60 protein-coding genes (2 of these 60 running past the window's edge) are annotated in these 54,252 nt (G+C 66.8%); 24 read left to right on the forward strand and 36 right to left on the reverse strand.

Annotated features, from left to right (window positions below; translation table 11 throughout):
- A protein-coding gene (locus N5C88_RS02455) for an IclR family transcriptional regulator C-terminal domain-containing protein (RefSeq protein ID WP_059378680.1) crosses the window boundary here: on the forward strand, positions 1–74 show its 3' portion. 784 nt of this gene lie to the left of the window's left edge; 74 of the gene's 858 nt are visible here — the last part of the coding sequence; its start codon lies off the left edge, out of view; the stop codon is at positions 72–74.
- A 25-nt stretch (positions 75–99) separates the two neighbouring features.
- Here the strand turns inward: N5C88_RS02455 and N5C88_RS02460 are convergent, their stop codons facing one another.
- The 4 genes from N5C88_RS02460 to N5C88_RS02475 form a co-directional block, all read right to left on the reverse strand.
- Positions 100–639 carry a hypothetical protein gene (locus N5C88_RS02460; protein WP_118931280.1) on the reverse strand — a complete coding sequence of 180 codons (540 nt, stop codon included), beginning with the start codon at positions 637–639 and terminating at the stop codon, positions 100–102.
- A 160-nt stretch (positions 640–799) separates the two neighbouring features.
- Positions 800–1,006: a hypothetical protein gene (locus N5C88_RS02465; protein ID WP_251879378.1), complete on the reverse strand. Its 207-nt coding sequence runs from the start codon at positions 1,004–1,006 to the stop codon at positions 800–802.
- On the reverse strand, positions 1,003–1,584 hold the full coding sequence (locus N5C88_RS02470; RefSeq protein ID WP_280014615.1) for an ATP-binding protein: 582 nt from the start codon (positions 1,582–1,584) through the stop codon (positions 1,003–1,005). Before N5C88_RS02470 ends, N5C88_RS02465 begins: the two co-directional genes overlap by 4 nt.
- Entirely contained in the window at positions 1,581–2,759 is a 1,179-nt protein-coding gene (locus N5C88_RS02475) for a phage tail sheath subtilisin-like domain-containing protein (RefSeq protein ID WP_280014616.1), read from the reverse strand. Before N5C88_RS02475 ends, N5C88_RS02470 begins: the two co-directional genes overlap by 4 nt.
- Positions 2,760–3,272: 513 nt before the next feature.
- On the opposite strand from N5C88_RS02475, the gene N5C88_RS02480 reads away from it, so the two are divergent.
- Together N5C88_RS02480 and N5C88_RS02485 are read left to right on the forward strand one after the other, a co-directional pair.
- Positions 3,273–5,738 carry a carbohydrate-binding family V/XII gene (locus N5C88_RS02480; RefSeq protein ID WP_251879384.1) on the forward strand — a complete coding sequence of 822 codons (2,466 nt, stop codon included), beginning with the start codon at positions 3,273–3,275 and terminating at the stop codon, positions 5,736–5,738.
- Positions 5,739–5,875: 137 nt separating this feature from the next.
- Positions 5,876–6,484: a LysE family transporter gene (locus N5C88_RS02485; RefSeq protein ID WP_054451758.1), complete on the forward strand. Its 609-nt coding sequence runs from the start codon at positions 5,876–5,878 to the stop codon at positions 6,482–6,484.
- 24 nt (positions 6,485–6,508) lie between these two features.
- On the opposite strand, the gene N5C88_RS02490 is transcribed toward N5C88_RS02485, so the two are convergent.
- From N5C88_RS02490 to N5C88_RS02540, 11 genes are all read right to left on the reverse strand, one after another.
- The gene (locus tag N5C88_RS02490) at positions 6,509–7,249 is read right to left on the reverse strand and encodes a hypothetical protein (RefSeq protein ID WP_280014617.1); all 741 of its coding nucleotides are present in this window, start codon (positions 7,247–7,249) and stop codon (positions 6,509–6,511) included.
- Positions 7,250–7,398: 149 nt separating this feature from the next.
- Positions 7,399–8,355 (reverse strand): acyl-CoA dehydrogenase family protein, encoded by a 957-nt coding sequence (locus N5C88_RS02495; RefSeq protein WP_059378694.1) that lies wholly within the window; start codon positions 8,353–8,355, stop codon positions 7,399–7,401.
- Entirely contained in the window at positions 8,348–9,523 is a 1,176-nt protein-coding gene (locus N5C88_RS02500) for an acyl-CoA dehydrogenase family protein (protein ID WP_059378696.1), read from the reverse strand. The genes N5C88_RS02495 and N5C88_RS02500 overlap by 8 nt, the downstream gene beginning before the upstream one ends.
- Before the next feature lie 12 nt (positions 9,524–9,535).
- Complete coding sequence (locus N5C88_RS02505; protein WP_280014618.1) at positions 9,536–10,204, reverse strand: CoA-transferase; 669 nt, start codon at positions 10,202–10,204, stop codon at positions 9,536–9,538.
- Positions 10,201–10,869, reverse strand: coding sequence for a 3-oxoacid CoA-transferase subunit A (locus tag N5C88_RS02510; protein ID WP_280014677.1), 669 nt, complete (start codon positions 10,867–10,869; stop codon positions 10,201–10,203). The genes N5C88_RS02505 and N5C88_RS02510 overlap by 4 nt, the downstream gene beginning before the upstream one ends.
- Positions 10,869–11,744: a MaoC/PaaZ C-terminal domain-containing protein gene (locus N5C88_RS02515; RefSeq protein ID WP_118932927.1), complete on the reverse strand. Its 876-nt coding sequence runs from the start codon at positions 11,742–11,744 to the stop codon at positions 10,869–10,871. Before N5C88_RS02515 ends, N5C88_RS02510 begins: the two co-directional genes overlap by 1 nt.
- A gap of 7 nt (positions 11,745–11,751) precedes the next feature.
- On the reverse strand, positions 11,752–12,657 hold the full coding sequence (locus tag N5C88_RS02520) for an SDR family NAD(P)-dependent oxidoreductase (RefSeq protein ID WP_280014619.1): 906 nt from the start codon (positions 12,655–12,657) through the stop codon (positions 11,752–11,754).
- Positions 12,658–12,669: 12 nt separating this feature from the next.
- Positions 12,670–13,836: an acetyl-CoA acetyltransferase gene (locus tag N5C88_RS02525; protein WP_251879393.1), complete on the reverse strand. Its 1,167-nt coding sequence runs from the start codon at positions 13,834–13,836 to the stop codon at positions 12,670–12,672.
- A complete protein-coding gene (locus tag N5C88_RS02530; RefSeq protein WP_280014620.1) occupies positions 13,833–14,207 on the reverse strand; it encodes a zinc ribbon domain-containing protein in 375 nt (124 codons plus the stop codon). The genes N5C88_RS02525 and N5C88_RS02530 overlap by 4 nt, the downstream gene beginning before the upstream one ends.
- Complete coding sequence (locus N5C88_RS02535; protein WP_118932931.1) at positions 14,200–15,162, reverse strand: tripartite tricarboxylate transporter substrate binding protein; 963 nt, start codon at positions 15,160–15,162, stop codon at positions 14,200–14,202. The genes N5C88_RS02530 and N5C88_RS02535 overlap by 8 nt, the downstream gene beginning before the upstream one ends.
- Before the next feature lie 153 nt (positions 15,163–15,315).
- Positions 15,316–16,248, reverse strand: coding sequence for a LysR family transcriptional regulator (locus N5C88_RS02540; protein ID WP_251879397.1), 933 nt, complete (start codon positions 16,246–16,248; stop codon positions 15,316–15,318).
- 150 nt (positions 16,249–16,398) lie between these two features.
- Here N5C88_RS02540 and N5C88_RS02545 point away from each other — a divergent pair, with 150 nt between their 5' ends.
- From N5C88_RS02545 to N5C88_RS02565, 5 genes are all read left to right on the forward strand, one after another.
- Positions 16,399–17,193 carry an enoyl-CoA hydratase gene (locus N5C88_RS02545; RefSeq protein ID WP_118932933.1) on the forward strand — a complete coding sequence of 265 codons (795 nt, stop codon included), beginning with the start codon at positions 16,399–16,401 and terminating at the stop codon, positions 17,191–17,193.
- Positions 17,193–18,329, forward strand: a complete 1,137-nt coding sequence (locus tag N5C88_RS02550) for a CoA transferase (protein ID WP_059378713.1) — start codon at positions 17,193–17,195, stop codon at positions 18,327–18,329. Before N5C88_RS02545 ends, N5C88_RS02550 begins: the two co-directional genes overlap by 1 nt.
- A gap of 39 nt (positions 18,330–18,368) precedes the next feature.
- Positions 18,369–19,280 carry a LysR family transcriptional regulator gene (locus N5C88_RS02555; RefSeq protein WP_059378714.1) on the forward strand — a complete coding sequence of 304 codons (912 nt, stop codon included), beginning with the start codon at positions 18,369–18,371 and terminating at the stop codon, positions 19,278–19,280.
- A gap of 114 nt (positions 19,281–19,394) precedes the next feature.
- The gene (locus N5C88_RS02560) at positions 19,395–20,387 is read left to right on the forward strand and encodes a tripartite tricarboxylate transporter substrate binding protein (RefSeq protein ID WP_118932934.1); all 993 of its coding nucleotides are present in this window, start codon (positions 19,395–19,397) and stop codon (positions 20,385–20,387) included.
- A 159-nt stretch (positions 20,388–20,546) separates the two neighbouring features.
- On the forward strand, positions 20,547–21,308 hold the full coding sequence (locus tag N5C88_RS02565; protein ID WP_059378717.1) for a class II aldolase/adducin family protein: 762 nt from the start codon (positions 20,547–20,549) through the stop codon (positions 21,306–21,308).
- Between the two features lie 43 nt (positions 21,309–21,351).
- Here N5C88_RS02565 and N5C88_RS02570 read toward each other — a convergent pair whose 3' ends face one another.
- On the reverse strand, positions 21,352–21,861 hold the full coding sequence (locus N5C88_RS02570; RefSeq protein WP_059378719.1) for a DUF1993 domain-containing protein: 510 nt from the start codon (positions 21,859–21,861) through the stop codon (positions 21,352–21,354).
- Between the two features lie 138 nt (positions 21,862–21,999).
- Here N5C88_RS02570 and N5C88_RS02575 point away from each other — a divergent pair, with 138 nt between their 5' ends.
- The 5 genes from N5C88_RS02575 (at position 22,000) to N5C88_RS02595 (ending at position 25,871) form a co-directional block, all read left to right on the forward strand.
- Positions 22,000–22,743 (forward strand): GntR family transcriptional regulator, encoded by a 744-nt coding sequence (locus N5C88_RS02575; protein ID WP_059378721.1) that lies wholly within the window; start codon positions 22,000–22,002, stop codon positions 22,741–22,743.
- Positions 22,744–22,753: 10 nt separating this feature from the next.
- The gene (locus N5C88_RS02580; RefSeq protein WP_280014621.1) at positions 22,754–23,611 is read left to right on the forward strand and encodes a sulfite exporter TauE/SafE family protein; all 858 of its coding nucleotides are present in this window, start codon (positions 22,754–22,756) and stop codon (positions 23,609–23,611) included.
- Positions 23,608–23,916, forward strand: coding sequence for a DUF1634 domain-containing protein (locus N5C88_RS02585; RefSeq protein ID WP_280014622.1), 309 nt, complete (start codon positions 23,608–23,610; stop codon positions 23,914–23,916). Before N5C88_RS02580 ends, N5C88_RS02585 begins: the two co-directional genes overlap by 4 nt.
- 71 nt (positions 23,917–23,987) lie before the next feature.
- The gene (locus tag N5C88_RS02590) at positions 23,988–24,776 is read left to right on the forward strand and encodes an alpha/beta hydrolase (protein WP_059378728.1); all 789 of its coding nucleotides are present in this window, start codon (positions 23,988–23,990) and stop codon (positions 24,774–24,776) included.
- Between the two features lie 90 nt (positions 24,777–24,866).
- A complete protein-coding gene (locus tag N5C88_RS02595) occupies positions 24,867–25,871 on the forward strand; it encodes a Dyp-type peroxidase (protein WP_280014623.1) in 1,005 nt (334 codons plus the stop codon).
- 29 nt (positions 25,872–25,900) lie between these two features.
- Here N5C88_RS02595 and N5C88_RS02600 read toward each other — a convergent pair whose 3' ends face one another.
- The gene (locus N5C88_RS02600; RefSeq protein ID WP_118932937.1) at positions 25,901–26,677 is read right to left on the reverse strand and encodes a hypothetical protein; all 777 of its coding nucleotides are present in this window, start codon (positions 26,675–26,677) and stop codon (positions 25,901–25,903) included.
- A 160-nt stretch (positions 26,678–26,837) separates the two neighbouring features.
- Here N5C88_RS02600 and N5C88_RS02605 point away from each other — a divergent pair, with 160 nt between their 5' ends.
- From N5C88_RS02605 to N5C88_RS02615, 3 genes are all read left to right on the forward strand, one after another.
- Positions 26,838–27,887: an NADP(H)-dependent aldo-keto reductase gene (locus N5C88_RS02605; RefSeq protein WP_280014625.1), complete on the forward strand. Its 1,050-nt coding sequence runs from the start codon at positions 26,838–26,840 to the stop codon at positions 27,885–27,887.
- 191 nt (positions 27,888–28,078) lie between these two features.
- Positions 28,079–28,510, forward strand: a complete 432-nt coding sequence (locus tag N5C88_RS02610) for a YciI family protein (RefSeq protein WP_059378736.1) — start codon at positions 28,079–28,081, stop codon at positions 28,508–28,510.
- A gap of 190 nt (positions 28,511–28,700) precedes the next feature.
- The gene (locus N5C88_RS02615) at positions 28,701–30,812 is read left to right on the forward strand and encodes a TonB-dependent receptor (protein ID WP_280014678.1); all 2,112 of its coding nucleotides are present in this window, start codon (positions 28,701–28,703) and stop codon (positions 30,810–30,812) included.
- Here N5C88_RS02615 and N5C88_RS02620 read toward each other — a convergent pair.
- A complete protein-coding gene (locus N5C88_RS02620) occupies positions 30,802–31,620 on the reverse strand; it encodes a metallophosphoesterase (RefSeq protein ID WP_251879408.1) in 819 nt (272 codons plus the stop codon). The genes N5C88_RS02615 and N5C88_RS02620 overlap by 11 nt on opposite strands.
- 99 nt (positions 31,621–31,719) lie before the next feature.
- Here N5C88_RS02620 and N5C88_RS02625 point away from each other — a divergent pair, with 99 nt between their 5' ends.
- The 3 genes from N5C88_RS02625 to N5C88_RS02635 all read left to right on the forward strand — a co-directional run bounded on the left by N5C88_RS02625 (position 31,720) and on the right by N5C88_RS02635 (position 33,877).
- On the forward strand, positions 31,720–32,130 hold the full coding sequence (locus N5C88_RS02625; protein WP_280014626.1) for a lysozyme inhibitor LprI family protein: 411 nt from the start codon (positions 31,720–31,722) through the stop codon (positions 32,128–32,130).
- Positions 32,131–32,138: 8 nt separating this feature from the next.
- Positions 32,139–32,783: a DNA-3-methyladenine glycosylase I gene (locus N5C88_RS02630; protein ID WP_059378744.1), complete on the forward strand. Its 645-nt coding sequence runs from the start codon at positions 32,139–32,141 to the stop codon at positions 32,781–32,783.
- Between the two features lie 86 nt (positions 32,784–32,869).
- On the forward strand, positions 32,870–33,877 hold the full coding sequence (locus tag N5C88_RS02635) for a bifunctional helix-turn-helix transcriptional regulator/GNAT family N-acetyltransferase (RefSeq protein WP_280014627.1): 1,008 nt from the start codon (positions 32,870–32,872) through the stop codon (positions 33,875–33,877).
- Here the strand turns inward: N5C88_RS02635 and N5C88_RS02640 are convergent.
- The 4 genes from N5C88_RS02640 to N5C88_RS02655 form a co-directional block, all read right to left on the reverse strand.
- The gene (locus N5C88_RS02640) at positions 33,845–34,540 is read right to left on the reverse strand and encodes a pentapeptide repeat-containing protein (protein WP_280014628.1); all 696 of its coding nucleotides are present in this window, start codon (positions 34,538–34,540) and stop codon (positions 33,845–33,847) included. The genes N5C88_RS02635 and N5C88_RS02640 overlap by 33 nt on opposite strands.
- A gap of 39 nt (positions 34,541–34,579) precedes the next feature.
- Complete coding sequence (locus N5C88_RS02645) at positions 34,580–35,230, reverse strand: response regulator (RefSeq protein WP_059378753.1); 651 nt, start codon at positions 35,228–35,230, stop codon at positions 34,580–34,582.
- A 165-nt stretch (positions 35,231–35,395) separates the two neighbouring features.
- Positions 35,396–35,812 (reverse strand): gas vesicle accessory protein GvpU, encoded by a 417-nt coding sequence (gene gvpU / locus N5C88_RS02650; protein WP_280014629.1) that lies wholly within the window; start codon positions 35,810–35,812, stop codon positions 35,396–35,398.
- A gap of 99 nt (positions 35,813–35,911) precedes the next feature.
- On the reverse strand, positions 35,912–36,895 hold the full coding sequence (locus N5C88_RS02655; RefSeq protein ID WP_059378755.1) for a YafY family protein: 984 nt from the start codon (positions 36,893–36,895) through the stop codon (positions 35,912–35,914).
- A gap of 118 nt (positions 36,896–37,013) precedes the next feature.
- Here N5C88_RS02655 and N5C88_RS02660 point away from each other — a divergent pair, with 118 nt between their 5' ends.
- Positions 37,014–37,619 (forward strand): glutathione S-transferase family protein, encoded by a 606-nt coding sequence (locus N5C88_RS02660; protein WP_059378756.1) that lies wholly within the window; start codon positions 37,014–37,016, stop codon positions 37,617–37,619.
- Positions 37,620–37,642: 23 nt separating this feature from the next.
- Here the strand turns inward: N5C88_RS02660 and N5C88_RS02665 are convergent, their stop codons facing one another.
- The 8 genes from N5C88_RS02665 to cyoA all read right to left on the reverse strand — a co-directional run bounded on the left by N5C88_RS02665 (position 37,643) and on the right by cyoA (position 45,655).
- On the reverse strand, positions 37,643–38,950 hold the full coding sequence (locus N5C88_RS02665) for a ParB/Srx family N-terminal domain-containing protein (RefSeq protein ID WP_280014630.1): 1,308 nt from the start codon (positions 38,948–38,950) through the stop codon (positions 37,643–37,645).
- 35 nt (positions 38,951–38,985) lie between these two features.
- Positions 38,986–39,369 (reverse strand): hypothetical protein, encoded by a 384-nt coding sequence (locus N5C88_RS02670; RefSeq protein WP_059378760.1) that lies wholly within the window; start codon positions 39,367–39,369, stop codon positions 38,986–38,988.
- Positions 39,370–39,503: 134 nt separating this feature from the next.
- Positions 39,504–40,610, reverse strand: a complete 1,107-nt coding sequence (locus N5C88_RS02675) for a porin (protein WP_059378761.1) — start codon at positions 40,608–40,610, stop codon at positions 39,504–39,506.
- Between the two features lie 113 nt (positions 40,611–40,723).
- On the reverse strand, positions 40,724–41,503 hold the full coding sequence (locus N5C88_RS02680; protein ID WP_280014631.1) for an SURF1 family protein: 780 nt from the start codon (positions 41,501–41,503) through the stop codon (positions 40,724–40,726).
- Positions 41,503–41,907: a cytochrome o ubiquinol oxidase subunit IV gene (cyoD, locus tag N5C88_RS02685; protein ID WP_059378763.1), complete on the reverse strand. Its 405-nt coding sequence runs from the start codon at positions 41,905–41,907 to the stop codon at positions 41,503–41,505. Before cyoD ends, N5C88_RS02680 begins: the two co-directional genes overlap by 1 nt.
- Positions 41,904–42,545, reverse strand: a complete 642-nt coding sequence (cyoC, locus tag N5C88_RS02690) for a cytochrome o ubiquinol oxidase subunit III (RefSeq protein ID WP_280014632.1) — start codon at positions 42,543–42,545, stop codon at positions 41,904–41,906. The genes cyoD and cyoC overlap by 4 nt, the downstream gene beginning before the upstream one ends.
- A complete protein-coding gene (gene cyoB / locus N5C88_RS02695; protein ID WP_059378766.1) occupies positions 42,538–44,541 on the reverse strand; it encodes a cytochrome o ubiquinol oxidase subunit I in 2,004 nt (667 codons plus the stop codon). Before cyoB ends, cyoC begins: the two co-directional genes overlap by 8 nt.
- 73 nt (positions 44,542–44,614) lie before the next feature.
- A complete protein-coding gene (gene cyoA / locus N5C88_RS02700; RefSeq protein ID WP_059378858.1) occupies positions 44,615–45,655 on the reverse strand; it encodes a ubiquinol oxidase subunit II in 1,041 nt (346 codons plus the stop codon).
- Positions 45,656–45,877: 222 nt separating this feature from the next.
- On the opposite strand from cyoA, the gene N5C88_RS02705 reads away from it, so the two are divergent.
- A complete protein-coding gene (locus N5C88_RS02705; protein ID WP_280014633.1) occupies positions 45,878–47,200 on the forward strand; it encodes an MFS transporter in 1,323 nt (440 codons plus the stop codon).
- A gap of 12 nt (positions 47,201–47,212) precedes the next feature.
- On the opposite strand, the gene N5C88_RS02710 is transcribed toward N5C88_RS02705, so the two are convergent.
- Positions 47,213–48,256: a histone deacetylase family protein gene (locus tag N5C88_RS02710; RefSeq protein WP_059378768.1), complete on the reverse strand. Its 1,044-nt coding sequence runs from the start codon at positions 48,254–48,256 to the stop codon at positions 47,213–47,215.
- A 109-nt stretch (positions 48,257–48,365) separates the two neighbouring features.
- The gene (locus N5C88_RS02715; RefSeq protein ID WP_059378769.1) at positions 48,366–48,947 is read right to left on the reverse strand and encodes a hypothetical protein; all 582 of its coding nucleotides are present in this window, start codon (positions 48,945–48,947) and stop codon (positions 48,366–48,368) included.
- 146 nt (positions 48,948–49,093) lie between these two features.
- On the opposite strand from N5C88_RS02715, the gene N5C88_RS02720 reads away from it, so the two are divergent.
- Positions 49,094–49,495 (forward strand): hypothetical protein, encoded by a 402-nt coding sequence (locus N5C88_RS02720; RefSeq protein ID WP_059378772.1) that lies wholly within the window; start codon positions 49,094–49,096, stop codon positions 49,493–49,495.
- A gap of 6 nt (positions 49,496–49,501) precedes the next feature.
- Here the strand turns inward: N5C88_RS02720 and N5C88_RS02725 are convergent, their stop codons facing one another.
- The 3 genes from N5C88_RS02725 to N5C88_RS02735 form a co-directional block, all read right to left on the reverse strand.
- The gene (locus N5C88_RS02725) at positions 49,502–50,131 is read right to left on the reverse strand and encodes a hypothetical protein (RefSeq protein WP_118932947.1); all 630 of its coding nucleotides are present in this window, start codon (positions 50,129–50,131) and stop codon (positions 49,502–49,504) included.
- A 53-nt stretch (positions 50,132–50,184) separates the two neighbouring features.
- Entirely contained in the window at positions 50,185–50,583 is a 399-nt protein-coding gene (locus N5C88_RS02730; protein WP_088142529.1) for a hypothetical protein, read from the reverse strand.
- Between the two features lie 84 nt (positions 50,584–50,667).
- On the reverse strand, positions 50,668–51,561 hold the full coding sequence (locus N5C88_RS02735) for a LysR family transcriptional regulator (RefSeq protein ID WP_059378774.1): 894 nt from the start codon (positions 51,559–51,561) through the stop codon (positions 50,668–50,670).
- Positions 51,562–51,668: 107 nt separating this feature from the next.
- Here N5C88_RS02735 and N5C88_RS02740 point away from each other — a divergent pair, with 107 nt between their 5' ends.
- Positions 51,669–52,667 carry a TerC family protein gene (locus N5C88_RS02740; protein ID WP_059378776.1) on the forward strand — a complete coding sequence of 333 codons (999 nt, stop codon included), beginning with the start codon at positions 51,669–51,671 and terminating at the stop codon, positions 52,665–52,667.
- A gap of 126 nt (positions 52,668–52,793) precedes the next feature.
- Positions 52,794–53,567 (forward strand): trans-aconitate 2-methyltransferase, encoded by a 774-nt coding sequence (gene tam, locus N5C88_RS02745; protein ID WP_059378777.1) that lies wholly within the window; start codon positions 52,794–52,796, stop codon positions 53,565–53,567.
- On the opposite strand, the gene N5C88_RS02750 is transcribed toward tam, so the two are convergent.
- A protein-coding gene (locus tag N5C88_RS02750; protein ID WP_118932949.1) for an efflux transporter outer membrane subunit crosses the window boundary here: on the reverse strand, positions 53,542–54,252 show its final stretch. It continues 756 nt past the right edge of the window; the window shows 711 of its 1,467 coding nt (coding positions 757–1,467); the start codon falls outside the window, past its right edge; its stop codon occupies positions 53,542–53,544. The genes tam and N5C88_RS02750 overlap by 26 nt on opposite strands.

Consider the following 54,252-nt stretch of genomic DNA (forward strand, 5'->3'; position numbering starts at 1 on the left):
CGGCGTTTGGCGGCGGCGCCGCGCGCGATCTGCACGCCGAGCCGCCAGGGCGCGCCAGCGGGCGCAAGGCTTAGGGCTGGCGGCCAGGCAGCGGCGGCTTCAGGCCGCCTGCGGCGCTTTTTCGCCCGGCTCGCCGCGGCGGCCGGGCTTGCCGTACAGCAGGCGCGCGCACAGGAATGCGCTGAGCGCGCCGGGCGCCGCGCCGATGGTCAAGGGGAAGCCGAGTTCTTCCTGCCATGGCCTGCCCTGGGAGATAAAGCCCACCAGGAAAACGAAGCCGTAGACGGCGCCGACCAGCCCCATTGCGGCATAGGCGCGCCAGGACGGATGCGCCGGCCGCAACGCGCCGGCCACGATGCCGCACAGCAGGGCGGGCACGAAGCCAAAGATGTAGAACCAGGGCAGGGCATAGACCAGCATGAGCAGGTTCTCGGGATCCCGGGTCGCGGCCGTCAGCGCGATGATGACGGCTGCGCCGCCAATGGGCGGCGCGGCCACGCCGTAGAGCGCGCCGCCCGCGACCAGGTCGCTGCCCAGGCGCCGGCCGGCGGTGTCCATCGCGCGTTGCCGCTTGCGGCGGTAAGCGATGGCGGCGAGAGCGCCTAGAAGCAGAATGCCGGCCGAGATATATGGGGTCATCGCGTCATGCAGAATGTGGGCGGGAGTGGGATGGCCGGCTTGCCGCTGGGACGCGGCAAGCCGGCGCAACAGGCCTGATGATACCGTGGCGGCCGGCCCGGTTTTCCTGCATGCGCCGCGCCCGCACCGGACGCAGCGCCATCCTGCAGCGGCGCGGCGCTCAAGTCTGGTCGTTGTCGGCGCGCGCGTCGGCGCTGCCGTTCAGCGAGCTGGCCAGCGCGGGGGCTGTTTCGTCCGCCTTGCGCTGTTGCTCCGTGCGCCGCATCAGCCGCTTGCTCACCATGGCGGCGACGAAGGCATTGCGTTGGGCCGCGTCGTAACCAGGGTGGCTGAGTTCGCGTACGTATTCGTTGATCACGGGTTTCATGGATGTTCTCTCGTCTTGAGGCCAGGCAGGGGCCGGGCGTGTGGGCTTGGGTCGGCGCGGAAGGCTTGCAGCAGGCGCGCCATGGTGACTTCGGCGCCGGTGTCGGCGGTAGGGAACGCGCGGCTCCAGCGGCGCGCGCGCTGATCCGGCGCGGCGGCCGGAAACTGGACCACAAGGCGCAGCCGCCTCAGGAATGCGCTGTCCAGGTTGGACTTCATGCTGGCGGCCCGCGACGCCAGGCCGCGGTACGACTGCATGGGTTGCAGCAGGTAGCTGACCTCGATATTGGCGTAGCGGTCATGGCTGTCCTTGACGTTCGTGCGCTTGCCGAAGAGGGCGTCGGCTTCGTCGAAGAACAGGACCGCGCCGCGCTGCTCGACCGACTCGAACAGGCGGTTCAGGTTTTCCTCGGTTTCGGCGATGTATTTGCTGACGATCCTGGACAGGTCGATGCGATGCAGAGCCAGTCCCGTCTCGCGCGCCAGTTCCCCGGCAGCCTCGAGCGCCTGCGCCCGCGGGCTGTGCTGGGCGCCGGTGTCCCAAAACGCGAGGATGCGCGGTTCCGCGAGCGGGTTCATGGCGGATTTCCTTCCATTTGTCCGGCTCGTTGCTGGACCCGGATGACCACGAATTCGGCCGGCTTGAGCGGAGCGAATCCCACCAGGATGTTGACCACGCCGCGATCCCTGTCCTGTTGCGTGGTGGTTTCGCCATCGCACTTGACCAGATAGGCATCGCGCGGCGTGCCGCCCTGGAAGGCGCCCTGGCGGAACAGCGCATTCATGAAGGCGCTGACGTTCATCCTGATCTGCGCCCAGAGAGGCTCGTCGTTGGACTCGAACGCGGCCCACTGCGTGCCGCGCAAGAGCGATTGTTCCAGGTGGAGCGCCAGGCGGCGCACCGGCACGTACTTGTATTCCGAGGCGAAATGGTCCGTGCCTTGAAGGGTCCGCGCGCCCCAGCAGACCGCGCCGCGTCCGGCAAAGGTGCGCAGGCAATTGACGCCCAGGGTATTCAGGTTGCGGCTCTCGTCGTCGCTCACTGCGGCGGCCAGCGACAGGACGCCAGCGAGGCCCGCGTCGATGCCGGCTGGCGCTTTCCAGACGCCGCGGTCGCCGTCGGTGCGCGCATACAGGCCCGCGATCGTGCCGCAAGGCGCGGTCAGGCGCGGCAGGCCGTTCTTCAGCGGGTCGGCCGCCCGGGTCCAGGGGAAATACAGCGCGGCATGATCGGATCTGGGCAGCGCCGCACCCATGACCGCGGCCGCCATGGAAGCCGCGTCGGCCGCCGCGGGCGGCGCATCGATGATCATGAAGGCGTGCCGCTCTTTGCAGTAGGACACGGCATCGGCCAGCACGATGCTGTGCGTGATGCCGGGCAGGCATAGCAGGTTGAAGGAATCGACATCGTCCAGCGCGTACAGGCCCCGGCGCTGCGCGCGCTGGCTGATGAAAGCGGCATGCGCGTCCAGCGGATCGTTCCGCGCGGGTTGCGCCACGCGCACGATCCAGGCTCTGGCCCCGCCGTTCAGGAAGAACTGAAGCACCGCGTAGCCGAGTTCGCAGCCTTCGGCCAGCCCACCGAACTCGCGTTCGTAGTCGGCGAAGTCCTGGATATGGACCGGCTGGTTGAGCGGTCCGCGCATGGCCGTCCCCAGGAAAGCGGCAACCGAGGTCGGCGCGCCGGCAATGGTGCGCACGCCTGCGGGAATTTCCTGGACATACACCCCGGGATGCGTCAGGGCAGGGACCATGAACTGCTCCTTTCCACGGCGACTTGATGGCGTGAACTTGCAGCAGGAGAGTCTTCGCGGGACGGCCGAAGCGCCGCGGACGGAGAGCCGGGCGGGGGCGCGACACGCCGTAGCGCGCGGGCGTTTGGCGGGCGTTGCGCCGCGCTTCTAGTTGGATTGCAGCGGAAAGGCTATCGGGCAAAAGTAGCAGCCCTGGTGAGATGTTTTATAGAAGGTCTGATAAAAGCGGGCAATAGCTTTTCAGCGGTGTTAACGTTCTGTTGCTTATTCAGAAGCCGGCCCTTGCAGGACGCCTTGCAGAGAGGCCGGCCGAGGCTTGGCCCGTAGCGGCGGCGCTGCGGGAAATCAGAGTGGCCGAAGGCCGGAATGGCGGTCGCGGCCCTCAACGAGGAGCGCGAGATGTGTAGCCTGACCCGACTGTGGCGCATGCATGTTTTCCCGGCAACGTCGTCAGCGCCCGCGAGCCCGCCCGGGCGCCTGTCTCGCCTCGCTCTCGCTCTAGCCGTGGCCGGCATGGCTGCCGGCGCGGGCCTGACGCCGACCGGCGCGGCGCAAGCCCAGGGACAGACCCCGGCGCAAACCGCGCCCGCCCAATCCGATGCCCAGGAAGAGGCCGCGCGTTCGCTGCAATGGCCGCGCAGTTTCGAGGCCGCCGACGGCACGCGGGTGGAGCTCTATCAGCCGCAGATCGACACCTGGACTGCCGACCGTATTACGGGCCGCATGGCGGTGGCGGTCGGCGCCGCCAAGGGCAATCCCACCTACGGCGTGGCAGACTTTTCCGCCCGTGCCGAGGTCAACAAGCCGGCGGGCCTGGTGCATCTGTCGGACATCCGGATCGAACGCGTGCAGGTGCCCACCTCGCCGGAAGCCGCCGCCAAGCTGCGCAGCCAGCTTGAAGCGCGCCTGCCCGCCAAGGGCGTGGTCACGCGGCTTGATGCACTGCAACTGAGCTATACGCTGTCCCAGAACAACCCGGCCACGAAAACCGTCCCGGTGGACAACGCGCCGCCGCGCATCATCTACCGCACGGTGCCGACCGTGCTGGTGCTGATCGACGGCGAACCCGTTTTGGCGGAAGTGCCCGACGCGGCAGGCTGGCGCCGGGTGGTCAACACGCGCGCGCTCATGCTGGCGAACAACGCGGGCCGTTATTTCCTGCAGGCCGCCGGCCATTGGTACGAAGCGGGCAACGCCACCGGGCCGTGGACGGATCTGCCGCAGCCGCCCGCCGCCCTGCTCGCCGCCGCCGACGCGGCGCGCCGCAAGACCGAACCGGACCCGATGCTGCCGCATGGCGGCAAGGCCCCGCATCGGGCGCCCGCCATCGCGGTGTCCACCGCGCCGGCCGAGTTGCTGGTGACCGTCGGCCAGCCTGAAATGCGGCCGGTGCCAGGGACTTCGCTGCTGTCGGTGGCCAATGCCGATCACGCCCTGTTCATGAATCCGGGCGACAACCGCTACTACGTGCTGGTGTCCGGCCGCTGGTTCCGCGGCGCCAGCCTGGACGGTCCCTGGTCCTACGTGCCGGGCAAGCAGCTGCCGCGCGATTTCGCCCGGATTCCGTCCAAGGATCCGCAGTCGGGCGTGCTGGCATCGGTGCCGGGCACGCCGCAGGCCAAGGAGGCGCTGATCGCCTCGACCATTCCGCAGACCGCCACGGTGTCGCGCAGCGCGGCGAAACTGCAGGTGGAGTATGCCGGCGGCTCCCCGACGCTGCGACCCATCGAGGGGACGGCGCTGTATTACGCCGCCAACTCGCAGGTGCCGGTGATACAGGCCGAAGGCCGCTACTACGCCTTGTCGCGTGCGGTCTGGTTCGTGGCGGATTCGCCCCTTGGCCCGTGGCGCGTGGCCGACCATGTGCCGGCGATCATCTACGCCATACCCGTCAGCTCGCCGCTGCACTACGTCACCTACGTGCAGGTGTACGGCTCCACCCCGCAGAGCGTGGTGTTCGGCTACACGCCAGGCTACATGGGCGTGGTGGCCAGTCCTGACGGCACCGTGGTGTACGGCACGGGCTACGCGTATCCGCCGGTCATCGTGCAGGACACCTGGGTCGGCTATCCGCCCAGCTATGGCTACGACGCGGCTTTCGCCACCGCGACCGGTTTTGCCTTTGGCTTCGTCGCTGGCGAGACCTGGGGGGGCGCCGCGCCTTATTGGGGGCCTTATTGGGGGGCGCCTTATTGGGGCGGCGTCAACGTCAACCAGGTCGACGTCTATGGCGCTTGGGGCGGCTCCGGCGTGGTCACGCACGCGGCCGGCTGGAACGGCTGGACGGGCACCGAATGGCAAGGCACCCACGCCGAGGGCTACAACCCGCAGACCGGCGCAGCGTTCGAAGGCACGCGCGGCGCGGCCTACAACGAGTACACCGGCAATGCGGCTGCCGGGCGGCGCGATGCCTACACCAACCCGACAACGGGGGCATCGGGCGCCGGGCGCGCGGGCGTGGTCGCCAACGACGACGGCCAATGGGCTGCCGGCCGCCAGGACGTGCGCACCAACACGAACACCGGCCGCAGCACCATCTCTTCCGCCACGGCGACCGGCACGGCGGGCGACGGCGTCAGCAGCGTGGATCGGCGCGGCGCCACGTACGACCGCAACACGAATAGCGGCATGGCGTGGAACAACGGCAATGTGTACGCGGACCACAACGGCAATGTCTACGAGCACAACGACAACGGCTGGCAACAGCACACGAGTTCGGGCTGGCAACCGGTGCAGCCCAGTGCGCAATCCGGCGGCAATTACCTGAACGGCCAGCGCCAGGCGCGCGACTATTCCGACGACCGCATGGGCGGCGCGGAGGGCGGCGGCTGGCAGGATCGCGGAATGCAGGGCGGCGGTTGGCGCGACCGCGGCATGGGCGGCGCGGAAGGCGGCGGCTGGCAGGGCCGCGGCGGGGGTGGTCGGGGCGGCTGGGGCGGCGGCTTCGGCGGATTCCACGGCGGAGGCTTCCGTCGCTGAGCCGTAGGCCGCCGCATCGGGCGGCACGCAAGGCGGGCGTCGCGCGCATGCGGCCCCGCCTTTCATTCCGGCCGCATTTGCGCAGCTCTGTCACGGCGGTCTAGACTGGCTGCTTCTTATTTTTCACGCACTCCGCCATGGCGCTGCATAGCTGGCTTATCTACCTGGTCGCGGTCATTGGGCTCTCGATAACTCCCGGACCGAACACGCTGCTTGCGCTCACGCATGGCGCGTTGCATGGGCACCGCAAGGCGTTGTGCACCATCGCGGGCGGCGCAGTGGGCTTTGTCGCGCTCATCGCCTTGTCGATGCTGGGCATCAGCGCCTTGCTCAAGGCCTGGGGTCCCGCACTGACCGTCCTGAAGTGGGCGGGCGGGGCCTACCTGATCTGGCTCGGCATCCAACTCTGGCGCGCGCCGGGCGTGCAGTTGCAGCCTGCCCCGGACATGCCCCGCATACGCGGCATGCGCATGTTCAGCCAGGGCCTGCTGTCGGCGATCTCCAATCCCAAGGCCCTGCTGTTCTACGGCGCCTTCCTGCCGCAGTTCATCGATCCTGCCCGCAGCCTGTACACGCAGTTCGCGATCATGGCCGGCACCTTCGTGGTGGTGGAGTTCCTGGTCGAGTACGTGCTGGCGCGCCTGGCGCATCGCGTGCGCCCCTGGCTGGAGCGCGCCGGCCGGCGTTTCAACAAGGTGTGCGGCGGTTTGTTTGCCGCCATGGGTGCGGCGCTGCCGGGGTCTTGATCCCCGGCGGGCCGCGTTGCCGCTTCAGCCCTCAGCCAGCCAGCGCCCGCATTCCGGATCGATCGCCGCCCGAGCGCCATCCATCCGCACTTGTTCCTCATCCAGCCGCGCGGCGGTAGCCGGATCGACATCGAAGGCGATGCCGAGCGCGCTTGCGACGCGAGAGTCCTCGATCGGCAGTTCCCAGGTCAGGAACAATTGCGCCAGTTCCAGGCCGGCCGCGAAGTCGGCCTCGCGAAAACCCGTGACGCCGCGCGGGATGACGGCATGCGGCTGGCAGGTATCGAAGATCATGGCGGTGCCGCGCACGAGCGGAATGCGCAGGCCGGCGGCCGGAAAATGCACGTCCAGGCCCCGGTCTTCGCTCAGGAACAGATTGCAGAAGGCGGCGCCGCCATATTGCTCGCCGTCATGGTGGTAGCGGGCGCCGCGGCAAGCCATCAGGGCGATGTCGGCGTTGGCCAGCACGCCGGGCAGTCCTAGCTCTTGCGTCCAGTCGCGCATGGCTTGCAGGCATAGCCCGTACTCGGGCCAGCGCGCCTGCGTGCGGGCCAGCGGCATCTGCTCGACGTCCCCGGGTTCCAGGCGCAGGCGCGTGGCCATCTCGCGCTCCCAGTCCGACTGCAGGCGCGCGGGCGGCGCGGGCACGTCCAGCGTGGCGGCCAGCACCGTGCCGCTGACGCTGCGGCTGCGCATGGCATCGCCGCTCCAGTAAAAGGAAGTCAGGGGGCCGGGCGTGCGGCGCGGGCGCGGAACGTGGTGCATCGGGCTGGAGGATCGGGGCGGGGCGCCGGGCCGGGACCCGCAGGGGAAGCGGCGGCGGCAAGCCGCTATGTTAACGGTCTCATAGTTAACGGCCCCATATCCAACCACCCATCCTCGGCGTCCCGTCCGCCCGGCGCATGACGGGGGCGCTAGTCCCGCATCAGCGCGGCCAGCCGTTCGACCTCGACCGCCAGGCGGTAGGCGCGCTTCAGGTAAAGCTGGGCGTCGTGCTCCCAGGAGAAGCCTATGCCGCCATGCACCTGGATGGAGAGCTTCACCGCGCGCCGCGCCGCGCTCGCTGCCAGACGGGCGGCCAATGCGGCAAGCCCGGCATCGGCCGAGCCACGCTCGGCCAGCAAGGCCTCCACGGCGTAGCGGCTATTGTCCAGCCCGGTCCAGGCGTCAACCAGGGCGTGCTTGATCGCCTGGAATTGCCCGATGGGCCGGCCGAATTGTTCGCGTTCCTTGGCGTAGGCAATGGCCAGGTCCAGCGAGGCGCTGGCGGTGCCGACCAGCTGCGCCAGCAGGAAGGCCACATGGTTCTGCAGCGCGGACAAGGCCTGCGCCGAAGGCAGTTCGGCTTGCGCGACCGCAGGTCCGCGCAGGCGGGCCAGCGCCACGGTGGGATCCAGGCCCTGCACGGATTCGAGCATCGCCGGGTCGTAGCGCGCAAGCAGCCAGCCATCGTCCTGACGGCTCAGACGCAGGTATTGGGCCGTAAGTCCATAGGCGTCGATCCAGCCCTGTTCGTCGCCGGCTCGGTCGCAGCGGACACTGGCAGGATGCGCCGCCAGGTCCAGCACGACTTCCGACAGGGCGGGCGTTTGCTCCAGCAGCGCGCTGGCCAGGAACGCCGACGCGCCATACGGAAGCGTGAGCAGCGCGCGTCCGGCCCATTCGCCCATCAGCTGTGTGCCTGGACCGTACTCGGCCTGGAAGGCTTCCGATCCGGCTTCCAGCCAGCCGCCTTCGGCCAGTTCCTTCCACAGGGCGCGCTGGGCGGCGTCGTCCGCGGGCAGGGCGCGGCGGGCGTAGGCGGCGGGATGCTGCTGTTCCAGCAGGCGGCCGAAAGTGGAGGACAGCAGTGTCCTGATTTCGCTATGCATGTTGTCCCCTGTCCTTGGGCAGGCCGAGCAGGCGTTCGCCCACGATATTGCGTTGGATTTCCGAGGTGCCGGCCACGATGGTCTCGGCGCGCGACCACAGGAATTCGCGCAGCACGCAGGCCGTGGCGGCATGGGGCGCCGCCGCCTGCGGGCCGAGGATGGCGGCTTCGTCCAGCAGTTCCAGGCGCTGTTCCCAGATGCGCTGACGGGTTTCGCTCCACAGCAGCTTGAGCATGGCGCCGTCGATGCCGGGCGTATCGCCCGCGGCGACCTGGCGCAGCACGCGGTCCACGCGCCAGCGTATGACCTGGCACAGGTCCGCCAGGTCGCGCACGCGCCGTGCCTGTACGGCGCGTTCGTCCGCGACCAGCGCGGTCTGCGCCAGCGCCTCGGTCAGTTGCCGCAGTTCGTCTTCCAGCTGGACGACGCGCGGCATGAAGTAGATGCCGCGCTCGTACTCGGCGGCGGCCATGGCGATGCGCCAGCCTTCGCCGCACTCACCCAGGATGCGTCCTTCCGGCACCGGCGTCGCGTCGAACAGCACTTCGTTGTAGTCGGCCTCGCCCGTCATCTGACGTATGGGCTCGACCCGCACGCCTTCGGCCTGCATGTCGATGAGCATGAAGCTCAGGCCGCGGTGGGCCTGGCTGTCGGGATCGGTACGCACCAGCGCGAAGCACCACTTGGCCAGATGCGCCTGGGTGGTCCAGATCTTGCGGCCGCTGACGCGCCAGCCGGCGGCATCCGGCTTGGCGCGTGTGCGCACCGAAGAGAGATCGGAACCGGTCTGGGGCTCGGAGTAGCCTTGGCACCAGATCTCGCTGCCGTCGCGGATGCCGGGCAGGAATTGCGTTTTTTGCGCGGGCGTACCGAAGCGCAGCAAAGTGGGCGCGAGGATGGCGTGCGCGATGCTGTTGATGGGCTGCGGCGCATGCAGGCGCGCGCACAGTTCATGGAAGGCGATCAGCGTGGCGGTGCTGAGTTCGCGCCCGCCATACTCGCGTGGCCAGGTAAGCGCAATGAGGCCGGCCTCGCACAGCATGCGGTTCCAGGCCTGGCGGCATTCCTGGGTGTGCGAGGCGGTGACCGGATACTGCTCGCGCAGCTGGGCCAGCGCGGTGCGCAGCCAGGCCTCGGCGTCTTCGAGAAAATGTTCGGTGCGTATCATGGTTGAGAGCAATCAGGAGTTGGGATGCAGGACGCGCGGCGCGTGCGCGATGCGCACGGGCGCGTCGATCCAGCGGTGCAGTTCGGCGGGCGGCAGGCCGTCCACCAGGGCCAGCGGCGCGAAGGCCCCGTCGCGCACGTCGAAGATGCCGATGTCGGCATAGACGCGCCCGACCACGCCGGCGCCGGTCAGGGGCAGGGTGCAGCGGCCGCGCAGGCGCGGCGCGCCCTCGCGGGTCAGCGCTTCCATCATGACCCAGACGTTGCGCGCGCCCACGGCCAGGTCCATGGCCCCGCCCACGGACGGCATGGGGTCGTCCGCGCCTAGCGACCAGTTGGCCAGGTCGCCCTGGCAGGAGACCTCGAAGGCGCCCAGCACCGTGATGTCGATGTGGCCGCCGCGCATGATGGAAAAGGAATAGACGTGATCGAAGATGGCAGCGCCTTCGGTGAGCGCGATCGACTGCTTGCTGGCGTTGATGAGATCGCCGTCGGCGATTTCGTGGTCTTGCAGCAGGCGCATGCCGAGAATGCCGTTCTCGCTGTGCAGCTGCACGCCGCGCGCGGGGTCGAGGCGGTCGGTGACCATGGTGGGCATGCCGATGCCCAGGTTGACCACGGCGCCCGCCGGCAGGTCGGCGGCCACCAGGGCGGCCAGTTGCTCGCGTGACAGTCGTTTCATTGCGGACTCCCCAACAGGCGGTGCACGAACAGGCTGGGCGTGACGATGGCGTCGGGATCGAGCGCGCCGCAGGGCAGGATCTCTTCGACTTCGACGATGGTGTTGCGGGCCGCCATGCACATGACCGGCCCGAAGTTGCGTTGGGCGCGGCGATAGACCAGATTGCCCAACTGATCTGCCCGATGGGCGCGGATGAAGGCGTAGTCCGCGCGCAGCGGCTCTTCCAGCACGTAGCCGCGACCGCCGAACACTCGCGTTTCGCGGCCGTCGGCCAGCGGCGTGCCATAGCCCGTGGGCGAGTAGAACGGCCCCATGCCCGCGCCGCCCGCCCGGATGCGTTCGACCAGGGTGCCTTGGGGCATGACCTCCACGGCCAGGCTGCCCGCCTGCGCCCGCTCACGGATCACGTCATTGCCCGGCATGCGCGGATAGGAGCAGACGATGCGGCTGACGCGCCCCGAGGCCACCAGGGCCAGGAAGCTGGCCTCGCCCGCGCCGGCGTTGTTGTTGATCAGGGTCAGGTCGTCCACGTCCCGCTTGGCCAGCAGGCCGGCCAGCAGGCGCGCGGGTATGCCCGAGCCGCCAAAGCCGCCGACGAAGATCACGGCGCCGGACTCGATGCCGCGCAGGGCTTCTTCCACGTTTGCGCAAGTCTTGTCTTTCATCATTGTTCCTCCTTGGTCCACGCCGCGCGGCCTTGGGCGCACAGGGCGCCGGCCTGGCGGCAGGCCAGTGCGATGCCATCGGACTGGGGCCAGAGCGATACCGCCACGTCCAGGCCGGGATAGACCGGCGCCATGAAGCGCAGGTCCAGTTCACCCAGCCGCAGGTCGGGCAGCTGCCGCAGGCAGGCTTCGAGCGCGCGGTTGACCATGCCCAGCAGCGCCGCGCCGTGCAGGATGGGGCGTTCGTAGCCCGCCCGCCGCGCGCTGGCCGGATCCACATGCAGCGGATTGCGGTCGGCGTTCAGGCGATACAGCGCGCCCTGGTTGCGGCTGGTGGGCAGGACGATGACGCTGTCCGGCGCCGTGGCGGGGGGCGCGGGGATGGGGACGGCCAGCGCGTCGCTGAGCGCGGCGTCGCCGCCCGAGTAGCCGCCGTCGCCGCGGCAGATGTTCAGTTGCTCGATGACGGCGAATTCCTGTCCGGTGGCCGCGTCGCGCAGCGTGCGTCGCGTCACGACGAAGGCGCCCGGACTTTTGTCGGCGATGCGCGTGACCTCCATCTGGCACAAGACCTCGCCGCGCGCCGGCAGGCGCCGCGGGAAGCGCATGCGCTGCTCGCCATGCACGACCTGGCTCCAGTCCAGGCCGTGGCGCGGATCGCGCATCCAGAACCCGGGGTAGGCCAGCACGCAGGCCATGGCGGGCAGGGCGCGCAGGCCCTGTTCGTAGATGAACCGGGTTTCGTCGCCGACAGGGTCGTCTGCGGCCAGGCCCGCGCCCACGCCCAGGGCATAGAGGATGCAGTCATCTGCGCCGTAGGCCTGGCGTTCGGGCGCGAAGACGTGGGTCTTCAGGCTGCGGTAGTCCAACGCCATGGGAACCTCAGACCGGATCCCAGGCGAACACCTGGGCGGAGGTGTCCAGCGGCATGAAGGAGGCGCGCAGCGCAGCCATGCCGTGTTCGGCGATGCTCTCCGTGGTCCAACCGTCCGAGCGGTGCACCGAGCGCACCGGACGCGACTGGCTCATCAGGAAGATCTCGTTCAGGCGGATGGCGAACACCTGGCCGGACACGTCGGCGGAAGCGTCCGAAGCCAGGTAGCAGATCAGGGGCGCGATGGTCTCGGGTCCCATGCGGCGGATCTTCTCGACGTGGCGCGCCTGCTCCTCGGTCTTGGCCGGGATGGTTTCGGTCATGCGGCTCCAGGCCAGCGGGGCGATGCAGTTCGAGCGCACGTTGAAGGCAGCCATGTCCAGCGCCATGGCCTTGGACAGGCCGACGATGCCGAGCTTGGCGGCGCAATAGTTGGCCTGGCCGCGGTTGCCGATGACCGCCGAGTTGGAAGTCATGTTGATCAGGCTGCCGCCGCCCTGTTCGCGGAAGTGCCGCGCGGCCGCGTGGCTGAGGTTGAAGCAGCCGTACAGGTGCACCTTGACCACGGCGTCGAAGTCCTCGGGCGTGAGCTTGTGGAACATCTTGTCGCGCACGATGCCGGCGTTGTTCACGACCGCGTCCACCCGGCCGTAGGTGTCGGCGGCGGCCTCGATGATGCGTTGCGCGCTGGCGTATTCGGCCACCGAGTCGCCATTGGCGATGGCCTCGCCGCCGGCGGCGCGGATATCCTCGACCACCTGCGCCGCCGTGCTTTGCGAGGCGCTGGTGCCGTCCAGCGACACGTTCAGATCATTGACCACCACGCGCGCGCCTTGCGCGGCCATGGCCACGGCCGCGGCGCGGCCGATGCCGTTGGCCGCGCCGGTGACGATCACTACTTTTCCTTCCAGCATGTCGAATCTCCTTCAGTCCATCCAATTGGTCAGCACGGTGGTGGCCTGGGCGCTCAACACCCCGCCATTGCCATGCACCAGCGCCGTGCGCGCCTGTTTCACTTGCCGCTCACCGCAGTCGCCGCGCAGCTGGCGCACCGCTTCCACCAGGCCGAACATGCTGTACATGCCGGGATGGACGCAGGACAGCCCGCCGCCGTTGGTGTTCACCGGCAGTTCGCCGCCGGGAGCGATGCGTCCGCCCGACACGAAGGCGCCGCCTTCCCCTTTGGCGCAGAACCCCATGTCCTCCAGGAACAGGATGGGATTGATGGTGAAGGCGTCATAGAGCTGCACCAGGTCGATGTCGGCCAGCGCCACGCCGGCCCGTTCGCGCGCCAGGTCGGCGCTTTGTCCGGCCACGGTGCGCGTCAGGTCGGCCATGCAGGCGATCTGGCGATGCGAGTGCGCCATGGCTGTGCCTTGGACGTACACCGGCCGGGCGGCATCGGCGCGTTCCGCGGCCGTCACCACGATGGCGCCCGCGCCGTCGGTCACCAGACAGCAGTCGCGCGCGGTCAGCGGCGAGGAGATCACGCGCGCACCCAGCACGTCGTCGATGGACAAGGGCTCGCGCTTATAGGCTTCCGGGTTCAGCCGCGCCCAGGCGCGCGCGGCCACGGCGACCTCGGCAAGTTGTTCGCGGGTGGTGCCGTATTCATGCATGTGGCGGCGTGTCGCCAGCGCGTAGCTGGTCGGCGGGTTGAAGGGCTGGAATGGCTCTTCGTACGGAAACGGGTCCAGCCGCGCGCGGGCGTCGGAGGTCGCCGAGACACCGTTGCCGCCACGCGGGGAGGCGCCGTATGCGATCACGATATTGCGGCACAGGCCGGCCTGGATCGCCGCCGCAGCGGTCAGCAGGTGGCCGACGAAGGAAGCGCCGCCGATCTGGGTGCTGTCCATGAAGCGCGGGTACAGGCCCAGGTATTCGGACAGCTTGTTCAGCCACATCGACGAGGACAGACTGGCGCTCATCAGGCCGTCGATGTCCTCCATGCGCAGCCCGGCGTCGCGTACTGCGGCATGCACCGCGAGCGAGCTGATCTCCAGGTCGTTCAGACCGCCCGCGTCGCCGATGCCGGCCGTGGCGCAGCCGGTGATGGCGATGGCGCCGCGCAGGTTCTTGTTCCAGTCCGTCATGGCGCTTCCTTTCCGAACACCACGCGGGCGCGCTGCGGGTCGGGCCGCGCCGTCAGCCGCATGCCGATGCGCAGCTCGCCTTCGTCCAGCAGCGTGGACATCATGCGGAAGCCTTCGTCCATGTCGGCCAGGATCACGTTGCGCGCGGGGGCCTGCGGCGTGGCCGGAATTTCCGAATAGGAATAGAGCGTGGCGCCGGCGCGCATGGGTCGCCAGGCATATTCCTGCGAGCGGCAGTGGGTGCAGTGCGTGCGCGGAAAGAAGAACGAGAGCCCGCAGCTGCGGCACACCTGGACCTCCAGGCGTCCCGCACGCAGCGCCTCTGCAAAATAGGCTTCCGGCGACAGCGAGCCGATGCGGACCTCACTCATCCTTGACCCCGGCCTGGCTGATGACGGCCTGCCATTTATCCATTTCGTCGCTGACGAACTTCTGGTACTGGGCCAGATCCATGTCGCCGGGCTCCGAGCCGGTGGAGCGGATGTAGTCCTGCGTGGCCGGCTGCATCACCGACTTGCGGATCTCGCTGTTCAGGGTCTGCACGATGTCGGCCGGCGTGCCGGCCGGGGCATAGACGCCTACCCAGGTGCTGAGGTCGAAACCCTTGTAGCCCAGCTCGTTGAGGGTGGGTACATCCGGGTAGCGCGGCTGGCGCTGCGCCGACGCGATGGCCAGCGGCACGATCTTGCCGGACTGCAGATAGGCGTTGGCGGTCACGGACTCGGCCATGCCGAACGGCACCTGGCCCGACACCAGGTCGGTCATGGCCGGACCCGCGCCGCGGTAGGACACGTGCATCAGCGGCAGCCCGCTCTGCGCGCGCAGCAGTTCGCCCACGATGTGCGGCGCGCCGCCGGCGCCGGCCGTGCCATAGGGCACCGAGGCCTGCTTTTGCGCATAGGCCTTGAAGTCGGCGAAAGTCTTGATGCCCTGGTTGGCGTTGACCAGCAGGAAGTTGGGGCTGACGGCCAACAGCGCCACGGGAGCGAAGTCCTTGCGGGCGTTGTACGGCAGCTTCTTCATGGCGGGGTTGATCACGTGGCTGGTCGCGCCCACCAGGATGGTGTAGCCGTCCGGCTTCTGCCGCGACACGTACTCGGTGGCGATCTGGCCGGTTGCGCCCGGCTTGTTCTCGACCACGAAGGGCTTGCCCAGGCGGGTCTGCAGATCAGCCGCGATGCGGCGCGTCAGGATGTCGGTCATGCCGCCCGGGGCATAGGCCACCACCAGGGTGACGGGCTTGGCCGGATAGGTGTCGGCGGCGGCAATGGCGGGAAGGGCGGCCAGCAGCGTCAGCAGCTGCTTCAGGCCAGGCTTGAGTTTCATGTCGGAGGTCTCCTCGTCCTGCGGGCTGGTTTGCCCTGCTTGGTTATGGCGTCGAGGTGACCTTCCGGATGGCGCATGGGGCGGGGGGCCTCGACGCGCTAATGATGGAAGCGGTCCATCATGCAAACAATTGATTAATTATCATGAAGGCATTCAAGAAAGAGATGAATCGCCAGCCGCCGCGGGCTGCCCCTGTTCTGCAAGATGGGCTTCGAAAGCAGCGAGAAATGCGGCCGCGGCGCGCGACAGCCGGTAGTCGGCACGGCGCAGGACGGACAGCTCATGCAGGGTCTGGGGCCGGTCGGCGATGCACAGCGCCTTCAGCCCCATTTCCTGGCAGACATGGCGCACGTAGCCCGGCATGACCGTGATGCCCATGCCGCCGCGGATCATGGCGAAGGCGGTGGTCAGGCTGCCGGTCTGCGCCACGCTGCGCACCGTCAGTCCCTGGTCCTGCAGGATCTGGTCCATCTTGCGGCGCACGGTGTAGGTGCCGCGCAGCAGGATGTGCGGGTAGCGCGCCAGTTGGCGCCAACGCGCCTCTTCGTATAGCGCCAGCGGGTGGTCGGCCGGCACCACGGCATACATGGGGCCGCGGTAGACGACGCGGCAGTCCAGCCGCGGATCCTGGCTTTCCAGCGCCACCAGCCCCAGGTCGGCCTTGCCGTGCAGGACATGCTCGGTGGCCTCGTCGCCGGTGAGTTCGTGCAGGTCGAAGACGATGTTGGGATGACGCGCATGGAATTGCGCCACCACGGGCGCGATCAGCGTGTGCATCATGATGGGCGAGGCCGCGACGGAGACCTCGCCGCGCTCCAGTCCGGCCAGGCTGCTCAGGCTGCGTTCGGCCGCGCGCAGCGATCCGAAGGTTTCCTGCGCGTAGGCATACAGCTCTGCTGCGCCTTCCAGCAGTTCGACGCCACGCGCGGAGCGCTCGAACAGCGCCATGCCTATCGCCTTCTCCAGTTCGGAGCACAGCTTGCTGACGGTGGACTGCGTCAGGTTGAGCGCCTCGGCGGCGCGGGTGAAGTTCTTCAGCTCGTACACGGCGCAAAAGGCCCGGAGCTGGCGCAGCGTGATACCCATGGTGCGACTCCCGCAAGAGGCGGCTATCGTACCCAAGCCGCCAGCGGTTCGGTATTTATTCCATTCCAGACTTATTTCATGAAAATTACTCGTTTGTTGTGATGAAACCTCGCCCTTAGCATCGGTGGCATGACCCTAGCTGGAGTTTCCATGACTGCGCCTATTCCCGCCTTTTCCCATGCCCTCGTGACCCGCGACGCGCGTGGCGTCTATACCCTGCAGATCCACGACGCCAAGAGCCTGAACATCCTGGCCTCGGCGGTCACGCTGAGCCTGACCGAGGCCGCCCGCTGGATTGCGGCCCAGGACGACGCCCGCGCGGTCGTCATCCGCGGCACGGGCGAGCGCGCCTTCGTGGGCGGCGCCAACATCTATGAAATGGCCGAGCTCGATCCGCAAGGCGCGCGCGAGTTCATCACCCGGCTGCGCGACCTGTGCGACGCCGTGGCCGCGATCCCCGTTCCCACGATTGCCCGCATTCCGGGCTTCTGCCTGGGCGCCGGCATGGAGCTGGCCGCGGCCTGCGACATCCGCCTGGGATCGACCGACGCGGTCTTCGGCATGCCCGAAGTGCGCGTGGGCATTCCGTCCGTGATCCATGCCGTGCTGCTGCCGGCCATCATCGGCCCTGGCCCCACCAACTGGCTGCTGTTGACCGGCGAGACCGTGGACGCGGCCCAGGCCCGCCAGTGGGGCTTCCTCGAATTCGTCAGCGAAACCGGCGGGCTGGACGCCCTGGTCGAACGCACCGTGACGCCCATCGCCGAAAGCGGACCGCTCGCCGTGCGCTCGCAGAAGGCGCTGCTGCGCTACTGGAGCGAGTCCAGCGTCGAAGCCGGCCTGGACCGCAGCGTGGCGGCGTTCGGCGAGGCCTTCACCAGCGACGAGCCGCGCCGCTACATGGCGCCCTTCGTCAACCGCAAGAAGCACCAGGAGGCCAAGTAATGGCCGGCCCGCTCGCGGGCGTGCGCGTCATCGACATGACGTCGGTGGCCATGGGGCCGTACGGCACGCAGATCCTGGCAGACATGGGCGCCGAGGTCATCAAGGTCGAGGCGCCCGAAGGCGACGTGTTCCGAACCTCCGCCCCGGCCGCGAGCCCGGGCATGGGGCCGGCCTACCTGAATCTCAACCGCAACAAGTACAGCGTGACGCTGGACGCCAAGACGCCGGCCGACCGCGACAGCCTGCTGCGCCTGATCGACGGCGCCGACGTGTTCGTGTCCAACGTGCGCCCGGCGGCCCTGGCGCGCCTGGGCCTGGACGCGGATACGCTGCGCGCGCGCAACCCGCGCCTGATCCATTGCTCGGCCGTGGGTTTCGGCCAGGACGGCCCCTATGCGGCGCGCCCGGCCTTCGATGACATCATCCAGGCCATGAGCGGCCTGGCCGACCTGCAGGGCCGCAACAGCGGCGCGCCTGCCTACGTCAACACCATCCTCGCCGACAAGGTGGCGGGGCTGACGCTGGCCTACGCCATACCCATGGCGCTGTACGAGCGCGAGCGTTCGGGGCAGGGGCAGGCCGTCGAAGTCCCCATGTTCGAGACCCTGGTGTCCTTCACGCTGATCGAGCACATGAGCGGCCACAGCTTCGTGCCGCCGCGCGGACCCATGGGCTACAGCCGCGTGCTGTCGCCGCAGCGGCGTCCCTACCGCACGCGCGACGGCTACCTGGCGCTGCTGCCATACACCGACGCGCAGTGGCGGCGCTTCTTCGCCCTGGCCGAACGCGCCGACCTGGCGGCGGACGCGCGCTATGTCGACGCGTCCTCGCGCGCGCGGCACTTCGACGAGCTCTATCAGGACCTGGCGGACATTGTCGCCTTGCGCGGCACCGGGGAATGGCTGGCGCTGCTGGCGGACGCGGACATTCCGCATTCGCGCGTGAACACGCCGGAAGCCCTGTTCGAGGATCCGCATTTGAAGGCGACGGGATTTTTCCAACGCGTGGAACATCCGACCGAAGGGCCGCTGATGGCCGCCGGCATCCCGGTGCGCTTCTCGCGCACCCCGGGCGAGATCAGGCGCCAGGCCCCGCGCCAGGACGCCGATCGCGATATGCTCGAGCCTGCGCGCTGAGGCCGGCATGGCCGGCGGCGCCTGGCGGCGACTTCGACCATGAACATCACTCTCAAGCAATTGCGCGTGTTTTGCGCGCTATACGAACTGCGCAGTTTCACGGCGGCCGCGCGCGCGGCCTTCGTGACCCAATCGGCCGTCAGCAAGCTTTGCGCCGAACTCGAGGCCGAGGTCGGCCAGCCGCTGTTCGAGCGCTCCACCCGCAGCGTCACTCCCTGCGACGGCGCGGCGGATTTCTACGCCTACGCCCAGGAAATCCTGGGCACCGTGCGCGCCGCCGAGCGCAGCATGTCCGGCCTGCGCACGCTGGAGCGCGGCACGGTGGGCGTGGCCACTTCGCCGCTGATGATGGTCGGCCTGTTGGGCGAGGTGGTGGCCGACTATCACCGCGCGCATCCCAGCGTGAAGCTGGACCTGTTCGAGCTCTCCACCGACGACACCATCGAGCATGTGCGCAACGGCCGCGCCGACTTCGGCATCGTCTCGGTCGAAACCCCCTCGGAAGAGCTGGCCACGCGAGTCATCTATCGCGACACCATGTACGCGGTGTGCGCGCCGCGCCATGCGCTGACGCGCAAGCGTTCGGTGTCGTGGGCCGACGTGGCCGCTCACGATCACATCATGCTGCGCAACGTGTACAGCGTGCGGCGCAGCCTGGACCGCGTGGCGGCCGACCTGAACCTGGAGTTCCGCTACCGCATCGAGGCCGGCATGCTGACCTCGGCGCTGAAGCTGGTCGGCGCGGGACTGGGGATAACGGTCGTGCCCGGCTATGCCTGCGACCTGGCGCGGCAGCTGGGCCTGCGCATCCTCGCCATCGACGGCGCGCGCAAGCACGGACATGAACTCTGGCTGATCCAGCGGCGCAACGCGCGGCTGTCGCTGGCGGCTTCGGCCTTCCTGCAGGCGACCGAGGAATATCTGCGGCAGCGTCAGGCTTCAGAGAATTAATCCTGGTTTGGAATAAGTCTATGAAAATTAGTCCCTTGTTGGGATAAGCGGGTCGCAAGCATCATACGGTCAGAGTTCAAGAGGCCGACCCGCGGCCCCTCACAGGAGACAAGCATGATCCGACCGTTCGGCGTCCGCCGCCGCCTGCTGGCCGCCGGCAGCCTCACCGTCCTGACCGCCCTTGCGGGCGCGCTGCCGTCCACCGCGCTGGCGCAGGGCGCGTATCCCGACAAGCCCATCACCATCGTCGTGCCGTTCTCGCCGGGCAGCGCCACCGACACCAGCGCGCGCATCATCGCGGAGAAGCTCGGTCCGCGCTTGAACGTGCCCGTCGTCATCGAGAACAAGCCCGGCGCGTCCGGCACCATCGGCGCCTCGTTCGTCGCGCGCGCCCAGCCCGACGGCTACACGCTGATCCTCACCAGCAGCTCGACGCACTCGGCCACGCCGGCGCTGTTCCGCAAGCTGCCGTTCGATCCCACCGGCGATTTCACCCACGTCGTGCGTATCGCGACCATCCCGATGATGCTGGTGGTGCGCGAGGACGCGCCCTACAAGTCGCTGCAGGAACTGGTCAAGGCCACGCAGGCCAAGCCCCTGAACTACGCGTATGGTTCGCCGACCAGCCAGATCGCCGGCGCCACCTTCAACACCGTGGCGGGCGCCGCGGCCAACGGCGTGCCGTACAAGAGCCAGCCGCCGGCGGTGACCGACCTGCTGGGCGGCCACGTCGACTATCTGTTCGCCGACCTCTCTGTCGTGACCTCGTTCATGCAGGCAGGCAAGCTGCGCGGACTGGCCTACACGGGCCATGAACGCGCCAAGGAATTCCCCAGCGTGCCGACGCTGGCCGAACTGGGCTACCAGAAGTTCGACCTGGTCGTGTGGGTCGGCGTGGCCGTGCCGGCCAAGACGCCCGACGCCATCGTGCAGAAGCTGAACCAGGAAGTCGCCGCCATCCTGCGCGAGCCGGACGTGCTGCAACGCTTCGAATCCCTGGGCATGCAGGTCTCGCCCAACACCGTGGCCGAGCACCAGGCCTTCGCACAGTCGCAGCGCCAGGTCTGGACCCAGCGCGCGGTCGACGCGAAGATCGAACCGCAGTAAGCGGCGGGAAACGAGGAGGGCGCCCGGGTGGGCGCTTTTTTCATGGGGCGCGGTGACCGCTCCCTGGCCGCGTCCCGTGCTTGCCGCCACCAAAACGAATAAAGTGCCAGACAGTGTCCGCCCCATCACGGCGGGCAATCATCAAAACACGGAGACGACATGGATACCGTAGGCAAGGGCGCCAGCGTGCGCGAACAGGTCAGCGCAACGGAATGGGAGGTCCGCAAGGATCTGGCGGCGCTATATCGGTTGGTGGCGCTGTTCGGCTGGGACGATCTGATCTTCACCCATATCACGGCCAAGGTGCCGGGGACCGAACATTTCCTGATCAACCCCTACGGCATGATGTTCGACGAAATCACGGCATCGAGCCTGGTCAAGATCGACCTGGACGGACGCAAGGTGATGGAGTCGGAGTACGACATCAATCCCGCCGGTTTCACCATCCATAGCTGTATCCACGCGGCCCGCAAGGACGCGATGTGCGTGCTGCATACGCATTCCATCAACGGCGTGGCGGTGTCGGCGCAGAAGGCCGGGCTGTTGCCGTTGTCGCAGTTCGCGTTCATCGTGCTGCGGTCGCTCGGCTACCACGACTACGAAGGCCTGGCGCTCAATCCCGAGGAACAGCCGCGCCTGGTGCGGGACCTGGGCAGCAACACCTATCTCATCCTGCGCAACCATGGCCTGTTGACCGTGGGGCAAAGCATGGCCGAAGCCTTCCAGGCCATGCACCGGCTGGAGGCCGCCTGCATGGTGCAGGTGCGGGCCCAGGCCGGCGGCGAACTGACCTACATCCCGCCCGACATCCTGAAGAACGCCACGGTGGAATCGCAGGCCGACCGCGCGCACAAGGCCATGCTGGCCTGGCCGGGACTGCTGCGCCGCCTGGACCGCCGCAACCCGGGCTACGCGGAGTAGCAGCCGGGCGCGGGCCCCAAAGGATGGGGCCCGCTGAAACGGATCAGTACTTGCCCATGTAATCGCGCTTGCCGATTTCCACGCCGTTGTGGCGCAGGATGTCGTAGGCCGTGGTCACGTGGAAGAAGAACTGCGGCAGCCCATAGTGCAGCAGATAGGCGCTGCCGCTCAGCTTCTTTTCCTTGGGCGTGCCCGGGCGCAGCACGATTTCGCGCGCTTCGCTTTGCGCGAATTGTTCGGGGCTGAACGAACCCAGGTGTTCCAGCGTCTTGGCGATCAAGGCTTGCAGGCCCGCGAAGCTGGTTTCGCTATCAGGCCACGAAGGCACTTCCGCGCCAGCCAGGCGCGAGGCGATGCCCTTGGCGAAATCCGCAGCGATCTGCACCTGGCGCGCCAGCGGGAACATGTCGGGGAACAGGCGGGCGCCCAGGTAGGCGTCCGCATCGATGTTCTTCTCCGTGGCGTGGGCTTCCGCTTTCTTCAGCACGTCGGACAGGGCCGACAGCATTTGCGTCAGGACGGGAACGGAGGCGCTGTGCATGAAATTGCTCATATCGTGTCTCGCTTGAGAGTGGGCGCCGGCGCGGGAGGCGCCGGGCAGGCTTGCGAAGACTACCAGTTGCCGGCGTCGTCATCCGTAACGCGTCTTGATGCTTTAGTCATCATGACATCATGATGTTATGATGGCTTCATGAAAAACGACGCCGAATATGCTCCTCTTTATGCCCGGGTGGAAATGGCCTTGGCCGCGGAAATCTCGTCCGGCAGCCTGTCGCCTGGCGACCGGCTGCCGACGGAAGACCAGCTGATCGAGCGCTTCGCGGTCAGCCGCAGCACGGTGCGCAAGGCGGTGGAAAACCTGGTCGCGCGCGGGCTGGCGGAGATCCGGCGCGGCAAAGGCACGTTCGTCACGGAACCCAAGCTGACGCAGACGCTGACGGCCCTGAGCGGATTTGTCGAGGACATGACCGCGCTCGGCCGCCGGGCGACGGCACGCCTGCTGGACAAGCGGCCGGTGCCGGCCACGGAAGACGTCGCGCGCCAACTGGGCGTGGCGCGCGGCGCGATGGTCTATCGCATCGAGCGCGTGCGGCTGGCGGACGGCGTGGCCATGTCGTTCGATGAAACCTATCTGCCGCTGGACGTGGGCGAAAAAGTCGCCAGCAACGACCTGGAGGCCGAGCCCATCTTCGACCTGCTGGAGCTGCGCTACGACCTGCCTCTGATCGAGGCCGAGTACCAGCTGGAAGCGGTCACGGCGGACGAACGCGTCGCGCAGGCGCTGGGCGTCGCGGCGGGAAGCCCGATTTTCCTCATCGAGCGCACGTCCTACACCGAGGCGCAGCGGCCGGTGGACTACGAAAAGCTTTACTACCGCGGCGACCTGATCCGCTTCAGCACCCGGCTGTCGCGCCAGCCGCGCAAGCCGACCTGAACCGGCGGCCATGGAGACCTCGACGATCTTCTGGCTGTTCGCCGCCGCCTTCGGCGCCAGCGCGCTGGGCGGGGTGCTGGGGATGGCCAGCGGCATCTTCATCGTGCCCATCCTGACGTTGCTGTTCGGCGTGGACATCCATGTGGCCATCGGGGCCAGCATCATCTCGGTAATCGCCTGTTCCTGCGGCAGCGCCGCGCCGTTCCTGAAAGAGCGGCTGACCAACGTCAGGCTGGCCATCGTCCTGGAAACGGCCACCACGCTGGGGGCGCTGACCGGCGTGTTCCTTATCGGCATCGTCTCGACCGGATTTCTCTACGGCCTGTTCGCGGTCATCCTGGCGCTGTCCGCGCAGCAGATGCTGGCGCGCCGGCGCGAGGCCGTCGCCAGCCCGCCAGGCGCCGCCAGCTGGGCCACCGCGCTGCGCCTGCACGCAAGCTTTCCCGACCGCGCGCTGGGCCGCGAGGTGCACTACCAGGTGGACCGGGTGCCGTTGGGCTTGTCGCTGATGTATGGCGCGGGCCTGATTTCGGCCTTGCTCGGCATAGGCTCGGGCGTGCTCAAGATCCCGGCCATGGACGCCGCGCTGAAGCTGCCCATCAAGGTCTCGTCGGCGACTTCCAATTTCATGATCGGCGTGACCGCCGCCGCCAGCGCGGGCGCCTATTTCGTGCGCGGCGACATCGACATCGGCATCGCCGGACCGGTCGCGCTGGGCTCGGTCGCGGGCGCCTTGCTCGGCGCCCGCCTGCTGATGGGCCTGCCGGCGGACAAGCTGCGGCTCTTCTTCGTGATCGTGCTGTCCTTGCTGGCGGTGCAGATGCTGCTGAGCGCGTTGGGCGTGCATATTCCGGGAGGCCCGGCATGACGCAGGCGGCGGACAAACAGGCGCGGCGCGACCGCGTCATCGCCGGCTTGCTGTGGTACGGAACCTGGCTCGCCTCGGCCCTCATCGCCGCCGGCATGGCTGTGGATTTCCTGTTGCCCGCGCATGGCAGCCTGCGGGATCTTGAACTCGTCAAGGCCGGGGTGGCCCTGTTCATCGTGCTGCCGGTGGCGCGGGTGGCGCTGATGCTGGCCATCTTCCTGCGCGAGCGCGACTACGCCTACACGGCGATTTCCGCGCTGGTCCTGCTTATCATCGCCGCAGGCGTCGTGTCCGGACTGCGGTGAGGCTGCCGGCTTTCCTATAATCGGAGCGCGGTGCGGTGGCGCATCGCCGCATACTTTCGCCAGGACTTTTCATGCTTGCCATTACCAGCCAGGATGTCTACGTGCACACCAGCCAGGGCCGCCTTTTCGCGCGGCGCTGGGACCCCGCCGGGGAGGCCGCCGCCGCAGCGCCCATCGTGCTGTTCCATGATTCGCTGGGTTGCGTGGAGTTGTGGCGGGATTTTCCCGAACAACTGGCGCAGGCCACCGGGCGCAGCGTCATCGCCTATGACCGCTTGGGCTTTGGCCGCTCCGATCCCAATACCGCCGTGTTCGAACCCGGCTTTGTGCAAGACGAAGCGCAGGACGGATTCCGCAGCCTGCGCGCAGCGCTGGGCGTCGGCCCCTATGTGGGGTTCGGTCACAGCGTGGGCGGCGGCATGGCCGTCTGCAGCGCTGGCGTGTACGCAGAAGATTGCCGGGCGCTGATCACCGAGTCCGCGCAGATGTTTGCCGAAGACCGCACGCTGGAAGGCATCCGGGCCGCCAAGCGGAACTTCGCCGAACCCGGCCAGCTGGACCGCCTGAAGAAGTACCACGGCGAGAAAGCCGAATGGGTGCTGGGCGCGTGGATCAACACCTGGCTGTCGCCCGAGTTTGCCGCCTGGAACCTGGACGAGCAATTGCGCCAGGTGCGTTGCCCCGTGCTTGCCCTGCATGGCGAAATCGACGAGTACGGTTCCCCCAAGCACCAGGAAAAGATCGCGGCGCTGGCCGGCGGCCGCCCCGTGCTGCTGGAGAACTGCGGGCATGTACCGCACCGCGAGCAAAGCCGCATCGTGCTGGATGTGGTGAGCGAGTGGTTGAGGGCGGTGCCGTAACCAATCGGGTGCGCCCATACACAGTCCGCGCTTAGAATCAGACTAGCCCTTCCGCGCCGCCGCGCTCGCATTCTTGAGGTCCCCGATCCGATGTCTGACCGTCAACCTGTATCCCAAGCCGTCCACAACACGACTACCCGCCACGCGATTTTCATTGTGGCCACGCTCAACGAGGGCGCCGCCGCCGCCGAAACCGTGCGCGGCTGGTGCGCCGATGTCGGCGGCCTCGTCCGCACCGTGGGCACGCGCGCGCCCGAGCAGAATCTTTCCTGTGTCACCGCCTTCGGCTCCAAGGCCTGGGACACGCTTTTCGGCGCGCCGCGCCCCACCGCGCTGCATCCTTTCCGCGAGTTCGGTTCGGGCGAACGACTGGCCGTCGCGACGCCGGGTGACCTGCTGCTGCATATCCGCGCCGACTCGATGGATTTCTGTTTCGAACTGGCCACCTTGCTGCTGGGCGGCCTGGGCGATGCCGTGACGGTCGTGGATGAAGTCCACGGCTTTCGCTATTTCGACCGGCGCGCCATCATCGGCTTCGTGGACGGGACCGAGAATCCGGAAGGGCAGGAGGCGGTCGACTTCACCGTCATCGGCGACGAAGATGCCGAGTTCGCCGGCGGCAGCTACGTGCTGGTGCAGAAGTACCTGCACGACATGAAGGCCTGGAATGCGCTGACGGTCGAAGGCCAGGAAGGGGTCATCGGCCGCCACAAGTGGTCCAACGTGGAACTCGACGACGACATCAAGCCCTCGTCCTCGCACAGCGCCCTGACGACCATCGAGGAAAACGGCCAGGAACTGAAAATCCTGCGCGACAACATGCCGTTCGGCCGGCCGGGATCCGGGGAATTCGGCACCTACTTCATCGGCTACGCGCGTTCGCCGCGTCCCATCGAGCTGATGCTGGAGAACATGTTCGTGGGACGTCCGCCCGGCAATTACGACCGCCTGCTCGACTTCAGCCACGCGGTCACGGGCGGCCTGTTCTTCGTGCCGTCGTCAGAGTTGCTGGAAGCGCTTGCCGAGCGCAGCCCGGCGGCCTGTGCGGACGCGGGCGAGCCTGCGGCCGCTGCCCTGGCCAGCAAGGCGAACTGAAGCTCCAGAGCCTGGAGCAGGGGCGCTGCCTACCGCTCCTGCTCCAGCGTCGCCTTCATCCGCACCATGCTTTCCTGGCTGACCATGATGACGCCGCTGGCTGGCTGGTCGATGTCCAGGATGAAGGTCAGCACCAGGGAAATCAGCGTGGCGAACAGGCCGGTCGAGATCAGCCGCCTGCGCTTGTGCAACCCCGTGCCGTAGGCGATGAAACCCATTGCGCCGCCGGTGACGATGAAGAGCAGATAGAAGACGGGCTCGGGCACGTGGTTTTCCAGCGCGACGCGGCGCTTTTCGTTGACCTGCGCCATTTCGTTGATAGCCTGGATGAACATGACCGTGGATATCGAGGGCGGGTTCTCCAGGACGCTCGCAGCCGTGCTCCGGATCTGGCGCTCGATGCGCCGCGAGGCCGCGCCGGCTGCCGCCAGGCGCTCCTTGTCATTGTCGGCGTCGCTGAACTCCAGCGCCGTCGTCGTGTACTCCAGCAAGAGCTTGGCGATGGGTTCGCGCGCGGCCGCAGGCAGCAGCTGCGAGCGCCAGTAGGCATTGCCGATGGCGTTGGCCTCTTCCAGCACCAGGTTCTTGCGCGTCTCGAAACGCGTCACCGACATCGCGAAGGTAAAGCCCAGCAGCAGCGCCAACAGGCCCAGCAAGGCGGTCTGGAGCGCGCCGATATGGGTCTTGGCGGCGTCGTCGGATGCGCGGCGGCGCTTGCGCCCCAACCGGAAGCCCAGCTCGATGATGGCCAGGCAAACGATGACGCAGATGAAAAACACGTAGGTTTCATCAATTTCGCGCAGCACGTTGATTTCCGGTGGTTATTTGCGGATAGAGGGTATGCCGAGTGCGGCGCGGCGGGCAAGGGGCGAATAACCCGCAGCCGCGGAACCTTGCCAGGTATTTGAAAAGCGTCTTGGAGTAAGGTGTCGCTTCCCTTGTAAGCGACACAGCACGGAGCAGAAATTGAAATACCGCAAACTCGGCCGTACCGACCTGGATGTCAGCCTGATCGGACTGGGCACCATGACCTGGGGCGAGCAGAACACCGAAGCCGAGGCGCACCAGCAGCTCGACTACGCCCTGGAGCGTGGCATCAATCTGGTTGACGTCGCCGAAATGTATCCCGTGCCGCCCAAGCCCGAAACGCAGGGCCTGACCGAAACCTATATCGGCACCTGGCTGGCGCGCAGCAAGCGCCGCCAGGACATCGTGCTGGCCAGCAAGGTGGCGGGCCCCGTGCGCGACGCGAAGCGCCCCGGCCACATCCGCGACGGCAAGACCCACCTGGACCGCAAGAACCTCACCGCGGCGCTGGACGCCAGCCTGAAGCGCCTGCAGACGGACTACCTGGACCTGTATCAGCTGCATTGGCCCGACCGCACGACGGCCACCTTCGGCAAGCTGTCCTATCCCTGGGTCCAGGACGAATACACCGTGCCGATCGAGGAAACCCTGGAAGTGCTGCAGGACTTCGTGCGGGCCGGCAAGGTGCGCCACATTGGCGTGTCCAATGAAACGCCCTGGGGCGTGGGGCAGTTCCTGCGTCATGCCGAGAACAAGGGCTTGCCGCGTATTGCAACCATCCAGAACGCCTACAGCCTGCTGAACCGCGTCTACGAGATCGGTTTGTCCGAGTACTCGCACCACGAAGGCGTGGGCTTGCTGGCCTACTCGCCGCTGGCGATGGGCGTGCTTTGCGGCAAGTATCTGGACGGCGCGCGCCCGGCCGGCGCCCGCCTGACGCTCTATACGCGCTTCACCCGCTACAGCAACGAGCAGGCCGAGGCCGCCACCCGCGCCTACGTCGAGCTGGCGCGCGCGCACGGCATTTCGCCCACGCACCTGGCGCTGGCCTGGGTCAACCAGCGCCCCTTCGTCACCAGCAACCTGATCGGCGCCACCACGCTGGAACAGCTGAAGGAGAACATCGACAGCGTGGACGTGACCCTCTCGACCGAGGCGCTGGAGGCAATCGATAAGATCCACGCGCGCCAGCCGAATCCCGCCCCGTGATGCGCTGACCGCCCCGTCCGCCATGGCGGCCAGAACCCATGACGCTTTCCGGGGCGTCATGGGTTTTTTCATGGAGGATGCCGATCCGGCCACGGATACACTTTTTTTCCTGGCGGCTGTCGATTTCGTATGGCGCGGTTCGTCGTGTCGATGGAGCATGCAAGTTCCACCATCCACACAAGGAGACCGAGATGCGATTCATGGTTCAAGTCAGGGCCACCGCCGATAGCGAGGCAGGGGTAATGCCCACCCAGCAACTGCTGGCCGACATGGGGCGGTACAACGAGGAGCTGGTCAAGGCGGGCGTGATGCTGGCGGGCGACGGCCTGAAACCCAGCTCCAAGGGCGCGCGGGTGCATTTTTCCGGCAGCAGCCGGCAGGTGATAGACGGCCCCTTCGCGGAAACCAAGGAGCTGATCGCCGGCTACTGGCTCTGGGAGTGCGCCTCGCTGCAGGAGGCGATCGAATGGGTCAAGCGCTGCCCCAATCCGATGCCCGGCCCGTCCGATATCGAGATCCGTCCGCTGTACGAGGCCGATGACTTCGGCGAGGAGTTCACGGCGGAGCTGCGCGCCCAGGAGGAGCGGCTGCGCGATCAGTTGGAGAAAGCGTCCAAGCAGTGAACCGCAGGGCCAGAGCGGCATGGGGAAAGTTCGCAGTTGATAATATAATTGCGAATCAGTCTTATTTATAAGAAATTGCCATTTCTTCCCCTCCCGCTCTGGAGAATTCAACGTGGTCCGTCCCGCTTCCGCCAGGAAGTGCCGCGCGCGCAAGCACGCGCGGCATGCAGTTGCGCCCTATGCCCTAGCCCTGACCCTGGGCATCGTTCATTCCGCGGGCGTCCATGCCCAGGGCGCCACGGCGCCGCCGCCCAAGGACGCGGGGGATGCGCAAGGCGTGGCTCAGTTGCCGGCGGTGACCGTCAACGCGACCTCGGTGGACGACACGCTGGAACCTCTGTCCGCGCCGGTGAACAGCGGGGCGTTGGGCAACCGCAGCCAGCTGGAGACGCCGTTTTCCACGACCGTGGTCACTGCCGCGGATATCGAGGAGCGGCAGGTCAACAAGCTGGGCGACGTGTTCGCCCTGGACGCATCCGTCACCGACAACAGCGCCTCCTATGGGGCCTGGGCAAGCTACTTGAGCGTACGCGGCCTGCCGCTGGATTGGCAGAATTCCTACCGCATCGACGGCAAGCCCTTCCTTAGCTACGTCACGACCTTGCCTTACGAGCACTTCGAGCAGATCGACCTGCTCAAGGGCGCATCCGGTTTCATGTACGGCTTCGGATCGCCGGGCGGCTTGATCAACTACGTCACCAAGAAGCCGACCGACGAGCCGGTGCGCAGCATCGAACTGGGTTATGTGTCCAAGGGACTTTTGCGCGAACACGTCGACCTGGGCGGACGCGTGGGCGGCGACGGCCGGTTCGGCTATCGCCTGAACGCCACGCACGAAGAAGGCAATACCTACAACGGCGGCTCGTTGTACCGGGATTCGGTGTCGCTGGCGCTGGACGCCCGCCTGACCGACAAGCTGAGCTGGGACTTCCAGTCCATCTACCAGAACCGCAAGGCGATCGGCCAGGAGCCGACCATCTACGCCGGGCAGATGGCGGGCTCGGAGCTGCCGTCGCCGGTGCGCAACGACAACGGCAGGATGGTGGGCGAGGGGCCGTATGCGGACAATAAATTCCGCTTCTACTCGACCGGACTGAAGTACCAGCTGTCTTCCGATTGGTCGGTGCGCACCGACTACAGCTACAGCTCCACCCGTACCCGGCGCAATGAATCGGTGCTGTTCCTGCAGAACCAGGCGGGCGACTACCAGGACTACCGCTCGGACTACGGCGAGGCCTATGCCTATAACCAATGGCAAGGCATGCTCGAAGGCCGGTTCAGCACCGGCCCGCTGAAACACCTGGTGGTGGCGGGCGCGTCGTGGCAAAAGCAGAAGAACGACTACAGCGTCGACGGCGTGTACCAGCTGCAAGGCACGGGCAACCTGCGCACTCAGAACACCAACACCTATTACAGCCAGGGCGGCCTGGATCTGTACCGCGCCGCCGAGATCACGCAGAAGGCGCTGTTCGCGAGCGACACCATCGATCTGACCGGCGGCTGGTCCGTGCTGGGCGGCCTGCGCTACACCGACTACGAACAGGTCGGCTTCAATGCGGCGGGCGCGCGCAATTCGCGCTACGACAAGAACGGCGTGCTGACGCCGACGGTGGCGCTGATGTACAACATCACGCCGCAGACCATGGCCTATGCCAGCTACATCGAGTCGCTGGAGCCGGGTTCGTCGGTGGGCAATACCTACGCCAACTTCGGCGCGCTGCTGGACCCGCTCAAGAGCAAGCAGTATGAACTGGGCATCAAGACCAACCAGGACGGCTGGGCCGCCACGGCGGCGCTGTTCCGCATCGAGAAGAAGGCGGAATACACCAACGCCGCCAACGAGCTGGTGCAGGACGGCAAGTCGATCTACCAAGGCCTGGAACTGGGCGCCTCCACGCGCATTGCGACGAACTGGAACGTGGGCGGCAGCCTGATGTTCCTGGACTCGGAATACAAGAAGGGCTCCAGCTTCACCGGCAACCGCGTCGCGGGCGCGCCCAAGTTCGTCGCCGCCGCCCAGGTTGCGTATTCGGTGCCGCAATTGCCGGGCCTTAAGCTCAGGGCCGACGTGAAGTACACCGGCAGCACCATGTTGGGCGCTTCGAACGCGGTCCAGGTACCCGACTACGCCATCGTCAACATCGGCGCCACCTACGACACGCGCATCTACGGCTACGAAACCACGTTCCGCGCGGGCATCAACAATCTGGCCGACAAGCGTTACTGGCTATACCAGTCGCCGGACTACGTGAAGGCGGGCGACCCGCGCACCTATGCCTTGAGCGCCAGCCTCAAGTTCTAGGCGCCGTCACGTCCCACAGGCGGTCAGGCGCAAAGTCCTGCTGTTCGCCCTTCTTGGCGTAGCCCAGCGGATTGGCCACGATGCGGCAGCCATTCTTCACATAGTCCTGCGGACAGTGGAGATGGCCGTGCATCCAGACGTCGGCCAGGGGCAGCAGGGCGTCCAGCGCATTGCAGAACCCCGCTGTGCCGGGGGTGACGCCGTAACGCGGATCCGCGCTCGCCAAGGTGGGGGCGAAGTGGGTAATGGCCACGGTGGGGCCGTCGTGCGGCGTGCGCAGTGCGTCTTGCAGCCATTGCTGGCAGAGCAGCCCCTGTTCGCGCATCTGCTCGGCCATGAAGGGCGCGCCGTTGCGGCGCATCTCGGCCTTTTCCAGATAGAAGTCCGCCGCGCGGAAAGCTTTTTCGCGCTTCTTCAATGCCCCGCCAACGGTGTCGCCGGGCGCGGCCAGCGCGTCGAAGTCCGTCCACAGCGTGGTGCCGACAAAGCGCACGCCATCGATGACCAGCGTCTCGCGCTCCAGCCAGTGGATGCCGAGTTCGCCGCAAAGCTCGCGCAGCCGCGCGTGGGTCTCATCGAAATCGACGTTGTCGTATTCGTGATTGCCGGGGACATAGACCACGGGCGTGGGCCAGCCCTTGTTCGGCGCATAGCTGCCCAGGCCGAAGTCGTCGCCGGTCATGAGCGAGCCGCGGCGGTACGAGCCGACGTCTCCGGCCAGCACCAGCAGATCGGCGCCGGGCGCGGGCCGGGCCAGGAAATCAGGATCGGTTTCAAGGTGCAGGTCGGAGAGCAATTGGATCTTCATAGCCGCCATCTTAGGCCACCGGCGGCCCAGCCGCCGCTGCGAGGGGTCATTGTTCCATGCGACACTTTCCGGGTTCACCAGCCACACAGGAGGAATTCCATGCGTATCGCCATCATGACCGCCGCTGCCGCGCTTGCGTTGGCCGCAAGCGCGCAGGCGCAGCCGCTGGATTGCGGCAACGCGGCCACGCAGACGGACATGAGCCTGTGCGCCGACCAGGCGTACCGCAAGTCCGACGCCGCCCTGAACGCTGCCTACAAGGAAGTGACCACGCGCCTGAAGAACGACAGGGCCGCGACGACCCAGCTGCATGCCGCCCAGAAGGCCTGGCTGTTCTTTCGCGATGCGGAGTGCGCCTTCGCGTCCAGCAGCACGTCCGGCGGCAGCGCCTATCCCATGACGCTGAGCCTGTGCCTGGACAAGCTGACGCAGGCGCGCACCAAGGAGTTGCAGGCCTACCTGAAGTGCGAGGAAGGCGACCTGAGCTGCCCGGTGCCGGGCAAGCAGTAAGCCGCCGCATGAAGACCGATGAGATGAGCAAGAGCGATCCGGGCCTGATCACGGACGAGCAGGGCGTGGCGCGCTGCTTCTGGCAGCCGTCCATGCCCGATTATCACGACCACGAATGGGGCAGGCCGGTGGCGGATGACCGCCGCCTGTACGAGAAGATCTGCCTGGAGGGCTTTCAGGCCGGCATGGCGTGGATCACGATCCTGCGCAAGCGCGAGGCGTTCCGCGCGGCCTTCGACGACTTCGATTTCGAGCGGGTGGCGCGCTACACGGAGCGCGACGTCGAGCGCCTGATGGGCGACGCGGGCATCGTGCGCAACCGTGGCAAGATCGTGTCCGCCATCAACAATGCCAAGCGCGCACGCGCCCTGGCCGACGAAACGGGTTCATTGTCGGCCTGGCTCTGGAGCCATGAGCCGCCGGCCCAGGACCGCCCCGCGACCGTGGACCTGGATTACTGGAACGGCAATCCGACCTCGCCGGCGTCGGCGGCGCTGTCGCGCGACCTGAAGAAGCGCGGCTGGACCTTCGTGGGCCCGACGACCATGTACGCCTTCATGCAGGCCGTGGGCATGGTCAACGATCACATGAGCGGCTGCGTCTGCCGCCAGGCGGTCGAGGCGGCGCGGGCGGGGTTCAAACGGCCGAAATAGGCCGCGGCAGGGCTGGCGCAAAACAAGTTGAGTTGGTTGCGATTCGCAAGTATATTGGTTGCGAACCGCAACTTTAAGGGCGTGCCATGGACTTGATCGACACCCCCATCCAATCTCGCGATCAGACCATCCGGGATCTGCGGGAGTTCTCCCGCAAACTGGTGCGCGAGCTGGGCTTCATGCGCAGCTCGCTGGCCGGCAGCGAGCTGGCGCCGTCCGCCGTGCACGCCATCATCGAGATCGGCCTGCAGCCGGGCATCCAGGCGCGCGACCTGGCGGCCATCCTCAGGCTGGACAAGTCCAATACCAGCCGGCAGGTCGCCAAGCTGGAATCCGCCGGGCTGTTGACGCGCGAGGCCGACAGTGCAGACGCGCGCTCGTCGCGGCTGTACCTCAGCGCGGAGGGAGCCCGGCTGCGTACGCAGATCGACCAGTTCGCCACCGACCAGGTTTCGCGGGCATTGCGTCAACTGGCGCCCGAGGACCAGCAGTCGCTGATCCGCTTTCTTTCCCTGTATGCCGACGCCCTGTCGCACGAGAACCCCAACACCGCGCCCGCCGTCATGGGCGGCATCGCCGAGCAGATCCACGCCGGCTACCTGCCCGGCTGCATCGGCGACGTGGCCAGCCTGCATGCGCGCTATTACGCGCAGGCCTCGGGATTCGGCGTGTACTTCGAACGCAAGGTGGCGACCGAGCTGGCCGAGTTCGCCGAAGGCCTGCCCGCCGCCGGCAAGAACATCTGGCTGTACGCGGACAACGGCAGGACGCTGGCCTCCATCGTCATCGATGGCGATCTTGCCGCCCGCGAAGCGCACCTGCGCTGGTTCATCGTCGACGAGTCGCTGCGCGGCATGGGCGTGGGCCGCGCCCTGCTGGAGCGGGCCATGGCGTTTGTCGACGCTCACTACGACGAGACCTACCTGTGGACTTTCAAGGGGCTGGATGCGGCCAGGCATCTCTACGAGGCAGCCGGCTTCACGCTGGCCGAGGAGTCCGAAGGCCGCCAGTGGGGCAGCGTGGTGGTCGAACAGCGCTTTGTCCGCCGCGGGCGGCGCGCCTCAGATCACGCTGATGCGCAGCTCGGCCAGTAGGGCTGCCGCCTGAGTCTTGGATATGGTGGCGCCTGCCAGGCGCGCGGCCGAATTCAGGTCGAGGCCGCCCAGGTCGGCTTCGCGCAGGTCGGCGCCTTCGAAGCGGACATTCTTCAGGATGGCGTTGCGCAGGCTGCCGCCATGGAACACGGTGTCGCGGAAATCGCTGCCGGTCAGGTCGGCATCGGAGCAGTCCAGGTGCCGCACATCGGTCTTGCGAAACGACACGCCGCGCAGCAGCGCGCCGACCAGCAGGCATTCCTCCAGCGACCAGCCCAGGCAGGCGATGCCGTCGAAGTCGCTGCCGGTGAGCTTGCAGCCCTGGAAACGGGCAGCGGCCAGCCGGGCGCGGCGCCAGTTGGCATTGTTGAGATCGCAGTTTTCAAAGACGGCATCGCTGGCGTCGCACGAGGCGAAATCCACCTGGCCGCCGCGGCAGCGCAGCCAGACGGCGTCCGCCAGCGTGGCGCCCTGAAAGGAGGCGCCAGCGATCGTGCAGGCCGTCAATTGCAGGCCGCGCAAATCCAGGCGCGAGAAATCCGCGTCCTGGAAGTCGCAGTCCTGGAACGAGAGCGGGCGGCCCGCCGAGCGTTCGATCATGGCCTGCATCAGCTTGCGGTCCACTTCCTGGCCCGTCACCGTCTCGATTGATTCTTGCGTCATGTCGCAAGTTCCTGCCTGAATTTCTGGAAAGGGGACAGCCTACTGGAAGATTTCGCTTTCGACGCAGAAGGCGATCAGTTCCTGGTCGGTACGGACGTTGAGCTTGCGCATGGCCGAGATCTTCTGGCCGCTGACTGTCTTGACGCTGCGCTTCAAGGCGTCGGCCACCTGCATCATGGATTCGCCGCGGATGAAGTGGCGCAGCACTTCGAATTCCTTGGGCGACAGGCTGTTGATGCGTTCACCGATGAACTTGCTGCGCTCATCGGCGGCGCCGTCGCGCTGGAAGCCGGGCGGATAGTACTTGCGGCCGGCATGCAGCGTTTCCAGCGCGGTCATGATCTCGGTGAGGTTGTCGCGCTTGAGCACCACCGCGGCCACGCCGGCGTCGTAGAGCGCCGAGATGATCATGGAATTCGACACCATGGTCAGCACCACGATCTGGACTTCCGGGTAATGCCGCGTCAGGTATTTGACCAGGCGGATGCCGTCACCGTAGGTGTCGTCGCCGGGCATGGAATAGTCGGTGATCACCACGTGCGGCATATCGCGTTGCAGGTGCTGGACCAGCGCGGTCGGCCCGGACAGGGTGGCCGTGACCTCGAAATTGAGGTCCTTTTCCAGCAGGTCGCGCATCCCCATCAAGACCAGGGGATGGTCGTCAACCAGGACGATACGGAGTCTTTCCATGCGGGGGAGTGACTTCAAGCGAGCCCTTGCTGCAACTGGGGAGATGGCGGTCGGACTCATGGTTGGGTGGGAGGCAAACCGATAGCGTAGTGGTTTTTGCGTAGCGGCGCGCCCCGCGCCCGAGAACCGGGGCGGGGAACACGCGCAACAGGGAGATCGGCGGCCTCAGCCGGCCGCTTCTTCTTGCAGGCGGCCCAGGACGAAGCCGTCGACAGCGCCGGTGCGGCCGCGCCACAGCGTGGGCTGTCCGGCGATGGGTGTGCCGTCGGCAGTGAAGAACAGCGCGTCGGCGAGATGGATGTAGTTCGGCAGCGGGTCGGCGGGTTGGGGCACGCGGAAGACGTCGCCCAGTTCCGCCAGCGAGGCATGCACGGCCTTGCGGGTGGCGTCGTCCACCTTGTCCAGCGAGTCCGTGAAGCTGGCGGCGAAGCTGTCGAAGTACTCCGCGCCGGACACGATGGAACCCGACACCAGCATGCCGCCCATCTGCAGGGTCACGCCGATGCTCTCGATCTGGCTGCCGTTGTTCACCAGGTTGACGAGAAATTGCAGGAAGGCGTCGGCGTCGGGAACGTTGCTCATGGCGTGATTCTTGGAAATGTTTGGAAAGCAATCAAGATACTCGAATCGCGGGCGAAATACACAGAATGGGATAGGCCGAAAAACAACCAAATCCGACCGCTATCTCCCCGCTTTGGGAGCTGTCATTTTTTCCAGGCTGCGCCCCAGCCGTTCGCTGGCCAGCCGCAGGCGGTCCTGCAGCGCCGCAGGCGCCAGCACCTCGAATTCGACGTCCAGCGCCATCAGCCAGTAAACCAGCGCGTCCAGGCTGGGCACGGCGCATTGCAGCACGCAGCGCGCTTCGTCCAGCGCGTCGATCTGGCCGGCGCCCGGCGGGATGCGCGCAGCCATGACGGCGCGCGGCGCATGCAGGACCACGCGCGCCGGTTCCGGATGCGGCGCCATGTTGACCGAGCGCGAGACATAGGCGCGCAGGTCGCCGCCTTCGGGCGGCGGGCGCGGGGCGAAATGCGCGCCGACTTCCGGGGCGCCCGCGATGCGGTCGATACGGAAGGTGCGCCAGTCCTCGCGCGCGGGGTCCCAGGCCACCAGATACCAACGGTATCCGGTATGCGCCAAGCCTTGCGGCTCCACCAGCCGGGTGCTGGCCCGGCCCTTGCCGTCCGCATAGTCGAAGCCGACTCGCAATTGGTCGCGGCAGGCGGCTGCCAGCGTGGCCAGCAGGGTGGCGTCGACGGCAGCGCCGTCGCGCGGGATCGGCACGATGGCCGAGCGCAGGGCGTCGACCCGGTGGCGCAGGCGCTGAGGCATGACCTGCTCCAGCTTCACCAGCGCCCGCAGCGCGGTTTCCTCGATGCCGCCCACCGTGCCCGTGGCGGCCGTGCGCAGGGTGAGCGCCACGGCCAGCGCTTCATCGTCGTCCAGCAGCAGGGGCGGCAGCGCCTTCCCCGCGCGAAAGGCATAGCCGCCCGCCACGCCGCTGCTGGCATGGACGGGGTAGCCCAGTTCGCGCAGCTTGTCGATGTCGCGCCGCAGGGTGCGGGGGTGAATCGCCAGCGTCGCGGCCAGCTCGGTTCCGGCCCAATGGCGGCGGGTCTGCAGCAGCGACAGCAGGCGCAGGAGGCGGTTGCTGGAAGTAAGCATGGCGGCACGATAACGCGTATCGAGGGCGGAATCTGTCCTCAATGGATTCTACATTGGCTCCCGTAGTCAGCGGCAGGGGCCGCGACGCACATCCCTTGATTGAATTGGAGATTCGCCCATGTCTATCGTTTTCTATTGGCACCCCATGTCCAGCGCAACCCCGGTGGCTTGCGCGCTTGCCGAACTGGCCGTGCCGCACGAACGCGTGAAGGTGGACATCAGGACGGGGGAACAGCATCGCCCCGAATTCCTGGCGCTCAATCCGAACGGCAAGGTCCCCACGCTGACGGTGGACGGCGCTCCCTTGTTCGAAACCTTGGCGATACAGCTATGGCTGGGAGAGCGCTACGGCGTGGAACGCGGCCTGTGGCCCGCCGCCGACACGCCCGAACGCCTGCTGGCGATGTCGTGGTGCGCCTGGTCCTATGTCAGCTACGGTGCGGCGGTGACGCGCCTGTATCTCGCCACGCAGGGCGCAGACGCGCCCGGCGGCGCCGAGGCCGAGCGCGTACTGGACGACGCGGACGCGTTGCTGGCCGTGCTGGACGGCCATCTGTCGCGGCAACCCTGGATTTTGGGCGCGGCCTACTCGCTGGCCGACCTGGTGGTCGGTTCGGTGATCGGCTATAGCGCCTATCTGGGCGCCAGGGTGGCGTCGCATCCGCATGTGCGGGCGTGGATGGACCGGGTCCAGGCCCGGCCCGCCATGCAGATCGACGCTTAGCGCGTGTGGGCAGGCGCCGCGGCTTACCAGCCCCAGCAGGTGCCGGCCGCGGGCTTGCCGCAGTTGCGGTAGTTCACGGCGAACCACAGCTTGCCTGCGCCCCGCGGACTGCCATCGGTCTTGGCGTCGTTGCGCGGCAGCTCTTCCAGGGTGTCGCGCGCCTTCTTGGTGGGCGAGCCGCTGGCGGCGTCGGGCGCCAGCGCGATACGTCCCAGGCCGGCAGCGTCGCGGTCATCGAAGACAATGTCGGTGTCCTTCAATGCGCTCATCTTCAGGGAGGCGTCGCGCACCGCGGCGGCATAGCTGTCGTTGGCGCCGGCAGGCGCCAGGCTCTTGTCGAGGGTGCTGACGGCGAGGATCTGCGCCGGCGCGGCGGGCGCCATCATCTTGTACTGGTCCAGGCCCGGCAACTGGCCGCCCGCGGCTTGGCGGCGCAGCCAGTCGCCCCACAGGAACTCCGCGAACTCCGGCAGGTTGCCGTTGCTGTAGGCGATGTCGCGGGTGAAGTACACCAGCGAGCGGTAGCGGTCCTCCTGCATGCCGCCGGCTTCCTGGGCGCTGGCCAGCCCCAGGCGGGCGGGCAACTGGTCCACGGTGATGGGCTGGTTCTGGCCGTCGCGCAGCCAGGCGCGGCGTTCGTCGACCATGCGCTGCCAGAACGCCGCCGCATTGGGCAGGGTGCTGTAGTTGGCGTCGACCTTGACCCAGACCGGCAGCTTGGGCCCGCCATCGGCGATTTCGCGCAGCGACGAGAAGGTGTGGTGGCCATCGGTCAGATACAGGTTGCCGTCCCAGCCAACCACCACCGTCTTGAGGTTGGCGGTGTCGGTGCCGGGGGCGTTCTTGCAGGTGTAGGTGGCGGGCTGATCCAGGCGTGCGGCGCGCGCCTCGGCGACGCTCTGGAATTCCTGCGCGCGCTCGGCGCCACCCATGTCTTCGCAGTAGTCGTCGAACCTCTTGCCGACCGTGCGGTTCAGGTAGTCCAGCTGCTGTGCCGGCTTGTCCGCCCAGGTCGGACGTTCGAAGTCCCCTTGCCAGCGGCCGAGCTTGTAGTAGATCTGGTCGTAGCCGATGGCGGCCTGGGTGGGGCGCAGCTCTTCGATGCGGACCTGGATGACGTCGCCCGGCTTGGCCTGCAGGTAGGCCGTGTTGCGCGGCGGCTGGGTTTCGGCGGGGGGCGGCGCGACGGCGACGGGTTCGTCGTCATGATCGTCGCCGCCGCCGTTGCAGGCTGCAAGGGCCAGCGGCAGCAAGGCCGCGGCCACGGCGTGCAACAGACGTGGCCGGCGGGCAGGAAGAGCGCGGCGCGCAGGACGGGAGATAGAGGGCATGGTCCGCTTCAGGATCTGGTTTCAAAGATAGCCGATCATGAGGGACGCGTGTTTCCTGCAGATTGCACCGGAGCGGGTTGCCACGCATGCAGCCGGTCCATGAGGTCGCGCACGACGGCGGCCTGATCGTGGATGCGGGCGGCAGCGCATGCCGACAGGCCCGCCGCCAGCTCCTCTTCCAGGGCTTCGAAGTGCGAGGCAGGCGCTCGCATCTGCAAGGCCAGCAGCGCGCCCTGTATGCGATGCAGCATTTGGGCCGTAGCGACGGCGTCGGGTTTCTCGGCGGCCTGTTCCAGCGCATCGAGATCCTGGGTCATGGTGTCCTTGATGAGCTGGCGGTGGTTCGGCGCAAGCGCGGCGTACACGGCGAGCGTGCCCGCGGCGGGAAAGGCGGAAGTATGAGGGAGCGGTTTATGCATGAGAGCCTCCTAGGCGTACATGCTGATGACGTCAGGCTCCCGGGCGATATTAAAAAGGTCCGATACCAGGGGGCAGGTAATCGGACCGATTCGTCAGGAACGGAAGCGGCCCCGCAGCCGCTCCGCTGACTTGCTTAGAACGTGTGGCGCACGCCGACGCCGGCGGCCGTGCTCTTCAGGCCGTCGATGAAGGCATAGTCCTTGCCGTACGAACCATAGGCGTACAGGTTGGTGCGCTTGGACAGGTCGTAGGTGTAGCCCACGCTCCAGACGTTCATGTTGGTGTCGCCGCCGGTCAGCTTGTCATTGTTCGGCGATACGTGCTGCCACGACGCGAACAGGCTGCTCGCGCTGCCCAGGGGCAGGGTGGCGCCCAGCATGTAGGAGTTGGCCTTGAAGCCGTCCACGAAACGGTTGGTGCCGAATTCGTCGCTGAAGGGCGTGCCCGCGGGCAGGTCCTGGCCGACGAACCAGCCGTCGGTGGTGCGGCCGTAGGCGGCGGCGAGCTTCACGACTTCCAGGTCGTAGGACACGCCCAGCGCGTACTGGCGCGGCGTGGCGTCATGGTCGATGGCGCCGCGGTTGGAGCCGTTGAGCTGGTCGTAGGTCAGCGCTACGTTCAGCGGACCTTGCACGTAGCGCAGGCCGGCGGTGATGCCGCGGGTATTGTCGGCGGTGCGAAAGCCCGTCTGGTCGGCGTTCGTGTCGTCCGCATTGAACGAGTAGCCGACGCCGAGCTCGAAGCCGTTCACCGAAGGCGTCTTGTACATCACCATGTTGTCCCAGCGCATGGTGTTGGCGGCGCTGAAACCCAGGCCCATGTTGGACTGCGTGTAGCTGGTGTAGAAGGGGTCGATGTCGGCAAGGTAGTTCGAGCCCACCGTGGCCTGGCGGCCGAACTCCAGCGTGCCCCAGGCGTCGTTGGCCAGGCCGATGGTGGCCTGGCGGCCGAACAGGCGGCCGGATTGACCGCGCTGGCCGTTGGCCGAGTCGAATCCGCTTTCCAGCGTGAACACGGCGCGCAGACCGTCGCCCAGATCTTCGGCGCCGCGCAGTCCCCAGCGCGAGCCGGCCTGGATGCCGTTAATCATGCCTATCTTGCTACCGTCGTATCCATCGCCTTTGATCTTGTTGTAACCAATGCCGGTGTCGATGACACCATAGAGAGTTACCGACGATTCTGCCTGAGCAACGCCTGCAAAAGTCGTGAACATTGCGGCGGCGAGCAGCGTCTTTTTCATCCTTGGGGACTCCTTGTAGAGGGGTGGAAAAAACAAAAGGGAACAGCACGCGAGCATGTAGCCCAGCGCTGTTCCCAGCCCTCATTGTAGGACACCGGCCGCAGCCGGCTGGATCAGTCCTTGCGGCGTGCGCGCTTTTCCTCGCGCACAAAGATGAAAACGCCGACCAGCACCATGGCCGCCAGGGCGTACCAGGTGATGGCGTAGCTCAGGTGATTGTTGGGGAAGTTCAGCACCGTCAGGCCGCCGACCGGGGCAGTGCGTCCGCTGCCGTCCTTGCCCGTCGCATCGGCGTCGATGAAGTAGGGCGCTACGTCGCTCAAGCCGCGCGCCGCGGCGATGGCGGGCAGGTCGCGCGAATACCAGAGGTTGGTCGCCGGATCGTTGTTGCGCAGGAAACCATGGGCGGGTTCGCCCATGCGCAGCAGGCCGGTGACGCTGGCTTCTTCGGGCGTTTGTTGTATGGCCGACTTGCTCTTGCGCCATTCGGGCAGCACGAAGCCGCGGTTGACCAGCACCGTGCCGCCCTCGGGCAACTGCAGCGGCGTCATGACCCAGTAGCCGCTGCCCAGCTCGGTCGCGGCCTGCACCAGGGTCTGGCGGTCGTACAGATAGGTGCCCTTGGCGGTGACACGGCGGTATTCGGCGTTGTCGGAGGTCAGCGCGGGCCATTCGGCCTGGGCCGGCGCTGGCGTGGGCGCCGCATGGGCACGCTGTTCGACCTGTGCGATCAGGGTGCGCTTCCAGGCCAGCCGGTGCACCTGCCAGGTGCCCAGGGCGCAAAGCCCCGCGAAAATGGCGACAGCAAGCACCCCCAGGATGACCAGGGTGAGTTTGCTGCGCGGATTGCGGGAGGAGGTGTCGCGGGTAGTGGAGTCGTTTACTGCGGCCATCAGGGCATTTTCCGCATGTCGTGAGTGGACATGGGCATCATATTGGAGTCGAGGTGATACATGATCCAGATGGATCCGCTGAGCGTGATTACGACCAGCACCAGCGTGAATATTAACGCCAACATGTTCCAGCCGCTTTCGGACTTGGTGTCCATGTGCAGGAAGTAGATGATGTGGACCACGATCTGCACGGCGGCGAAGGCCAGGATGATCAACGCAGTGGTGCGGGATTCGGAGAAAACCCGATTCATGACCAGCCAGAACGGAATGGCCGTCAGGATGGCTGCCAGCACAAAGCCGGTCATGTAGCTCTTGAAGGTGCCGTGGGCGGCGCCGTCATCGTCGTCGTGGTGGTCATGGCCGCCATGGCCGTGATCGGCCGGATGATCCAGGTGCGCGGTCATGGCAGCACTCCCATCAGGTACACGAAGGTGAAGACGCCCACCCAGATCAGGTCCAGGAAGTGCCAGAACATCGACAGGCACATCAGGCGGCGGCGGTTTTCGGGGATCAAGCCGTGCATCTGGACCTGGATCATCATCGTCACCAGCCACACGATGCCGAAGGTGACGTGCAGCCCGTGGGTGCCGACCAGGGTGAAGAAGGACGACAGGAAGGCGCTGCGCTGGGGACCTGCGCCCTGGTGGATCAGGTGCGCGAATTCGTACAGTTCCAGGGACAGAAAGCCCAGCCCCAGGATGCCGGTCACGGCCAGCCACAGCTGGGTGGCGCCGACGCGGTTGCGCCGCATTTCCAGCATCGCGAAACCGTAGGTGATGGAAGACAGCAGCAGCAACGCGGTATTCACCGCCACCAGTTCCAGATCGAACAGGTCCGCGCCGGACGGGCCTGCCGCATAGTTGCGTCCCAGCACGCCATAGGTGGCGAACAGGCAGGCGAAGATGAGGCAATCGCTCATCAGGTAGACCCAGAACCCCAGCAGGGTGCCGTTCTTGGGATGGTGTTCGCCCGGGACGTGGAACACGGGTTTGGCGGGCGGCGCCGTGCCGCCGGGCAGGTTGGGGGCCAGGGTATCAGACATTTTTCGCTAGCAACCTTGTGCGGGCGTCTTCGGCGCGCACGACCTCTTCGGCCGGCACGTAGTAGTCGCGCTTGTAGTTGAAGGTGTGAATGATGGACACCAGGATCAGCGCCGCGAACGACAGCACGACCAGCGGCCACATATGCCAGATCAAGGCGAAACCCATCACCACGCTGATACCCGCCAGCACGATGCCCGCCCAGGTGTTCTTGGGCATGTGGATGGGAATGAAGCCCTGCTGCGGCCGCAGGTAGCCGTGCTGCTTCATCTGCCACCAGGCGTCCTGGTCATGCACGCGCGGCGTGAAGGCGAAGTTGTAGTTGGGCGGGGGCGACGAGGTCGACCATTCCAGCGTGCGGCCGTCCCAGGGGTCGCCGGTGTCGTCGCGCAGCGATTCGCGGCGGCGGTAGCTGACCACCAGCTGGATCAGGAAGCTGGCGATGCCGCAGGCGATCAGCAGCGCGCCGAAGGCCGCCACCTGGAACCAGATCTGCAGGGACATGTCCTCGAAGTGGTTCACACGCCGCGTCACGCCCATCAGCCCCAGCACGTACAGCGGCATGAAGGCGACGTAGAAGCCCACCAGCCAGAACCAGAACGAGCACTTGCCCCAGAACGGATCGAGCTTGTAGCCGAAGGCCTTGGGAAACCAGTACGTGATGCCGGCCATCAGCCCGAACAGCACGCCGCCGATGATCACGTTATGGAAGTGCGCGATCAGGAACAGGCTGTTGTGCAGCACGAAGTCGGCGGGCGGAACGGCCAGCAGCACGCCCGTCATGCCGCCGATCACGAAGGTCACCATGAAACCCAGCGTCCACAGCATCGGCACCTCGAAGCGGATGCGCCCGTGGTACATGGTGAACAACCAGTTGAAGATCTTTGCTCCGGTCGGGATCGAAATGATCATGGTGGTGATCCCGAAGAACGAGTTCACGCTCGCCCCTGACCCCATGGTGAAGAAATGGTGCAGCCATACCAGGTACGACAGCACCGTGATCACGACCGTGGCATACACCATGGATGCGTAGCCGAAGAGGCGCTTGCGGCAGAAGGTGGAGACCACTTCGGAGAAGATGCCGAAGGCCGGCAGGATCAGGATGTAGACCTCTGGGTGGCCCCAGATCCAGATCAGGTTCACGTACATCATGGCGTTGCCGCCGAAGTCCGCGGTGAAGAAGTTGGTGCCCACGTAGCGGTCCATGGACAGCAGCGCCAGCACCGCGGTCAGCACCGGAAAGGCGGCCACGATCAGCACGTTGGTGCACAGCGCGGTCCAGGTGAAGATGGGCATGCGCATCATGGTCATGCCGGGCGCGCGCATCTTGACGATGGTGACCAGCAGGTTGACGCCCGAGAGCAGCGTGCCTACCCCCGCTATCTGCAGGGCCCATATGTAGTAATCGACGCCCACGTCGGGACTCTGGAGGATCCCCGATAACGGTGGATACGCCAGCCAGCCGGTGCGCGCGAACTCGCCGACGAACAACGACATCATGACCAGGATCACCCCGCCCGTGGTCATCCAGAAGCTGAAGTTGTTCAGGAACGGAAAGGCCACGTCGCGCGCGCCGATCTGCAAGGGCACGATGTAGTTCATCAGGCCCGTGACCAGCGGCATGGCCACGAAGAAGATCATGATCACGCCGTGCGCGGTGAAGATCTGGTCGTAGTGGTGCGGCGGCAGGTAGCCCATCGAATCGCCGAACGCCACCGCCTGCTGCAGGCGCATCATGATGGCGTCGGCGAAGCCGCGCAGCAGCATCACGATGCCCAGGATGACGTACATGATGCCGATCTTCTTGTGGTCGATGCTGGTGAACCATTCGCGCCACAGATAGCCCCATTTGCCGAAGTAGGTGATGGCGCCCACCACCGCGATGCCGCCGATGGCTACCGCGATGAAGGTGAAGAGCAGGATCGGTTCATGGTAGGGAATGGCTTCCCAGGTCAACTTACCGAAGATCAGCTTGGTGAGGTCTGGTTGGTCAGGCATCTCGATTCCAGCAAAAAGACCGCAATTTCACGTAGCCCTTGCATCATCCGGATCGCCGTGCGCCAGCGATCCGCTACAGGAGCAATCCTTCGGTGGCGGTGCACATCGCGCCCACGTATTTGCGCGGCGCGCCGGTCAGGCCCAGGCGCTCGCGCGTTCCGGCGTCCAGGGTGGTGACGTTGAGCGCGCCGGGTATGCCCATGCCGCCTTGCGCGTCGATCGCCATCGCGTCGCGCATGCACATGCGGTTGGGCTCCACGCAGCGGTTGACGATCGCCTCGAACAGGCCGGGCGCGCTGGACGCATAGCGCTGCACCGGGTTGCGTTCGCTGGGTTGCTCCAGCTTCAGGTAGGTTTCGCGGCTGAGCGTGGCGTCGGAGGCGCGGGCGTCAGCCACCCATTTGTCGAAGCCCTGCTGGTCCACGCCGTGGAACTTGAAGCGCATGCCGGAAAAGCCCGAGCCGCTGTAATTGGCGGACAGGCCTTCGTATTCGCCGGGATGGTTGATTACCGCGTGCAGGGTGGTCTGCATGCCCGGCATGGCGTAGATCTGGCCCGCCAGCGCGGGCACGAAGAAGGAATTCATCACGGTCGACGAGGTGATCTTGAACTGGATGGGGCGGTCGACCGGCGCCGCCATTTCGTTTACCGCCGCGATGCCTTGTTCGGGATAGATGAACAGCCACTTCCAGTCCAGCGCCACCACCTCCACCACCAGCGGTTTGGTGCCGGCTGGCACTTCGCGGCCTTCGGACAGGCGCACAAGCGGGCGGTAGGGATCCAGTTGGTGCGTGCTGACCCAGGTGAGCGCGCCCAGCGCGATGATGATCAGCAGCGGCGCGGCCCAGATCAGGAGCTCCAGCATGGTGGAGTGATTCCATTCGGGGTCATAGTGCGCTTCCTTGTTGCTGGCCCGGTAGCGCCATGCGAACACGAAAGTCAGGAGGATCACCGGCACGATGATGAGCAGCATCAAGCCGGTGGAAATGATGATCAGGTTGCGCTGCTGCAAAGCGATGTCGCCCGAGGGCGAGAGCAGGACTGCATTGCATCCGGCGAGCAATGGCAGCGCGGCAACCAGGACCAATCCGCGGAACCTTGGGAAGGACGGCATGACCATACCCCGAAACGTAACCGTGGGAAGTAAACGCAACACTACGCTGGAAGCCGCGAAAAATCTAGGGTAAAAAGAACAAAAATGTGCAGGGCGACGCGCGCAGACCAGGGCTGCATCCCAATAACGGAGCGGCTCTGCGCGATATGGGCTGCAGGCGCGCGGGTGTGTTTCAGGATCGTAGGCAAGGCTGTTCCGAACCTCCTTTCAGCGAGCATTCACATGGCGACCACCACGCAATATCCCGGTCATGCTCCTTCGCTCCCCGCGGCCGGCGGCGGCAGTCACGCCAAGGTTGCGCCAGGGGAAATCGCGGTGGGCGTGGTGGTGGGGCGCGCTTCCGAATACTTCGATTTCTTCGTCTTTGGCATCGCCTGCGTGCTGGTTTTTCCGCAGGTTTTCTTCCCCTTCGAGCCGCGGCTGGAAGGCACCCTCTGGTCCTTCGTCATCTTCTCGTTCGCATTCATCATGCGGCCCATCGGCACGGCGCTCTCGATGGCCGCGCAGCGGCGCTGGGGGCGCGCGACCAAGCTCACCATCGCTCTGTTCCTGCTCGGAACGGCCACGGTGGGCATGGCCTTTCTGCCGGGCTACAACGTCATCGGCGCGCATGCGATCACGCTGCTGGCGGTATTCCGCTGCCTGCAAGGGCTGGCGCTGGGCGGGTCGTGGGACGGCTTGCCGTCGCTGTTGGCGCTGAATGCGCCGCCCAACCGCCGCGGCTGGTATGCGATGCTGGGGCAGCTGGGCGCGCCCGTGGGCTTCATGGTGGCCAGCGCGCTGTTCCTGTTCCTGCACGTGACCCTGACCGAAGCCGATTTCCTGGAATGGGGCTGGCGCTATCCCTTCTTCGTGGCGTTCGCCATCAACGTGGTGGCGCTGTTTGCGCGGCTGCGCCTGGTCGTCACCGAGGAATACACGCAGCTGCTGGAAGAGGGCGAGCTGGAACCGATCAGCGTCGCGCAGATGGTGCGCGAGCAAGGCTTCAACCTGTTCATCGGCGCATTCGCGGCGCTTGCCAGTTATGCCTTGTTCCACCTGGTCACGGTGTTTCCGCTGTCGTGGATCGCGGTCAGCGCCACCCAGCAGATCCAGGACGTGCTGATCGTGCAGATCATTGGCGCGGTGCTGGGCATCCTGGGCACCATCGCATCGGGCTGGCTGGCCGACCGCATCGGCCGGCGCACCACGCTGGGCCTGCTGGCCCTTCTGATCGCCGTGTTCGCGCTGTTCACGCCCTGGCTGCTGGGCGGCGGACCCAAGGCGCAGGATGCGTTCATCCTGGTGGGCTTCGTGCTGCTGGGGCTGTCCTACGGCCAGGCCTCGGGGACCGTCACCGCGAACTTCACGCGGCGCTTCCGCTACACGGGCGCGGCGCTGACCTCCGACATGGCCTGGCTGATCGGCGCGGCATTCGCGCCATTGGTCGCGCTGGGCCTGTCCGCGCGTTTCGGGCTGGTGGCGGTCAGCGTCTACCTGTTGTCGGGCGCTGCCTGCACGCTGCTGGCGCTGCGCATCAACAAGGTGCTCGAAACGCGGGACTGATGGGCCTGCTGTTCAGCCCGCGTAGCCTTCCAGCACGTTGGCGACGTTGATGCCCACGTCCGCCACGGCGTAGCCGCCTTCCATCGTGAACACCGCCGGCAGGCCCAGGCCTGCCAGCAGGCGGCCCACATGCAGGTAATCGGCGCTCTTGAGCTGGAACTTGGAGATGGGATCGCCTTCGTAGGTGTCCACGCCCAGCGCGATAACCACCGCGTCAGCCTTGAAGGCGCGCACGGCGGCCAGCCCTTGTTCCAACGCCTGCGTCCAGGCGGCGAAACCGGTGCCGGCGGGCAGCGGCAGGTTCAGGTTGGCGTCCAGGCCCGCGCCTGCGCCGCGCTCATCGGCGTAGCCCAGGTAGAAGGGGTACTCGGTGGTCGGATCGCCGTGCACCGACACGGTCAGCACGTCGGCGCGTTCATAGAAGATGCTCTGCGTGCCGTTGCCGTGGTGGTAGTCGACGTCCACGATGGCCACGCGTTGGGCGCCAGCTTCGCGTAGCGCCTGCGCGGCCAGCGCCGCGTTGTTCAGGAAGCAGTAGCCGCCGAAGAAATCGGGGCCCGCGTGGTGGCCGGGCGGACGCGTGAGCGCCATGGCGACGCGAGGCCCGCCCGCCGCGGATACCGCGCGCGCGGCGTCGATGGCGCAGGCCGCGCCTGCGGTGGCGGCCTCCCAAGTGCCCGCGGTCAGCGGGCAGCCGCTGTCGAACGAGAACAGGCCGACCCGCGCGGCGAAGTTGGTCGGTTCGATGTCGTGACGGAATCCGCGCACGGGCCAGACCGAAGGCAGGATGTCCAGTCCGGCATTGGCCGGGTCCAGCGCCACCCAATCGCGCCAGGCTGTTTCCAGGAAGTCCACGTAGCGCGGGGTGTGCACGCGCTTGACCAAGCCCAGGTCCGCCGCCGACGGTGTGCGCAATGCGCCGATGCCACGCTGGCTCAGCGCCTGCAGGACGAACTCCAGGCGCGCGGGGGTTTCGTGGCAGGGCACCAGCTTGCCGCGGAACATTTCCTGTCGGCCAGCGTGTTTTTCGTGGACAGGGTTGTGGAAAATCAGCACGGCGGGGGTGTCCTCGGACGTAGAGCCTGGTGGGCGGAAGCGCAACTATAGCGGCCGCGGCGTTTGCAGCGCCATGGCGAAGGCGGGACGCGCGCGGCGGGACGGCGCCTTACGGGCCAGTCTTCGCGGCGCATGTGCCGCCCTTGGCGCCGGGGTGCGGAATCTTGCGCTCCGATTCGCCCTCGCGCCGGGTCCAGGAGATGACCCGCGCCGAGCCGTCCGGGCACACCCGGTACTGTTCGAAGCCATAGGTGTCGGCGCTGTAGCGGCACGCCACGGAAATAATGGGTTTGGCCGCGTCGAACTCGGGATTGACGAAGCCGCGGCAGGGGCTGGCCGCCGCATCGGGATACGGGATCTCGTGGTAGCGCCCGTCCTTGGGGCGGTACAGGAAGATGCGCGAAATCGCTTGCGTGCTGCCGCCGGTCTGGCCGATGACGAAGTCGCGGTAGCCGTCATGGTCCACGTCCACGTCCTGGAATTGGTCGACTTCCTCGTCGCCGCCGATGCTCGCGATTTCCTGTTCCGGGCCGTTGCCCACGCGTGCGCCGAGGCGCTGCTGGGGCAGTTCGGAAACCGTCACCACCGAGGACAGGCCCGGCCGGATGGCATAGGCGTAGTCGCGGGCAACGGCGCCGTTGCAGAGCGCGGACAGCGCGGCCAAGGCCGCCATGGACAGGAATCCTTTCATGCGGGCGCCCTCCGCGCCGTGAACTCGGTGAGGCATTATGCCGCAGCGGCTTGCGGGGAAACCAGGACTTGCCGCCGGGCGGGCGGCGGGGGATCCTGGGTAGAATTCCAAGATATGCAGGATTGCCGCGACGCGCTCCGCCCGCCATGAATTTTCCGTTTCCCATCCGCCAAGAATGTCCGCCGGGCGCCTGCGTGTGCGACCGCGACCGGCTGTTGGCCGATCCCGCCGCCGACTTCCGCGTGTTGCGGCTGACCAAGGAAGAGGAAAAGCGCCTGGTGGCGCGGCTGGAGAACATCTCCAGCCTGGAAGACCTGCGCGCCATGCAGGGACGCATCCATGCGCAGCTGGGCATCGTGATTCACATCACGCCCAGCGAAAACGAGGTGCGCACCTCGCGCGGCATCGCGATCCAGCTGGAGGACCAGCTCGGGCTGTGCCGCAAGACGCGCACGGCGATTCCCGCCGCTATCCGCCGCGGTTTCGACAACCGGCCCGAGATCGTCTACGCGCTTCTGAACGAGCGCGACCTGCTCAGCGGCACCTGAACGCGTTCAGGATTGCTTTGCCCCGGCGGCCGTGCCGCAGGGCGCCAGCGGCACCACGTCGGCCGGTGTGCGGCCGGCGTCCGGACGCGTCGCGTCCCGCTTCTTGCCCAGGGTGACGGGGTAGATCAACAGCACGGCGCTGCCGGCTTCCAGCTTGGGGTCCTGTTTGGTGCCATAGGCCACCGTCCAGCCGCGCACGGCCAGCGGCGCCAGGGTGTATTGCAGCGCCGAGCCCGGCGAAACGTGCGCCACCTTGCCGGCGAACAAATCCTGCTGATGGGTTTCCATGCCATTGGCGGTCACATAGGTGGCGATGCTGACCAGCGAGGCGCCATTGCCGGGACGTCCCAGCACGGCGGTCTTGTACTTGCCGGCAGGGATGTCGGTCAGGTTTACGGTAAGAGGATCCGCCGCGTGGCCGCTGGCATCCAGCCTGACGCCGTTGACTTCGGCGCGAGCCAGGGGCGCCGTGCCGGTGTTGCGCACGCGCACGCTGTATTCCCCGGAAGTGCCCGTGACCGTGCAGACCTCGATGCCGTAGGCGGGGCGCACAGGGTGCGCCTGCGCCGCCGTGGCGGCCATGGCCAGCAGGGCCGCCAGCAACAGCTTGCGGGCAGGGGAATTGACGGTGGGCACGGCACGCTCCTCTTAAAGGGGCAGCGCGCCGGATTGCCGCGTTGCCTGCCCTATTACACCACTTGGCGGCCGGGCGCCGCGGCTTGCTCGCGCTTGCCGGCCAGCCAGTGGAGGATCAGCGCCAGCACCAGCAGGCCGACGATGATGAAGCCCCAGAAGATCCAGGCCAGCACCGAGATCAGCGTGCCGAGGCTGCCGGCGAAGGGCAGTACCTGATTCAGGCCTTGCGCGGCCCAGACCAGGCCGCCCTGCAGCGTCTGCAGCCAGGCGGGGTCGACCCAGGCCGCCGCCCAGGCGGGGGGAACCCATTGCGAGGTATCCAGCGCCGTGCCGGGCACCTGGGTCGTGGCGATGGTCGACAGGACCCAGTTGGTCAGCTGCAGTGTCAGCGCAACCAGCCCGGTCCAGAGTGCTGCAAGCACGGCGAAGGCGAGCCAGATGATCTTTTTCATTGAGGTGGTACTCCGATGTTTCAAAAGAGGGTCCACGATAAGGCGGATTCTATTTCTGAAAAACCAGCGTGGTTGTGACAAACATTAAGAAAAAACCGAAGTTTTTGCCTTGGCGAGCACGATCTGGACCAGCGGATGGTGCTGTCCGCGGCGGTTGCGGATGGCGTGGATTTCCTCGTGCACGTCGTCGCAGCGGGCCAGGGGGCGCAAGCCCCGCAGCACGCCGATGTCGCCGCCGCCCAGTCGGCTGAGCGGAAATACGCCCAGGCCGCGGGCCGCGAACACCGACATCAGGGCGCTGTCTTCGAATTCGCCGACGACATTGGGGTAGATGCCTTGTTCGGCGAACCAGCGGTCCAGCGTCTGGCGCAGCACGGAATGGCCGGTGGGCAGCAGTACCGGCAGGCGCTCCAGGCAGCGCGGAAAGTCCAGGGTGTCGGCCTTGCGCACCAGTTTGGCGGGGCCGTACCAGTCCACTGGCGATGAAACCAGGCGGTCGCTGGTGAGGCGCAGGTTGGGGTTGGCGGGCGCACCCTGGCCGGCCAGCACCAAATCCAGGTGATGCTGGGCAAGTTCGCCCAGCAGTTCCTCGACCTCGCCTTCGTGGCAGGTCAGGCGCAGGTCCGGCGTGTGCAGCACCGGCCCCAGCAGGGCCTGCGCGGCCAGCTTGGAAATACCGTCCGACAGGCCCACCGACAGACGTATGACGGGCTTGGTGGCGGCGGCGCGGACCTCCTGGGGCAGCATTTGGCCGATCTGGAAGATCTCTTCGGCGCGGGCGAAGGCGGCTTCGCCCGCGTCGGTCAGCGCCACGCCGCGCCCGGCCGGCTTGAGCAATTGGTGGCCCAGGTTTTTTTCCAGTTCGCGCACTTGCGCGCTGATGGTCTGGATGGCCATGTCCAGCCTTTCGGCGGCACGGGAAAAGCCGCCTTCCTTGGCGACCATCCAGAAGTAATACAGGTGTCGGTAATTGAGCATGGCAGGAATAACTTCGGTTTTTTCGAACCTTAACTCACTTTCAGGCTGATTTCTCCATTCGGCCAGGATCTGGATCATGAGCCCCTTCGAACACAAGCGGGAACATCATGGACACCTTGCTCACCTTACTCTCCGCCGATTTCTTCGGCACCCCGGCCTGGAGCTGGCTGCTATTCATCGGCATCGTGGTCGCCTTGCTGGCCTTTGACCTGGGCGTGCTGCACAAGGAAGACCGCGAGATCGGCGTGCGCGAGAGCCTGCTGCTTTCCGCCGGCTACATCAGCGCGGCGCTGCTGTTCGGCGCCTGGGTCTGGTGGCAGATGGGTTCCGCCAGCGGCATGGCCTACTACACGGGCTTCATGATCGAGAAGTCGCTGTCGATGGACAACGTCTTTGTGATCGCGCTGATCTTCAGTTTCTTCGCGATTCCGCGCCAATACCAGCACCGCGTGCTGTTCTGGGGCATCCTCGGCGTGATCGTGCTGCGCGCCATCATGATAGGCCTGGGCGCGGCGCTGGTCAGCAATTTTGGCTGGCTGCTGTATCTGTTCGGCGCCTTCCTGGTGTTCACCGGCATCAAGATGTGGATGATTGCGGACCAGACGCCGGATATCGCGTCCAACCCGATCCTGAAGTTCCTGAAGCGCCGCATGCGCGTCACGGAAGGGCTGCGCGGCAACGCGTTCTGGGTGATGGAGACCGATCCCGCCACGTCGAAGAAGGTGCGCTGGGCTACGCCGCTGCTGCTGGCGCTGGTGTTGATCGAGTTCGTAGACCTGTTGTTCGCGGTGGACTCCGTGCCGGCGATCTTCGCCATCACCACCGACCCGTTCATCGTCTACACCAGCAACATCTTCGCCATCCTGGGCCTGCGTGCGCTGTACTTTGCGCTGGCGGCGATGATCCACCGCTTCCATTACCTGAAGTACGCCTTGGCTCTGGTCCTGGTCTTCATTGGCGGCAAGATCTTCCTGGTCGGCTTCATCGGCAAGGTGCCGGCTGCCTTGTCCCTGTCGGTGACCTTCGGTCTGATCGCTGGCGGCGTGTTGTTCTCGCTGTGGAAAACCCGCTCGGACGCCTCCAAGCAGGAACTCGCGGCGGAATAAGCCCCGCGGCGTGACGCAAGACGCCCGCCATATCCAACGGATATGGCGGGCGCTTTTTTTGGGATTTGTCGCGCCGGTGCGGCGGGCGTAGAGTGCTGGACAGTCCAAATGCCGCAAGGAGCCGTCATGACCAGTTGGTCCGCCAAACAGTATTCCGCCTTTGAAAACGAACGCACCCGTCCGGTGCGGGACCTGGTCGCCGCCTTGCCCAATCAGGATGTGAAGCGCGCCGTGGACCTGGGCTGCGGTCCTGGCAACTCCACCGAGGTGCTGGCCAGCCGCTACCCCGATGCCGAAATCAGCGGCATGGACAGCTCGGAGGACATGCTGCAGTCGGCCAGGAAACGTCTGCCGGGGCTGCGATTCGAATTGGCCGACATCGCCACGTGGGATCCGCCCGGAACCTACGACGTGATTCTGGCGAACGCCGCGCTGCAATGGGTGCCGGACCACGCGACCCTATATCCCCGCCTGGTCGGCAAGCTGGCGCCGGGCGGGAGCCTGGCGGTGCAGACCCCGGACAACCTGGAGGAGCCGGCCCACCGCCTGGCGCGCCAGGTGGCAGGCGAGGCGCCGTGGGCCGCCGCCATCGGCGGCTTCAAGCATCCGCCGCGCCACAGCGCCGCCTGGTACTACGAGCTGCTCAAGCCGCATTGCGGCCTGCTGGACGTGTGGCGCACGACCTACCATCACCCGCTGGCAGGCGCAGCGGCGGTGGTGGAGTGGTTCAAGGGCACGGCGCTGCGGCCCTATCTGGACCGGCTGGACGCCGCCGGGCAGGCCAGTTTCCTGGCCCGCTACCAGTCGCTGATCGAAGAGGCCTATCCGGCGCTGGCCGACGGCACGGTGCTGCTGCCGTTCCCGCGTCTGTTCATCATTGCGGGGCCGAAGCAGGGTTGAGGTTGGCGGCGGGCGCTTCCCAGCCGCCGCCCAACGAGCGGTACAGATCCACCAGCACCAGCGACACCGAGGCCTGGGTCGACACGCGGGCCTGGTCGCTGGCCAGCACCGCGTTCTGCGCGCTGAGCACGTTCACGAAGTCCGAAGCGCCCGCGGCATATTGCCGCTGTGCGTTCAGCAGCGCCTGGCGGGCGCTCGCGGAGGCGCGCTCCAGGCTGGCCCGGGTCAGTTGCTGCGCCTGGTAGGCGGTCATGGCATTGTCGACTTCATGCCAGGCATTCAGCACGGTTTTTTGGTACAGCAGCGCGGCTTCCTGAGCCTGCGATTCGCGCAGCCGCAGCCGGCCTCGCAACCGGCCGCCCTGGAAGATGGGAATCTGCAACGCGGGGCCGACGCCGAACACCCCGGCGTTGTCGGTGTCGAGGTCCCGCAATTGCAGAGCCTGCAGGCCGAGGTTGCCTGACAGCGTGATGCGCGGATAGAAATCGCCCTCCGCTACGCCGATCGCCGCGACGGCCGCGTGCAGATTGGCTTGAGCGCGGCGGATGTCGGGCCTGCGCTCGGCCAGTTCGCTCGGCAGTCCGACGGGAACCTGGAGCGGACCGCCGGGTATCGGACCCACCGCCGCCAGACGCGGTTGCAGCGCGCCGGGCGGCTGCTCCAGCAGCAGCGCCAGCGCATTCAT

It is taken from the genome of Achromobacter sp. GD03932, assembly GCF_029839485.1.
Classification (GTDB): Bacteria; Pseudomonadota; Gammaproteobacteria; order Burkholderiales; family Burkholderiaceae_B; genus Achromobacter; species Achromobacter bronchisepticus_A.

Coding starts and splice junctions, on each gene's coding strand:
- N5C88_RS02460 (WP_118931280.1), bottom strand. CDS start 639: ATGACCCCATATATCTCGGCCGGCATTCTGCTTCTAGGCGCTCTCGCC.
- N5C88_RS02465 (WP_251879378.1), bottom strand. CDS start 1,006: ATGAAACCCGTGATCAACGAATACGTACGCGAACTCAGCCACCCTGGT.
- N5C88_RS02470 (WP_280014615.1), bottom strand. CDS start 1,584: ATGAACCCGCTCGCGGAACCGCGCATCCTCGCGTTTTGGGACACCGGC.
- N5C88_RS02475 (WP_280014616.1), bottom strand. CDS start 2,759: ATGGTCCCTGCCCTGACGCATCCCGGGGTGTATGTCCAGGAAATTCCC.
- N5C88_RS02480 (WP_251879384.1), top strand. CDS start 3,273: ATGGCTGCCGGCGCGGGCCTGACGCCGACCGGCGCGGCGCAAGCCCAG.
- N5C88_RS02485 (WP_054451758.1), top strand. CDS start 5,876: ATGGCGCTGCATAGCTGGCTTATCTACCTGGTCGCGGTCATTGGGCTC.
- N5C88_RS02490 (WP_280014617.1), bottom strand. CDS start 7,249: ATGCACCACGTTCCGCGCCCGCGCCGCACGCCCGGCCCCCTGACTTCC.
- N5C88_RS02495 (WP_059378694.1), bottom strand. CDS start 8,355: ATGCATAGCGAAATCAGGACACTGCTGTCCTCCACTTTCGGCCGCCTG.
- N5C88_RS02500 (WP_059378696.1), bottom strand. CDS start 9,523: ATGATACGCACCGAACATTTTCTCGAAGACGCCGAGGCCTGGCTGCGC.
- N5C88_RS02505 (WP_280014618.1), bottom strand. CDS start 10,204: ATGAAACGACTGTCACGCGAGCAACTGGCCGCCCTGGTGGCCGCCGAC.
- N5C88_RS02510 (WP_280014677.1), bottom strand. CDS start 10,869: ATGAAAGACAAGACTTGCGCAAACGTGGAAGAAGCCCTGCGCGGCATC.
- N5C88_RS02515 (WP_118932927.1), bottom strand. CDS start 11,744: ATGGCGTTGGACTACCGCAGCCTGAAGACCCACGTCTTCGCGCCCGAA.
- N5C88_RS02520 (WP_280014619.1), bottom strand. CDS start 12,657: ATGCTGGAAGGAAAAGTAGTGATCGTCACCGGCGCGGCCAACGGCATC.
- N5C88_RS02525 (WP_251879393.1), bottom strand. CDS start 13,836: ATGACGGACTGGAACAAGAACCTGCGCGGCGCCATCGCCATCACCGGC.
- N5C88_RS02530 (WP_280014620.1), bottom strand. CDS start 14,207: ATGAGTGAGGTCCGCATCGGCTCGCTGTCGCCGGAAGCCTATTTTGCA.
- N5C88_RS02535 (WP_118932931.1), bottom strand. CDS start 15,162: ATGAAACTCAAGCCTGGCCTGAAGCAGCTGCTGACGCTGCTGGCCGCC.
- N5C88_RS02540 (WP_251879397.1), bottom strand. CDS start 16,248: ATGGGTATCACGCTGCGCCAGCTCCGGGCCTTTTGCGCCGTGTACGAG.
- N5C88_RS02545 (WP_118932933.1), top strand. CDS start 16,399: ATGACTGCGCCTATTCCCGCCTTTTCCCATGCCCTCGTGACCCGCGAC.
- N5C88_RS02550 (WP_059378713.1), top strand. CDS start 17,193: ATGGCCGGCCCGCTCGCGGGCGTGCGCGTCATCGACATGACGTCGGTG.
- N5C88_RS02555 (WP_059378714.1), top strand. CDS start 18,369: ATGAACATCACTCTCAAGCAATTGCGCGTGTTTTGCGCGCTATACGAA.
- N5C88_RS02560 (WP_118932934.1), top strand. CDS start 19,395: ATGATCCGACCGTTCGGCGTCCGCCGCCGCCTGCTGGCCGCCGGCAGC.
- N5C88_RS02565 (WP_059378717.1), top strand. CDS start 20,547: ATGGATACCGTAGGCAAGGGCGCCAGCGTGCGCGAACAGGTCAGCGCA.
- N5C88_RS02570 (WP_059378719.1), bottom strand. CDS start 21,861: ATGAGCAATTTCATGCACAGCGCCTCCGTTCCCGTCCTGACGCAAATG.
- N5C88_RS02575 (WP_059378721.1), top strand. CDS start 22,000: ATGAAAAACGACGCCGAATATGCTCCTCTTTATGCCCGGGTGGAAATG.
- N5C88_RS02580 (WP_280014621.1), top strand. CDS start 22,754: ATGGAGACCTCGACGATCTTCTGGCTGTTCGCCGCCGCCTTCGGCGCC.
- N5C88_RS02585 (WP_280014622.1), top strand. CDS start 23,608: ATGACGCAGGCGGCGGACAAACAGGCGCGGCGCGACCGCGTCATCGCC.
- N5C88_RS02590 (WP_059378728.1), top strand. CDS start 23,988: ATGCTTGCCATTACCAGCCAGGATGTCTACGTGCACACCAGCCAGGGC.
- N5C88_RS02595 (WP_280014623.1), top strand. CDS start 24,867: ATGTCTGACCGTCAACCTGTATCCCAAGCCGTCCACAACACGACTACC.
- N5C88_RS02610 (WP_059378736.1), top strand. CDS start 28,079: ATGCGATTCATGGTTCAAGTCAGGGCCACCGCCGATAGCGAGGCAGGG.
- N5C88_RS02620 (WP_251879408.1), bottom strand. CDS start 31,620: ATGAAGATCCAATTGCTCTCCGACCTGCACCTTGAAACCGATCCTGAT.
- N5C88_RS02625 (WP_280014626.1), top strand. CDS start 31,720: ATGCGTATCGCCATCATGACCGCCGCTGCCGCGCTTGCGTTGGCCGCA.
- N5C88_RS02630 (WP_059378744.1), top strand. CDS start 32,139: ATGAAGACCGATGAGATGAGCAAGAGCGATCCGGGCCTGATCACGGAC.
- N5C88_RS02635 (WP_280014627.1), top strand. CDS start 32,870: ATGGACTTGATCGACACCCCCATCCAATCTCGCGATCAGACCATCCGG.
- N5C88_RS02640 (WP_280014628.1), bottom strand. CDS start 34,540: ATGACGCAAGAATCAATCGAGACGGTGACGGGCCAGGAAGTGGACCGC.
- N5C88_RS02645 (WP_059378753.1), bottom strand. CDS start 35,230: ATGGAAAGACTCCGTATCGTCCTGGTTGACGACCATCCCCTGGTCTTG.
- gvpU (WP_280014629.1), bottom strand. CDS start 35,812: ATGAGCAACGTTCCCGACGCCGACGCCTTCCTGCAATTTCTCGTCAAC.
- N5C88_RS02655 (WP_059378755.1), bottom strand. CDS start 36,895: ATGCTTACTTCCAGCAACCGCCTCCTGCGCCTGCTGTCGCTGCTGCAG.
- N5C88_RS02660 (WP_059378756.1), top strand. CDS start 37,014: ATGTCTATCGTTTTCTATTGGCACCCCATGTCCAGCGCAACCCCGGTG.
- N5C88_RS02665 (WP_280014630.1), bottom strand. CDS start 38,950: ATGCCCTCTATCTCCCGTCCTGCGCGCCGCGCTCTTCCTGCCCGCCGG.
- N5C88_RS02670 (WP_059378760.1), bottom strand. CDS start 39,369: ATGCATAAACCGCTCCCTCATACTTCCGCCTTTCCCGCCGCGGGCACG.
- N5C88_RS02675 (WP_059378761.1), bottom strand. CDS start 40,610: ATGAAAAAGACGCTGCTCGCCGCCGCAATGTTCACGACTTTTGCAGGC.
- N5C88_RS02680 (WP_280014631.1), bottom strand. CDS start 41,503: ATGGCCGCAGTAAACGACTCCACTACCCGCGACACCTCCTCCCGCAAT.
- cyoD (WP_059378763.1), bottom strand. CDS start 41,907: ATGACCGCGCACCTGGATCATCCGGCCGATCACGGCCATGGCGGCCAT.
- cyoC (WP_280014632.1), bottom strand. CDS start 42,545: ATGTCTGATACCCTGGCCCCCAACCTGCCCGGCGGCACGGCGCCGCCC.
- cyoB (WP_059378766.1), bottom strand. CDS start 44,541: ATGCCTGACCAACCAGACCTCACCAAGCTGATCTTCGGTAAGTTGACC.
- cyoA (WP_059378858.1), bottom strand. CDS start 45,655: ATGCCGTCCTTCCCAAGGTTCCGCGGATTGGTCCTGGTTGCCGCGCTG.
- N5C88_RS02705 (WP_280014633.1), top strand. CDS start 45,878: ATGGCGACCACCACGCAATATCCCGGTCATGCTCCTTCGCTCCCCGCG.
- N5C88_RS02715 (WP_059378769.1), bottom strand. CDS start 48,947: ATGAAAGGATTCCTGTCCATGGCGGCCTTGGCCGCGCTGTCCGCGCTC.
- N5C88_RS02720 (WP_059378772.1), top strand. CDS start 49,094: ATGAATTTTCCGTTTCCCATCCGCCAAGAATGTCCGCCGGGCGCCTGC.
- N5C88_RS02730 (WP_088142529.1), bottom strand. CDS start 50,583: ATGAAAAAGATCATCTGGCTCGCCTTCGCCGTGCTTGCAGCACTCTGG.
- N5C88_RS02735 (WP_059378774.1), bottom strand. CDS start 51,561: ATGCTCAATTACCGACACCTGTATTACTTCTGGATGGTCGCCAAGGAA.
- N5C88_RS02740 (WP_059378776.1), top strand. CDS start 51,669: ATGGACACCTTGCTCACCTTACTCTCCGCCGATTTCTTCGGCACCCCG.
- tam (WP_059378777.1), top strand. CDS start 52,794: ATGACCAGTTGGTCCGCCAAACAGTATTCCGCCTTTGAAAACGAACGC.